Origin of the sequence: Peptacetobacter hominis (genome assembly GCF_006861675.1) — a bacterium.
Taxonomy (GTDB): Bacteria; Bacillota; Clostridia; order Peptostreptococcales; family Peptostreptococcaceae; genus Peptacetobacter; species Peptacetobacter hominis.
The window spans coordinates 1-57395 of the sequence record NZ_SGJB01000019.1 but is presented as its reverse complement, the minus strand read 5'-3'; the positions used below and the strand labels follow the sequence as shown (position 1 = coordinate 57395).

Here is a 57395-nt window from a genome sequence, read left to right as displayed (position 1 = left end):
ATATCTGGCTTAATTATGGTTTGTAAGAGTCCGAACAAATCGTTCGAACAAATTTATCTGCTGTTCAGTTTTCAAAGTTCATTTCTTATTTTCTTTTGCCCTCTCTCAAGGACAAGTATTATAATATCACCTTATTCAAAAAGAGTCAATACTATTTTTTACTTATTCGGTATTATTATAAAAATTATATATTAATTAACTTCTGTATTGTTGTTGTTATCGATATTCTTTTGGAATATAATATCATTATGTATTAATTTTATTTACTATTTACAAAATTATGAATAACGTCAAAAAGGAGGATTATATGGACGCGGCACAGGAAAAAGAATATAAGAAAAATGTTCTTAAGCTAGCCCTTTTTGTTGGAGAGCTTATGATTAAAAATGGAGCTGAAACTTCCAGAGTAGAAGACAGCGTCCTTAGAATATGTCGTTCACAAGGTTTTCATCATGCTAATGTCTTTACAACACCAACTGTTGTAATAATATCCGATGAAAAATTTGATGGATTCTGCTTTATGAAAACAATTGATAAAAGAGGAATAAATCTTAACAAAATTTCTCTTCTAAATAATTTTTCAAGAGAGTTTTGTTCAATAAAAAATCCTGATATTGATAAAGCCATAGCCGAACTTTATGAGATAGATAGAACACCACCTTATCCATCATGGTTCTTTTATTCATGCACAGGACTTGCATCTGCATGCTTTGCATATATTATAGGTGGTAATCAGCTACTTAATTTCATATTCACTTTTATAGTTGCAATAATCGGGGACATTATTTACGACAAGATAATGAAAATAAGTTCCATATCCGCATTTTCATGCGTGGTTTCTTCTTTTGCAATTACGGTTCTTGGAGTTATATTTACAGAACTTAAAATAATATCTACACCTACAATGCTGATTGTCGGTTCTATAATGCCTCTTCTTCCAGGAGTTGCTGTTATAAAATCCATAAGAGATCTTATCGCAGGAAATCTGATTTCAGGTATTTCAAGAATCTTTGATGCCTTTATGGTTCTTCTTGCTATAGCATCCGGTGTCGGGGTAGTTCTTGATTTATGGTTAAAGATGGGAGGTGTTTTATAATGAGCGATATATCTCTTTTCTCTCATTTTATATTTGCAGCACTTGCCACTGCAGGATTTGCTGTATTCTTTAATGTACCACTTAAACTTCTGTTTCCTTCAGGAGTTGTCGGCGGTATTGGTTGGATAATTTACATAGTTGTTATGAACATTACATCAAACACTTCTCTGTCAGGGTTTATAGCAGCTGCAGCAGTTTCCATAATGAGTGAAATACTTGCAAGAAAACTGTATCAGCCAGCAATACTTTTTGTAATTTCCGGAATACTTCCGCTTATACCTGGTATTGGATTATATAATACTATGCTTGCAATTATACAGTCAGATTATACAACTGCTATGGAAAAAGGAGCCAATGCTTTTTTACTTAGTTGTGCAATAGCTCTTGGAGTACTTGTAATATCAGCTTTAGTCAGAACTGTGAATATATACAGATTCAAGGGTGACCTTCTTGCAAATCTAAGGCCTTTAAAGAAAAAAAGAGAATTCCATCTTGAATCCGATACAAAAATAGATAATTCAGATATAAACAGGAAAAAGAAATAAAAACTTTTATATTTTTTCAACAAAAAAGTGTATGCATGATATTATTGAACAATATGATCAAAACTCATAGTCATCAATAAATCCACGCATACACTTTTATTATATATCCATAAGTATTCTGGTAACAATCGGAATATATTCTCTGCTTTCCTTGAATTTTTTATCATTGAATTTAAGATAAAGATATGAAACTGCCATCAGCACAATTCCTATGACAGCTGATATAATCTCTCTACCTGATTCTACTCCTGCCATACCTAAAACATAATAGGCAATTACTATTCCTGCTATTAGGGCAATCATAGGAACAATATATACATATGCAGCTGCTTTAAGTATATTCATATGTTCCATACTCACTATTACATGGTCTCCCACTTTTGCTCCAATACTATTATCAACTTCTACCAGTATTTCCTCTGATTCTGACGAAACCGTCATACATTTATTGCACTTTGCTCATGCAGACATTCTCATCATTCTAAGTATAGCTGTTTTTTCATCTACAATTTCTACTATATATCCATCCTGATTCAAAATAACACCGCCTTACTTCATAAATCTATATATATTATCCATAAGCTCTTCTATCATTTTTTCAGAATCTTCATCACTTTTGTTTTTTATACTATCCGCGATACATCCTTTGACATGATTTTCGAGAATTATTTTTCCTACTCTATCTATAGCTGCTTTGGCTGCCGATACCTGTATAAGAATATCCATACAATATCTATCATCATCTATCATATTCTGTATTCCCTTTATCTGCCCTTCGATTCTTTTTAATCGTCTTTTGAGATCTGTTTTATCGTTTTTTTCTGAAAGATGTCTTGTATCAGAATTACTGCAGCAGCATAATGTTTTTTCCTGAGTCATTTATTCTAAAGCCCCTTTGATTTGTATAAAAAGTAGAACCATATAACAACAAACATTAGAAGAGATGTAGCTATATTTCTACTCTGTCTTTTTGTCTCATCATATGATGCTCTAAGTCTCGGATTGAAGATTGCATGTGGAAACACAAGAAATATAATCGCATCTATTGCTATAAATATCTGTGCTGCAATTTTATACTGCATAAGAACAGATATTATTCCTGCTATACCAAATATAAGCTGAGCTATGAACGCCATTCTTTCTGTCGAATATTTCTTTTTATAATTTGAAAGTTCTAAATTACAATCATTTGAACAACAATGCACTGTAGATCCATTAGGCCATTCTATATCAAATTTCTTGTTTATATTTTTTATGTCCCTTCCACATTTGGAACATCTAGTGCTTTTTTTTACATCTTTAGTTTTAATATCTGATTTATTTGCCATTTTTCTGCTCCTCATAGATTATTTATAATATTAATTTTATAGCATGTACTAAAAAATGTAAAGAATTAAGCCTTTACAGATTACACTGACAGTCTAATACATATATCTTTCTATAAGCTCATAACATCTTTGACGTGTATATACTGCAAGATAATCAAAATAAACCCATTTGTTTTCAGAATCACTATATTCATCTGATTCCATGCTCTCTGTAGACTTATTTTCTTTATATACAATCCATTTTCTCTCGTCATCTCTCAATTTAGATGCTTCTTCCTCGCCCATATTGGAAACTATACTGGAATAAATTTCGTTTAATAGAGTGTCATATCTATTATACGCATCTCCCGTGTATTTTACCAACTTATCACCTTCTATAGAAGATATATTGTCTTTTATATTCTTTTGCACATACTTATCTGTTTCTTTGAGTTTAGACATATATTCTTCTTTTTTCGAAAGTATTTTTAATTTTTCTCCATGAATATCTATTTCATTGTAATCTATATCTTTAAGAATTCTCACTCCTGCCGTCTGTTCAAATACTTTCAGTTCCCTATTTTTACTCACATTGTAATATCTCCCCAATACAGCAGCTGCTGAAACAAGAATCATAATAATAAGAGCAATTACTGTTAATATTTTCAATGCGTCATATGCAAAATCTTTTTTTTCTTCCTTGTTATCACTTTTATCGTTTGATAAATCTATAATCTTTTCGCCACATTCATCACATATATACTCATCTTTGCCTGCTTTTTTTCCACATTTGCTACAGAATCTAGTCATTACATCACTCCTTTTCGATTCCGATCAATAAAGCCGACACCGGCTATGCTGAATATTTTATACTATAATTAAAAACTTTTCAAACGATATTATGTCCATGGCAGTGTCTATAGAAAAAATAAAAGCCTTTATTAACAGCTTAATCTACTGCAAATAAAGACTTTTTTGTCAACAATATAAATTTTTATTTACTGGTTCATAGGTATAAGATTATGTTTTGCATCATAAGTATATAATTTGAATGTTTTCTTATTTACAAGTACACTTACACCATCGTATTCACTATCTTCTGAATTTGCATCGAAAACATAACAACTTGATTTCAGAAACTCTCTATCTATGCTACTTCCTTCAGGATTATATACAAGTTCAACTTCTTCTTTATTTAGTCCAAGATTTTCATATATATATGATTCCACTTCGGCTGGATCGTTTGTATAGCCTGCACTTATACTTATATCATCTTTTACTTTTGTATCTTTTTCCTGAGCGTATACAGCTGTTGCAACTGATAAAGTTAAAACTGCTCCTAATAATATAGTTCCTATTCTTCTTTTCATGATAAGCACCTCCATACATATTTTTTATAATTTATAATAAAGTATTATTCCTTCTGTCTATATAATAATGCAGGATATCAGAAAATACAAGTTCATTTTTCTTTATTTTGCAAAGCTTCAGAAAATTTATTATGAATAATTTATTTCATTTTATCTGCGAATATGCATTATTGGTTTTAGATTTAAAAATAGCTGTTATTTCTTTAACCCATTGAAACAACTTGCTTTCGCATATGAGTTTGTTTCTTTTATCATGTTTTTATTATCCTACATACATGCAACCTGTATATATGTTGTTTGTTTGTTTCTATACTGTTTTTTATCTATTTTGAATATAAGCCTTCATTTCAATTCATTTTAATGTTATATGTTCATTTACAAAACATTTTCCACAAACATCCTGCAACAGCATTGTAGGTTGTTTCATATACAAAGATATAAAGCATACATTTATTTTATGAATATAATCATATAGATATCTGTAAAACTCTTTTGATAACTGTATTTTAACTGTTTGGATGTGATTTATCGTCTTTTTTTTCTCATCACATTTATAGTAAATTATTTTATTTTTAATATTTATTTATAAGTTAATACTTATAAAAATACCCATCATATATAAGAAATACATATGATGGGTAATATGTTTTTATAACTATTTTGTTATTGAGTATGCTCCTATTTACATTCTTCACATTCATTTTCATGTCTGCACTGTTCACATGCACAGCTGACTCTGAAACCTTCACAGATTTTGTAGTCTCCACCTTCTATTCTAAGGATTTTTCCATTTACAACTGCATCTGCAAGTTTTTTTCTTGCTTCATTGTATATTCTTTGTACAGTCGTTCTTGCTATATCCATCTGAACAGAACATTCTTCCTGAGTCATTTCCTGAAGATCTATAAGTCTTATAGTTTCATATTCATCTACAGACATTACTATTATTTCATGGCTTTCTTCACAATCGACCGGCCGAAATTCTGTACTGAAAGGAAGATTACATACTCTTCTCCATTTTCTTGGTCTTGACATAGCAGTCCTCCCATAAATTCTATTATAATTAATTATAGCTCTACAAACTGCATCCGGTCAATACATATACCTTATTATTATATGTGTTCAGCTCTTTCAAGCGCTGAATCTATACTAGGACATATATTATCCTTTCCTATTTCATCTACAAATCCTGCTTTTTCCATCATTGATAAAGGTTGTTCATTTACATGTGCAAATATAAGCTGAACATTATATCTTTTACATTTTTTATTAAGATCTCTCAGTCTGTTTAGTGCTGTAGTATCTACAGCTGGTACACTTCTCATTCTAAGTATAATAGCTTTTTTACTTTTATCAAATGCAACATTGCTTATCTTATCCGCAGCTCCAAAAAACATAGGTCCTGTTATTTCAAATACAAGAACATTTTTAGGTACCGCTTTTAATTTTATATTTCCTGAATCAGTATCTTCATCGTAATTTTCATCTTCATCTTCTATATATTTCCATCCATATACATCTGTTACATCCGCCATTCTTCTCATAAATAGAAGTGATGCCATAACAAGTCCTACTCCTATCGCTATTACCAGGTCAAATACCACTGTAAGTACAAATGTCGTCAAAAGCACAAGTATATCACTTTTTGGAGATTCTCTTATAATTTCACTGAATTCTCTCCATTCACTCATATTGTAAGCAACTACAAAAAGTATAGCTGCTATACATGGCATAGGTATCAACGCTGCATAAGGCATAAGGAAAATTAATATCATAAGAAGTATCACCGCATGAACCATACCTGATACCGGAGAAACCGCTCCATTTTTTATATTTGCGGCAGTTCTTGCTATGGCTCCTGTAGCCGGTATTCCACCAAAAAGAGCTGATAAGGTATTTCCTGCTCCCTGTGCAACAAGTTCCATATTTGAATTGTGTCTACTTCCTATCATTCCATCGGCAACAACACATGAAAGAAGAGATTCTATTGCCGCAAGTATTGCTATTGTAAACGCATCTGGAAGAACATTTCTAACTGTCTGATATGATATATCCGGAACTGTAAATTCCGGAAGAGATGAAGATATTGTATATAAATCTCCTATTGTATTTACATTCATATCTGTTAAATAGACTATTACTGATGTAAATATTACTGCAATAAAAGATCCTGGTATCTTTTCAGATACTTTAGGCCATAAAATAAATATAAATAAAGAAATAAATCCTATTACAAGAGCCTGAACATTTAATGTAGATATATTTAAAAAAACTTCTTTTAACTTTTCAAGAGTTTCTACAGGTGAATTCTTAAAAGTTATCCCTGCAAAATCTTTTATCTGTCCTACAAATATAGTAACAGCTATTCCCGATGTAAATCCTGTAGTAATACTGTAAGGTATAAACTTTATAAGATTTCCCATCTTGAATACTCCCATAAGAATCAGAAATATCCCAGCAAGAACTGTAGCTGTTGCAAGTCCACCCATACCTTCTGTAGCTACAACCCCGGCAACTATAGATGCAAATGCTGCTGTAGGTCCGGCTATCTGAACTTTACTTCCCCCAAGCATAGATATAACAAATCCAGCTATTATAGCAGTATATATCCCCTGCTCAGGACCTACTCCCGAAGCAAGTGCAAGCGCTATCGAAAGCGGAAGCGCTATTATGGCAACTATCACTCCCGATACAAAATCCTTTCTAAAATCCCCAGCACTATATCCTTTAATGGAATGTACCAGCTGTGGTTTTAAAGTCCTCATAATTTAGTAATCCCCCTCAAATTTAAAAATACTGTTTCAGTTTAATTATATTCGAGAATAAAATCAAGTGTTTTATCTTTTTTTGATATAAAAAATTTTTTAATCATCTATTTTTGTTATTTTCATATTATTCTGTCTATATTTTTTAATTCTACATCTCGATTTTACTTTATTAAAAAAAGTCTATAACAATAGTTATAGACTTTTGATATCAATTATCACTGTAATTTATTTTTTATACTCATCAAATCCTTTTTTAAATGCTGAAACATATGCACTTTCAGCTGCAGATTTCTGAGAAGCATCTATAGGGTTATCATTTTCAAGTTCGGCAAACATCTCTTTTGCTTTTTTTTCTGCATCTGCTTCTGTTCCACCATTTGCTCTATATTCCTGACCTGAAAGATATGCATTTTCTTCTATCGCTTTTTTCAAATCATCAGAAAGAGCTGCCGATTCAATCCGATCCTTTGCTGAATCTATTACATTATCAAGGGCTCCTGAAGAATTTTCATCAGTAGTTTCTTCATTAGTTACCGGAACCTGATTATCTTCTATTTCCACAGAACCACCTCTTATAGATGATATATCTTTTCTTGCCAGAGCCATAGACTGTTTAAATTCCGCAAAATCTTCCTTAAAATCTACTATAGACGAATTATAATTCTTTTCATCAGAAAGTGCCTTTTCAGATGCTTTTTTAACATCTTTATAACAATCTTCAAGATATTCTCTCGCCTCATAAAGATTTATATAATCATAATCAAGTTTTTTTACTTTTTCAAGATTTGTTTCAACTTCACTCTGAAGCTTTTTAAGATTCGTTTCTCCTTCTCCACTCTGTTTTATTTTATCTATATCAACAAGAGCAACTCTAAGCTTTTCGTAATAATTGTATATCTGAGTATAATCACTTACAACAGAGTTAAGGTTGCTTTCAGTAACCTTATCAGAAAGATTCTGCTTTGTACAGCCTACTGATGATAAAATTACTGAAGATACAAGTACCGCTGATGCCAGAACTTTTATACTTTTTATCATTATTTTTACCTCCGATACAAACTTCTTTTCACTCATACTATTTTAATCTATTTTTTATAAATTGTCCACCTGATATAGTTTCAAAAAAATAATGAGCCTTTGATAAGGCTCATTATATATTTTATATCTTTATAGCATCATTCCCATAACGTATAAATCGTAGTATTTTCCGTTTAATAAAGTTGAATTTTTTAGGCAACCTTCAAACTGGAATCCAAATTTAAGATATAAAGACACAGCATTTGTATTGTCAGCTCTTGTATCAAGTTTTATTCTTGTAGTTACTCCATTTCCTCTTGCCCACTCTATAAGTCTTTTTATAAGTTCAGTTCCTATTCCTTTTCCCTGATACTTTTTAGCTACAACTATTCCTAGTTCTCCTTCATGTCTTGATTTTATCTTATGACTTGAGTTTATTGTAGCTATACCTGCTATTTCTTCTCCATCCATAGCCATTATCATTATATTTGTCTGATTTCCCTCAAGAGATTTTATAGATGCAACCTGAGCCTCTACATCAAGTGGATACTCGTCTTTTTCAAAACTTAAATAACTTGTCTCTCCACCCACAAAATTATAAAAGTCTACTATTTTCTGTGCATCTTCAACAGATGGATTTCTGTATATTATATTTTCCATATTTTTACCTCCATATAAGGATAATATTTTTTCTTACAAATAATTATATCATAAAATACTTACGTTTTCATAGCTATATATAAAAAGGAGACCTGTTTTACAGATCTCCATATATTACTATTATATTATTTGCAGAAAGTTTTTTCTACGTGGCTTCTTATTTCTTCAGCAGTTCCCATAGCTAAAACTTCATCAGCAAACTTCTTCATATCTGCCTCGTTTACAGATGTTATAAGTTTTCTTGCTGGAAGTATTGATATAGGAGACATTGAGAATTCATCAAGACCGAATCCCAATAATATAGGTATCATCATCTGATCTCCTGCTGCTTCTCCACACATTCCAACCCATTTTCCTTCTTTGTGTGCGTTGTCTATAACCATTTTTATAAGTCTTAGAACTGCCGGGTTGAACTGGTTGTAAAGGTAGCTTATCTTCTGGTTCATTCTGTCTACTGCTGTAGTGTACTGTATAAGGTCGTTTGTTCCTATAGAGAAGAAATCAACGTGCTTAGCAAGTACATCTGATATTACAGCTGCAGATGGAACCTCTATCATCATACCTATTTCAACATCTTTTGCGTACTCTATTCCTTCAGCGTCAAGTTCAGCTAAAACTTCTGCTACAACTTCCTTAGCTTTTAGAAGCTCTTCAAGAGAAGATATCATAGGGAACATTATTCTAAGTTTTCCATATACACTTGCTCTGTATAAAGCTCTAAGCTGAGTTTTGAATATATCAGTTCTATCAAGACATAATCTTATAGCTCTGTATCCAAGGAATGGGTTCATTTCCTCATCAAGTGGAAGATAGTCAAGTTTTTTATCTCCACCTATATCAAGAGTTCTTATAACGATTGGTTTACCGTTCATTCCTTCAAGAACTGCTTTGTATGCCTCAAACTGAGTATCTTCTTCAGGAAGTTTATCTGAATCCATGTATAGGAATTCTGTTCTATAAAGACCAACACCTTCAGCATCATTCTTTATAAGACCTTCTATATCATTTGGAGTTCCTATATTTCCTGCAAGCTCAACTTTTCTTCCATCAAGAGTTACTGACTCTTTACCTTTTAGAAGTTCTAGAGCTTTTTTCTCTTCTTCAAATTTTGCTTTTAATTCTGCATATTTAGCTTTTGTTTCCTCATCAGGATTTATTATAACTTCACCAGTATCTCCATTGAATACTACGAAATCTCCGTCTTTAACGTTTTCAGTAATATCAGTAAGACCTACTACTGCTGCTATTTCAAGGGTTCTGGCCATTATAGCTGTATGAGAAGTTCTTCCTCCTATGTTTGTAAGGAATCCAAGAACCATCTTCTTGTTCATAGTAGCTGTATCTGATGGAGTAAGGTCGTGTGCAACAAGTACAACTTCCTCTTCAAGTGCAGAAAGATCTATCACTTTAACTCCAAGTATATGTCTTAATACTCTGTTTGTTACGTCTTTTATATCTGCTGCTCTCTCTCTCATGTACTCATTGTCCATAGATTCGAACATAGATACAAACATTTCTTTTATTTCATTTAATGCAAATTCCGCATTAACGTTTTCTGATGCTATTTTAGCTTCTGCAGCTCCTGTAAGTTCAGGGTCTTCAAGAACAAGAAGATGTGCTCCAAATATTTCAGCTTCTTCTTCACCAAGTTCTTTAGCTGCTTTTTCTTTAACTTTTGTAAGTTCCTCTTTTGATACAGCAACAGCTTCTCTCAATTTAGCTATTTCTGCATCTGTATCAGTTACAGTTCTTTTTTCTATAACTAATTCTTTATGTTCTACTACAAGGGCTTTCCCAAGTGCTATACCTGGAGATGCACCAGTTCCTTTATATGCCATAATGCCTTTCCTCCTGATAAATATAAAATCTGATTATTATTCACCAAATCCAGACTCTACCATTTCTGATAAAGCTTCCATAGCCTGTACTTCGTCTTCTCCGTTTACTATTAGAGTAAACTCAGTTCCTTTTGATAATCCTAAGCTCATTACACCCATTATAGATTTTGCGTTTACTTTTTTCCCACCAACTTCTATTTCTACTGTTGATTTAAATCCAGATGCTCCTTTAACGAACATTCCTGCTGGTCTAGCGTGTAATCCTGTTTCATTTACAACTGTTAATACTTTTTCCATTTTCAATTCCTCCTGTTTATCCTTTTTATCTATTATATGATTATTTCCCTTTTAAATCTATAGGGACATATTGTGTCCAATGGTTCATTTGTGTTCCCACTCGACTTATACCTATATTATTATACTACTAAATCATTTTTTTTGTCGATATTATTTTTTAATTTTTTTGTGTATACACACAAAAATTTATACAACTGTAATATAAACTAATATCATATGTCCAAAACAATTATTTTTTACTTATATTTAACAAACACAATAGTATTACTGTTCGCATTAAAATATTTTCGATACGGAGTTTTCTACAAGAAAATCAATTTTTTCTTTATTTTTTTCAATCAAAGAGGATATTTTTATTTTGTCAGTATCTATACATTTATCCAGAATTTTATACATTTTCAGGATTTCCTTGGATAAACTTTCTATTTTATCGTAATTCGAATCTTTAAATATCTTCATTTCCATAACTTTATTAGGATAATAGTCATATACTCCTCTGCTCATTTTTTTTGCATTTATCTTGTAATACTTATCATATACAGATGAATTTAATACCCCTACAAGATACTCATATGAATATATCTCCTCATATTCAGGCTTTATACACATAGAATATACATCCGCACTGCTGTAACAGTTATTATTGTCCAGAGCAAATCTGTTGTTTCTTGATTTATATGGGTACATTATTTTCTTTCTTTCAAAATTACATTTATCCCTTCCCCACTGAAGTTCATACCATTTCCTTATTCCATTTACACATTCTCTTCTTTTTTCGAGTTTATTTTTATATGGTCTTATAAATTCCGATATTTCATAGCAATTGTCAGATTTTATATCATTTGAATAGATTAAGGTTCTATTTCCTCCATTTATATTGTAACTATCTATCTCCCTGCTCTTGATCCATTTCTTTAGTATATTCTTGTCAGCATAATCCAATCTATCATCGTCATTATCCACAACAAAGGCCTTATCACAACCGGTAATTATTCCCTGGAAACTTTCCGATATTTCATACAATCTCGGGCTATTCATCGATTCTATAGCCTTATAAAGTTTCATATCATTCTGATTTGCTATTATCCAGTTATTCGATAGCTCTGAATAATCGATTTTTATTTTTTCGAATTTAGATATATCAGATAAAGAGTCATGTAAAGAAATATATACCCTGTTATCTTTTTTTCTATAACTATCATCCTTTTTTCTATATATAAGTGTTTTTATTTTTTTATCACTTTTTATTTTAAATGTTACTATACATGCTGAAACACCTATTTCACCAAACGAGCTATACCCCAAAAAATCAACTATTTCATGAATCTCTGTGTTTTCCTTTAAATATTTTCTCAGATGTGTTGCAGACATACTTTCAAGAAAGTATCTCGGCGTTATCATAGAAACTATACCATCCTTTTTTAGACAATCTCTTGCTCTTTTATAAAAGCAGAAATAAAGATCAGACTTGTCCCTGTATACAGATGAATAGGAATCCATAACAACCTTTTTGTAATCTTTAGAGAGAAGTTTATGTCCTATATATGGTGGATTTCCTATTACATAGTCAAACTTATCTTTCCATTTCTTAAATAGCCCATCATCATTAAATATATTTGTATTAGATTCATTTCCAATTTCATCAGCAACCATTTTTTTTAATATCCTGATTGCATTTTCATCTGTGTCACAACCGAATATACAATTTTCAAAAATATATTTTGGTATGTTTTCTTTTCTGAAAATATCGGTTTTATATTTTTTACATAGTTCATACGAACTATTGATCATCATTTCTTTTAATGTCTCATATGCGCTTACAATAAAATTTCCACACCCGCATGACATATCAAGTATTCTAGGCATCGGATTTTTCATTATATCGTGTTTTCCTATTGTTGAATCCACAATATATCTCACTATCGGTTCAGGTGTATAGTATATTCCGCATTTTTTCTTGAAATCTTCCTCAAGGCTTTTTTCATATTTTTCTGCCTCTTCGAAAACAAGCATTTTACTCACTCCTATTACATTTATTTAAAACTATCTATATAGGCAAGTATTCCCTGAGAAATACCTTCTGCAAATTTGTCCTGGTACTCTGCATTATTCATATTTTCAGCATCTTTTTCATTACTTATAAATCCGCACTGTACTATAACAGTGGGTATCCCTGTTTTTCCAAGTATTTCATATTTACTTTCAAGAGTTCCTCTGTTCTGTATATCCACATATGCAGATGCTGTTTTCTGTATATATTGCGCAAGATTTTTAGCCTTTCCATTTCCATCATTGTTATACCATGTTTCAAGGCCTTCCGCATCATTTTTTGACCCCTGTGTATTCGTATGTATAGAAACTATCATATCTGCACTGTTTTTCTGAGCAAACTCCGTTCTTTCCTCTATTGATAATCCCTTGTCATCAGTTCTTGTAACTATTACATTCACATCATCTTCTCTGCTCAGATCTATAGCTATCTTTTTCCCTATCCGAAGAGATATATTCTCCTCATATATTTTTCCACTTGAGTCACTTGATCCGGTATCTTCACCACCATGACCCGGGTCAATTACTATAGTATATCTTTTATTTGCCTTTTGAGATTCATCTTCTACATCATAAATACCGGATTGTGATGAATCTTCATCCTTTTCAGATGGCTTGATAACATTATCGGATATTTTCTCTTTTTCATTTGAGTTTGCTGACAATTGTATTTGTGTATTTTCATTGCTGCTGAATTTATTTTTTAGAGAATATGCCGATATACCAAGCAATATCACAAGTATCAATGCAAGTATCATCTTTTTCTTTTTTCTAATATTAATATGTTTCACTTTTCCTGATGTAGTGGGTTTCCTTTTATTGCCGTTCTTTTGTTTAGTATTAGATTTCATTCTATTATTTTTTTCTTTTGATGCTTTTTTCTTTGGAGAACTATTTTTATCAGTTCTTTTGTCTTCCGAAGAAAAGTTGCTTTTTCTACTTTTACCACTTCCTGCGTTTTTTCTTTTTATTTTTTCTCTATTAAAATCTATAACATTGCCGTTTTCTCTTTTGAAATTATTTTTTCTTGAATTTTTCTTATCCATTTCACTTCACCTTTTTATATATTCTATATAATTCTATCATTTGCATATCTTTTTTTCAATCCAATCGGTTTACATAATAAATTCCATTTTATTTACTATATTGCATAAATTTAAATTTCCATACATTAATATATCCAAATTTATACACAAAAAAAGAAAGCCTATACAAGCTCTCTTTTTAAGATAAATTTATGGGGCATTATCAATTTGATAAAACTATATTCTGTATTACTTTACTGTTGCTGAAGTTATTATTGGATTCATTATATCAACTGATGCTGTTAATGTTATATCTGTTTTAACCTGATCTTTTATAACTGTTCTTGATGTTATTATTGGTGTCATTTCATTTACACCTGCTACAAGTTTTATTTCTGATTTTCTATCTATGTCTGATACATTTCTTGAAGTTATTATCGGATTCATAACTACATCTGTATTTTCCATCGCATTTACAGTCTGCATACCAACTGCTCCTATCATACCTGCTACTAAAACTCCTGCTATTACTTTTTTCATACCTTTCATTTTATTCACCCTCCATTTATATAAACTCGATATTTTGTTCTTTTGTTTGTTATTTATTTATCTCTTTCTTTGATTATACTTTAACAAAATTTAATCAAAAAGTAAATACTTTTTTTGAAGTTTTTCTAATATTTTTCTCTTTTTACCAACATTTTTGATAATTATATTTTTTAGATATTTTTTCTTATTTTATTAAATATTATTTTGAATTTTATTTTTATATTTCGCATTTAAGTGTATATATTTTGAATTTTTCTGACAATTCTCGAGTAAATATTTTTATTCATTGTATCTATTTGATGATTGTATACTTGCTTTTTTGAATATATTCTGCCATTTTGATATTGTCAGACAATTAAATAAAGTTATATTTTTAACATAATTTGATGTATTTTTTACTTTTAAATTAATAAAAAATCAGTATGATAAATAATCATACTGATTTTTTATTAATTTTGCGATTTTATTACACTTCTATACCTATAACTTCTTTTATCTTCTCAAGAACACCATTTTCGGTATTTTTTCCCGCCGTAAATCTTGCAGCCTCTTTTACTTCATCTATTGCATTTTCCATTGCATAATTATAGTAACCGCATTTCATCATTTCAAGGTCATTCATCTGGTCACCAAATATCATAACCTCATCGTCTTTTAAATTATAAAGTCTTTTAACCTCTTCAAGTGCATCACCTTTATTAGTACCTTTTCTTGCAAGATCCATCCAATGGTCCCCTGATGTACATACCTGCATTCTATCAGCAAATTTTTCAAAATAATCGCTGCAGTGTTCCCCGATAATACCATAATCATATATAGATACTTTCAGTACATCTTCTTTAACTTTTTTTAAATCATCGACCACTTTTATAGAAGTATTATATATTTGCATAATAGGTACAAATTCTGGATTTTCTATGTATGCGCAGTATTTTGTGTTAAGTACAATTTCTTTTCTTTCTATTGGTCTTGTATAATCTATTATCTCACATACACTATCCATATCTATCGGCTTTGTAAAAAGCTCTTTTCCTTTGTGTATAGCAAATGTTCCATTTTCAGCTATAAAATCCATTTTTTCACCAGGAGCTCTAAACAGCTCCTTAAGATTTGGATATTGTCTTCCACTTGCAGCCATAAACATTATATCCCTTTTTTCCAACTCATCAAAAACCAGCTCGAATTCTTCGCTAAGTTTTCCTTCTCCATCTAAAATTGTTCCGTCAAGATCTGTAACTATTAATTTTATCATATACTCCTCCTGATAACTTTTCTGTCATTAATTAATATACTCCTGTATATACCATATTTCAAGAATTTTAGTTTTTTATTACATATATATAACTATATTAATACACTTTTTGCATTATTTAAATTGTTCATATAAAATTCTCATACCTGTGAATATTGCTATAAAAACGATACATAAATTTGCATTAATAATATTCTCAAATCTATTGAATATTTAAGCCTCATCTAATATAATTATAAAATGGAACTTTATCAGAGTTTCTTTATTAAAAACGATTCAATCCGACATATAATCTGATTGATATCTTTATAGGAAAGAAGGGGATTTTTTTGTCAAATCTTAGAAAGCTTGTAATCCTTTTACTTGCATTGGTTCTTATCTTCCCGACTGCAGTATTTGGATATATATATTTCAAGCTGAAAACTATGCAGGATTCTTCATCATTATCAGCTCTTAATTCTTTGAATTATAAAAATGATAATGGTATAACTAATATATTACTTCTTGGTACAGATGGAAGGCCAGGAGAAACATCACAAAGATCTGATGCTATGATGATTCTTACTGTAGACAATAAAAATAAAAGTCTTAAACTTACATCTCTTGGACGTGATACATATGTAGATATTCCGGGACATGGAAAGCAGAAACTTACACATGCATATGCATATGGGAAAGCTGATCTTCTTATAGAAACAATAGAACAGAATTTCAAGCTTGATATTCAAAACTATGCTCAGGTCGATTTCTATTCATTCATGGATATAATAGAAGTATTAGACGGTGTTGTTGTAGATGTACAGGAAAGTGAACTAAATGAATTAAATAAATTTATAGATGAAACATATAGTTGGTATGACAATCCTAATAAGGGTGAAATACAGTATGTAAAAAAAGCAGGTCGACAGAATTTAAATGCTTATCAGGCGCTTTCATTCTCTAGGATAAGAAAAAATGACGGGACTATGGAAAGAGATAGTAGACAGAGACAGGTAATAGAGGCTATGATTTCAAAACTTAAAGGTCTTCCTATATCAAAATATAATGACCTTTTAAACTCTATTCTTCCTTATGTAACTACAAACATGTCTCCAGGAACTATCATTGGACTTGCAAAAGATGTTCTCGCTATAGGAAATTTTGACATCAAGTCTATGCAGTTCCCTCTACACCCTGAGTATGAAGTGAGACTTGAAAAGGTAGGTTATGTCATTCCATTTGAAGAATATGAAGTAGATATACTTCACGACTTTATTTTTAAGGATATTATGCCTACAGAAGAGTTGATAGACAATGCTGAAAAACAGTATGGAAGAACAAAGTATGATGAGTATAGTGGTTCATCATCAGATACTGAAAGTTCTGATTATGAATCAGAAACAGAATACAATACAGATACATCTTCTGGTTCATACAACGACAGCTCAGATGACAGTTCATCTGGTTCTTCTTCTGATACCGGTTCTGATTCTTCTTCTAACGATAGTTCAGATGACAGTTCATCTGATTCTTCTTCTGATACCGGTTCTGATTCTTCCGGAACAGAAACTACTGAATAGATATAAAAACCGGGTTAACCCCCGGTTTTTATTATATATAGGGTATTAAAAACTTGATTTAATTAATTTACTTTTATATAATAAAAAAAGCAAACTTGAAATAAATTTATTTATATACAAACATTTAAATTCTAAAGGAAAGAGGGGTTTCACTTTGGCAGGAGAAAGAGATAATCCATCTGGAAAGATAAGAAAAGTTAATACAGGAGTTAAAAGAGCTTCGTCATCAAATAATTCTCGATCAAAGTCATCTTCCTTTGATTCTACAAGAAGATACTCTTCGTCAATTAAAGATAATAGACGCTCTTCAATAAATAAAAATGTAAAAAGAAGCTCCAGTATAAAAAGTACTTCATCTCCAGATGAAAATAAACGATCATTTTCTAATCGCGGTAAATCTTCAGACTCAATACGTAGAAGAAATATAAATACTTCACCTGGAAATAATTATTCAGATGGATATAAGATAAAAGAAGGATCCAGAGCATCTAAAAGAGCAAAACAGAGGCAGAAAAGAAGAAAAAAAATAAAAAGAATAATCGCTCTTGTGCTTATTTTAGCACTAATTTATCCGGTTTTCAGCGCCGTTTCTTTTATGAAAAAAATGTCTGAAGCATATGATCCAAGCCTTGTTGGTGGTGTTTTTGATAATATAACACATATAAATAAAAAAGGTGTTACAAACATACTACTTCTTGGTTCCGATGCACGTGAAGGAGAAAATGACTCAAGAACTGATGCTATGATGATTTTTACAATAGATACAGTTCATAATTCACTTAAACTTACCTCACTTGCAAGAGATGCATATGTAGATATACCTGGCCATGGTAAAACAAAACTTACTCATGCATATTTCTATGGTGGCGTAGAACTTCTAACTGAAACAATAGAGGATAACTTCGGTATAGATATACATAATTACGCATTGGTAGATTTTGAATCATTTATGTATATAATAGATGCCGTAGGTGGTGTAAGCGTCGAGGTTAAAGATTCCGAATTAGACGAACTTAATAAATTTATACCGGAAACATATAAATGGTATAAAGGTGATAAAACAGAAATGCAGCTTGTAGAAAATTCCGGATATCAGGTTCTAAACGGATATCAGGCACTTTCATTTGCAAGAATAAGGAAAAACGATTCTGCATTTGAAAGAGATAGACGACAGAGAGATGTTATGCAGGCTATGCTTACAGGTATAAAATCCATGTCGTGGTTTGAATATCCAAAACTTATGAATGCTGTTTTACCTTATTTAAAAACAAATATGAAATCTACTCAGATTGTTTCTCTGGGAATATCTGTTGTCAGAATGGGAAATCTTGATATAAAACAATTTGAATTCCCTATAACCGACTCTCCACATTCTATAGAAGGAATATATGGAAATGCAGGATGGGTAATACAATTTGATGATGAATCTGTAAAAATACTACAGGATTTCATTTTTGAAGATATAGAGTATACAGGAGAATAAAATAAACCGGATATTAAAGTGAATAAATATAATTCACTTTAATATCCGGTTTTTATTTTTATTCCATTAATTTTTGTATTTTATTAAATGTCGAAGAAGTTATTCCACCACCGATTCTATATATAAGTGGCGATTTCTTAGATGATAAAACAGATTCCTGTTTATCATCAAGTTCATTTCCAGCAAGTACTATAGGTACTTTTAATTTCGACGCATATACACCAGATGTTATAGCATCGGCAAGAGGTCTGTTTTTAGTTACTATTATTGAATTATAATCTGAAGTTTTGTAAAACTTATCTATAACAAGCGCATTTGTCTCATTTCTGTTTGCTCCACCAATTCTATTTCCTGATACACTTCCAGATATTATACTATCTGCACTTTTTATTACAGAATCTGAAATAACCATATTCTGTCCAAGGAAATATGCATCAGATATATTGTTATCCTTTATCCATGTTGAAACAGATGATGATAATGAATTTTTATCTGTTACAAGTATAGGAGCTTTTTCTTCACCGGCTTTTGCTGCTACAGAAAGTGCGTCAGCCTCTCCATCTGTACCAGTCATATATATTTTATTAACCGGACTAACCTTATCTATCTCTTTGGCAATTGCTACAGATAAATTTATCTCACCAGACGCATTTATTCTTCTTACTGATGCTTTTGGAACAATAGATTTTATTTTTGATTCTATATTACTTTTTACCGAAGATGTTCCACCTACTATTATTACTTCAGAAGGATTCAGTCTTTTTAATTCCGTTTCAGTTTCACTTCTGACAGCATTATCTGATACAAGAAGTATAGGTGCATTATATGAAGCTGCAAGAGGGTTTGATATTATTCCCTCCATTTCATTAAGTCCATTGGCTATTATTACTTTAGAAGAGCCAGAAGACCATCCTGCCTTGCTTATTCTGGCAGCTGTATCGTATCTGTTGGCACCTATCATTGAAGTAACCTTTACAGAAGACTCTGTTGTATCTGAAGAATCAAATCCTCCTGTATACTCTCCATACATACTTTTTAAATCGTTATAAATCTGTGATTTATTAAGTATGTCTTTTGCAGAGAAATATATACTTCCAGAAACAGTGTCATACTTTCTGTTTTCATTTATCTGTTTCTTTATTTCCTTAGCTATATTCTGTCCACTATAGTCAGACTGACCCTGCTTATATATTCCCTGTCCTATATAAAGTTTTACATTATATCCTTTTACTTCATTGGCCCACCATTTAACAAGTTTAGTATAATCTGCCACACTGTATCCCATAGGCCAATAAAGCTGAGGTGCTATATAGTCTATATATCCTTTTCTTATCCATGTTCTCGAATCTGCATACATAGATGAATATGATTCACTTCCCTTTGTATCAGATCCTGTTGGACATGAGTCAGATTTATTTCTCCATATACCAAATGGACTTACCCCAAACTGGCAGTCTGGATTTACACTTTTTACAGAAGATTTTACCTCTCTTAGTAACGTATTTACATTTTCTCTTCTCCAGTCTGCTTTTGACATACCATTTCCATATTTTTTATATGTAGCATCGTCAGGGAATGATGATGAAGGATAGAAATAATCATCAAAATGAACTCCATCTACATCATAGTTTTTTGCAACTTCTGTTACAGTTTTTACAAGATAATCTATTACAGCTGGATTACCTGGATCATAATAAAGTTTGTTATTGTATTTTATAACCCATGATGGATTTTTTCTAGCCGGATTTGATGACGCCAGAGCACTCAAATCAGTACCTGATGTAGTTACTCTGTAAGGGTTGAACCATGCATGTATTTCCATCCCTCTCTTATGTGCTTCAGATACAGCATATGAAAGAGGATCATAACCAGGATCTTTTCCTTGTGTACCTGTTAAATACTTAGACCATGGATTTATAGATGATTTATAAAGAGCATCCGATTCTGGTCTTACCTGAAGTATTATTGTGTTTATTCCACATCCTTTAAGCTTATCCATCATCTGAGTAAGTTCCTGTTTCTGTTTTGATGCATTGTTCTTTGTTTTTGGCCAATCAAGATTATATACTGTAGATACCCATGCAGCTCTCATTTCATTTTCAGCGGCATCTACTCCATTTGTATATATAGAAGACACCATAACAAATGTAATAGCCATCATTACAGAAATTAATCTAGCTATTTTATTTTTCATATTTTCCTTCCTTTCATTATAAATTTTCACTGAAATATATTATATCAGAATTTATACAATTTGTCTTTTTATACATGTATAAAAAGAAATGCAGTAAATAAATATATACTGCATTTCGTAAATTTTAGATGTATTGAATTATTTATTTAGAGACTAAATTAATTAAGTATTCTTCTAGCTGTTATCATAGTTCTGTCAGAAAGTTTACTTATTTTTACAACATCTCCTGTCTGTGGAGAATGTATATACTGATCATTACCTATATACATTCCTACATGACTTACTCTACTTCCACTTCCAAAGAATACAAGATCTCCCGGCTTAAGCTGTGATTTTGTAACCTTTGTTCCATATGTAGACTGCTGAGAAGAAGTTCTAGGTATAGTCTTATTGGCACCCTGCTTAAATGAATAATACATTAAACCTGAACAGTCAAAAGAGTTAGGACCTGTTGCTCCCCATTTATATGGTTTTCCAAGCTGATCCATAGCTACGTCTATAACCTGCGATATTGCATCTCCAGGTATAGATATATAATCTGCACTTACCCATCCAGTTTTCCAGCTCTCTGTAGTTACATTATACCAGCCATTTGAATATTCTCTTACAAGAACTTTCTCTCCTGGATTGATTTTTTCTATTACTTCAGCTTTTGACGATGCAGAAGTTCTTACATTAAGGAAATCACACTCAAGAACCTTACCACCCTTAAGTGAAGATACTGAACCATCACTGTAGAAGTAATATATTTTTCCATCTATTTCTTTGAAACATCCTTTTACCATATCTCCATCAGCACCAAAATAATATGTTTTTCCATTTATAGTTCTCCACATATTTTTTGCCTGAGAATAGTCATTAAGAAGATAGTATTTTTTTCCATCAAGTTCAAGCCATCCTTTTATCTTCTGTCCATTTTGATAATAATAAACTTTACCATTTTCTGCTACAAATCCATTTTTTGTTGCAGTTCTTTCAGAAGTTGTCTCAGTTGTTATAGTTGTTACTGATTCCACTTCATCTGCACTGGCTTTTATTGTATTTTCTGAAGCCATTATGCTTCCTGATATTATTAAAGCTGCCATAAGTTTTGCTGCATTTTTTTTATTAAATACCTTTGTCATGATTACCTCCAAATAATTCATGATTTATAGATAGTGGGTTTTATCTTTTATAAATCATTTTATTTTGTAGTCCCTCTCACTACATTTACAATTGTAACATAATTATGTCACCTCCACAAGGTTTTTGTTACAATTTTGTAACCTTTTTGTTACTTTTTTGTAACTTTTAGTATTTTTTTGACATATTTAGATCTTTTTTATAATATTTTTTCTATAAATCATCAAATTTTTAGACTTATATTATTTTATAGAGACAATATTGTTACTTTTACACTTGTATATTTATTATTAATAAATCAAAATTGTATATAAAAAATAAAAATCCCTACTTTCTACTGTAGGGATTAAAAAAGCATCTGAAAATCAGATGCTTACATGAAAAACGTATCTATTATACTAGCTGCAACAGATAATGATATAATGATATATGCAGGTACTTTTTTTCCAGTCTTATAAAACAACAGAGATAAAATTCCCACAAATCCGAAAAATAAACTTATTCCTCTTCCAAATAAAAAATTCGAAGGAAGACTTATAAAGTTCAAAATTGATAATAATACAGACCATATTACAAGTCCTATATATATTATTTTTTTAGTTTTATCACTTTTTGACATCCATAATGCCGCAACACCTATTAAACTTATAACGCTTATAGAAATAAATAATATCATCAAAATACCTAATGCCATAATAATTACCTCCAACCTCAATATTTATTATATTTTTATTATACTTTTAGCATCTAAATATACTATTAATGATTTCTTAATAATTCTTAATTATATATTACGGCTTTAAGCATTTTATCTTTATATATGCAATAAATTTTCCATCTTTTTTGATAGTTTCAAATTCTCCATCATACTCATTTACTATCTGTTTTATACTTTTTAGGCCTATTTTATTGCTTTCTATGTCGCATGGTACTTCTTTTAATATTGTATTTTCTGTAAAAATCTCAAGATATTCTCCATCACACTTAAATCTAATATTTACAGGTTTTGACTTTTCCGCATATTTATTTATATTAGATACAATATTATCCATGATTCTTCTAAGTTCCCCTATATCAAAACAGCCTTCAAAAGGTATACATTCATCAGTTTCTATATTACATAATATATTCTCATCCAGAGAAAACTCTATTTCTTCACATAGTTGATTTAGCATTAATATACCATCTTCTATATACTCACACTGTCTATTGGCAGTTTCCAGCATTAAATCACTAATATTTTTGATATGTATGGCCCTACTCCTAACTATAGATATATATTCCTCTAATTTTTCTTTGTCTATATCTGTATTTTTTTCGATAATATCAGAGTAGGCTATTATTGAAGTAAGTGGAGTTCTTATATCATGAGACAATGATCTTACCATTTCTTCTCTTTTTTCTTTTATCCTTTTTTCTTCATCAAGTATCCTTTGATTTGATTCATAAAGATAATTTATATTTTCAGCCAACTCCGCAAGTTCATCACTGCCTTCTACATTGATTCTATAGCTATTTTCACCTGATTTAAGTCTATTTATTCCTTTGTTTATATATATAATATAACTTACCTTTTGACCTACAAGAAAAAGAAATATGAAAATAAAAATTATAACTGCAGCTGCAAAGCATATTGCTGTTACCCAGCTTCCAAACAAAATTTCTTCTTCAATGCTCATAATTCTTCCCTTTTTAAGCATATAGATATCAGCTATATAATATGAACCCAGACATAAAAATATATAACTTATCATCGATGCCATAACCGCGGAACATGCATATATCAGTATTTCCCAACTAAGCTTCTTTTTTCTCATATTTTTAAGTTTATTAGTCAGCATAGTATCCCTTTCCCCAGGCAGTTTTTATATATCTCGGCTCTCTTGGATTATCACCTATTTTTTTTCTTATATTTCTTATATGAACCATTATTGCATTATCGCCTATTGCACTTTCATTCCATACACTTTCATATATGTTATCAAGAGAGAATATTTTCTTTCTATTTTCAGCAAATAGAAGTAATATCCTATACTCTGTATATGTTAGTTTTATAACTTCACCATTTTTTATTATAGTTTGTGCATCTTTATCTATTATAAGATCCTGAAGCTCAACTGTATTTCTGTTTTCACCGCTTTTTCTCTCTATATTTTTTGAAATACCTGACGAATATACATTAGCTCTTCTCAAATGAGCTTCAACTCTCATTAATAATTCCGCATTTGAAAATGGCTTTCCAATATAATCATCGGCTCCTACAGAAAACCCTACTGCCTTATCAGATTCCCCTGTATAAGCTGTGAGAAATATCATCGGAGCTAAATATTTCTTTCTTATTTCCATACCGGCAGCAAGCCCTGTCATTATGGGCATATTTACATCAAGTAAAAAAAGATCTACACTTTCATCAGCCAAATCCACAGCTTCTCTTCCATTTGAAGCAACTATAACTTCATATCCTTTTTCTTCGAGAAGAATTTTCACAACATCTCTTATTGCTTCTTCATCATCAGCAATAAGAATTTTATATTTATTAGAATCGTTCATTTTAGCCTCCTGAGTTATTATAAATTATTATTTATATTTTAACATCATACTTCCTTTATGTCATTAAAAAAGACATCTCTTTCAAGATGTCTTAGTAAATTCTATTTATTGTATTATACGTCTAGCTGTTATCATTTTTCTTGCTGATAACTTACTTATTTTTACCACATCACCAGTCTGTGGAGAATGTATATACTGGTCATTTCCAAGATACATACCTACATGAGTTATACGACTACCACTTCCAAAGAATACTAAATCCCCTGGCTTTAAGTCCTCCTTAGATACTTTAACTCCAGCATTTGCCTGATCTCTAGAGACTCTAGGAAGAGTTATGTTTGCACCATTTTTATAAGAATAATACATTAAACCTGAGCAATCAAATGAATTTGGTCCAGTAGCTCCCCATTTATATGGTTTACCCATCTGAGCTTTAGCTACAGATATTACTTTTTCAACTTTTGAACTCACTTCACAATATTCAAGATAAGTTGCATTTACCCAACCTTGAACTCCGTCTTTAGTTTCTATTTTGTCCCAATTTCCATCATCGCCTAAAAGTTTTACAACATCTCCTGTGTATACTTTAGCTTTTATAGCTGAATCTGCATCCGCTTTTTCTCTTATATTAAGGAAATCACATTTTCCTACCTGTGCATAAGTTTCTCCTTTAACTACAGTTCCATCTGCATTAAATCTGAACATTCCCTCTGTAGTCTTTGCTATTTCATTTGAAGCAAGAGTCCCATCTGCTTTAAAATAGTATCTTACTTCCTTTATTGTTCTATACATACTCTTTGCCATTGAGTAATCATTAAGGAAATAGTATTTTTCTCCGTCCTTTTCTACCCAACCTTTAGCTTTTTTCCCATTCACATAGTTATATGTTTTTCCATTTTCTTCTACAAATCCATTTTTAGTAGCAGCTCTTTCTACAGTTGTAACTTCTGATATTTCATCAGCTTTTACATCTAAAGCTCCTCCAAATATAGTTATTGAACCGGCAATCATAACCATTGCCATAAGTTTTGATATATGTTTATTTAACGAATGCATTAAGCTTCCTCCCAATTTTACAAGAATAGTTTTTAATGTATCGAATCATTATCGATTAACTTACAGTAACTATTTTAACATATGAAATATGTCATTACAACCTTTTTTGTAACTTTTTTGTAACTAATTCTTATCAAATCGGTTATATTTTGTAACTTTTGTTGATATATCAATGCTTCTAAATCTTACAATTATTACTTTTATTTACTAAATATATATTTTATCAATTATCAAAATATGAAAGCATATCATCCATAACAAGACCATTATTGAACATAAACACAAGATTATCAGCATTACAATGTGATAATACATAATCAAAATCAAAATCTCCAACTCTAGGATCTACAATATAAACATTCCTAAAAACCTCAGAAAGCATTCCTGTCATAGCAGCCTCATAAGAATCTCTTATTACAAGTATGCTTCTATCTGTTTTAGATTTATTATTTACAATTTTGTAACATTCTTCATTTCCGGTATAGACTTCCTCATAAGATAATTCTTTATTTTTTCTACCTGTTCCAACAATTCTCTCTTTTGATATTTCTTTAAATTTTCCATTTTCAAGAATATAATATTCATAATTTAATTTTGAATCTATCACTGGTATATTCTCTTTTTTAGGAAATATATATGCTAGATTTCTATTATAGCTTCCGTCAAACTCTCTATTATTAAGCCATTCAAGATTATAATTACTTTCATCCAAAGATATATCTATTTTTTCATATTCCGAATATTTTTCTATAAAATATCTGAATGCATTATATGCACCTAATGAGTTCCAGTGATGATCTGTTTTAAAATACATATTTTTTAACTCTTCTTCAGTAAAATTCTTCTTAAAATATTCCCCTATATTTATTGTCTTTATCCCTTTTTTTTCAATACTGGAAAGCATTCTTTTTTCATTTGACATTCCATATTTTTTATCAACAAATTCAGGATACATAAAATCAAGTGTATTTACTTTATGTGGAAGAGAACAATAAAAAACATCCATTCCCTTTTCTTTAGCCTTTTTAGATATTTCATAAATTTTTTCAGACCATATTTTTATATCTTCATTACTTTGTTCACTTTGTTCATTCTGCCCTAAAATCCATCCATCATTAGCTATATAATGTCCATTTATCTGTGTTTTACCAGTTAATAGTTTCCACCTTATATCAAATTCTAAAAGAAGGTCTCTCATAAAGAACTGATCTGAACAATAACTATCCATAAGCTGAGAGAAATCACCACTTTTCATATCAGATATAGTTGGAAGCTGTTGTAATTCCCTATTTTCAACATCACTTGATTCTTTATCAGGTGCAATAATATTTACAGCTGCTATAAAATATATCATCCCTATAAACATTACAATAAGTGTTATATTTTTTTTTCTGTCCATATATCGCACCTCCTAAAATCTAAAATATAAAAATGGATTATATGTTGAATTTACTAACTTGTAAACTGTAACTATAAACATCATACCTAAAATTAAAATTTCATAATATGTTTGAATACATCCTTCACTAAAAATCGCGGATAATTTTATTTTTTTTATTCCAGGTATAATACTGTATGGTAGCGACATAAATATTCCTAAAAGAAATACAAACCAATAGTCATTTATAAAAGCGTATGCTGTTCCATCAAAAAAGTCTACATTTCCTATAAAGAAAACTTTTTTTAATATTTGATATGAAAACTCAAAATTATCAGCTCTGAAAAATATCCATCCTATGGCAACGGCAACTATAAGATAAACATGCGAGAATGCAGATGGCAGTTTAGAAAATACTTTTTCCTTTAAAAATGCCTTTTCCATACATATAAGTATTCCAAAATAAATCCCCCACGCCATAAAAGTCCAGCTAGCCCCATGCCAGAACCCTGTAAGAAGCCATACTATCATAAGATTTATATATGTTCTAATTTTTCCCTTTCTACTCCCTCCTAGAGGTATGTAAACATAATCTCTAAACCATGTACTCAACGATATATGCCATCTTCTCCAAAATTCATCTGCAGATTTTGCAATATATGGATAATTAAAGTTTTCAAGAAATTCAAATCCAAACATTTTTCCTAAACCAATCGCCATATCAGAATATCCGCTAAAATCAAAAAATATCTGAAGAGAGTATCCAATAACTGCAATCCACCGCGAAACTGTAGATATATCCTGTATATTCATAGAAAATATTGTATCTACAGCCATTCCAAGCGAGTTTGCTATTATAACCTTTTTAAAGGCTCCTATAATAAATCTTCTTATTCCCTCAGAAAAACCATCTATTGTTACACTTCTTTTATTTATTTGCTCCTCTATAGTCTGATATCTTACTATAGGACCAGCAACAAGTTGTGGAAAAAGACTTATATAAAGTGCAAGATTAAATATATTTTTCTGAAGAGATGCTTCTTTTCTATATACATCTATAACATAGCTCATTGCCTGGAATGTAAAAAATGATATCCCCAAAGGAAGACTTATGTTTGGATTTTTTATATCTATCCCTGGTATAAGACTAAGATTATCTGCTACAAATCCAGCATATTTAAATATTCCAAGAATAATTATATTAGCTAATACGCATACAAAAACTCCAATTCTTCTTGTTTTTTCATTATTTGAAGAAACTATCCATCCAAATATATAGTTTATAAATATAGAAAATAACATTATAACTATATATTTCGGTTCTCCCCAAGCATAAAATATAAGACTGGCTAAAAGAAGTACTGTATTTTTAAGCTTTTGAGGTGATATAAAATATACTGCAAGTGTAACCGGCAGAAATATGAATAGAAATACTAAACTACTGAATACCATACTTCCTCCTAATTAATTATTTTTCTTTTTTATTTTACTTTTAACCATATCTGTTATTATAGATATTTCATCAATCTTAAGTATAAGCATAAATCCTGCATATACAATAGCCCCTGCTGCAATTGCACATCCAAGGCTTATCATTTCCATTATGAATCCCACACCTAAGATTCCTTTTAATAAATCATATACCAATCTTGCAACAACAGCCATTATGACAGATGATGAAAAAGTCTTTACAAGTACAATAGCTATATTCTTTTGTCCAAAATCTCCTATTTTCCTTCTAAGACTTATCATTAGAAGTATTATACATATTATAGAAGAAAGACTTGTTGCAAGGGCAAGACCTCTATGATCCAGAAATCTTATGAATATAAGATTCATACATATATTCATAATAACTGCAATTCCTGCATTTATCATAGGTGTTTTTGTATCCTGAACCGAATAAAACATTTTTGTCATTATGTCCCTCAGACCTACACCTATAAGACCTATTGCATAAAAAGCAAGTGCTGAAGCTGTCATAGCAGTTGCTCTTTCATCAAATGCTCCTCTTTCAAAAAGAACTCTAACTATTGGTTTTGCAAGGACTATTGCCCCAAAAGTCATCGGCATTATTATAATTATTACAGAGTTGATACTTTTTCTTATAAAATCTTTAAACTCAGTCTTGTCTTCAAGTGATGAGAGTCTCGAAAATTGTGGATATACAACAGCAGAAATAGAAGCTATAAACATGCCCGTTACAAACCCTTTTAATCGATCCGCATAGTTAAGTGCTGAAATACTTCCCTCTGCAAGAGTAGATGCCAACGTCTTATCAACCATTATATTTATCTGGTCTACTGCAACCCCTATAACTATAGGCGCAACAAGTATAAGCATTCTCCTTACATTCTCATCTTTAAGATCTATAAATACTTTATATTTATATCCTTTCTTATATGCGAAGGGAACCTGATAGAAAAACTGACTTGCCATAGCAAGAAGAGCTCCTACAGGCAGAATATATATATTTATCTTTACACTAAGTATCATCGCTGTGATAAGGATTATATTGTACGGTATACCATTAAGCCCCGGAACAACAAAACAGTTTTTAGACTGAAGATATGATTTCATTATATCGCTAAGTCCTGTGAATATTGCCCCAAATATTATAATTCTAGTAAATATAACAGCCTGTCTGAAAGTTTCTCCTTCAAATCCCATGGCAAAAATCTTTACGATTTCCTCTGCAAATATAAAAGATATCGTAGATAAGATTATCCCAAGCACTATAGTTATATTTAAAATATTATTTGAAAATCTTAATGCCTTATCTTCTCCACCCTCTCTAAGATTTTCATAGTAAAGAGGTATAAAAGTTGTAGCAAGGGCTGTAGCTACAATAGTAAAAAGTACTTTAGGTATATTTGATGCAGCTATAAATATATCACTGTACATACTTGCTCCATAAAGAGCTCCTAAAACAAGCTCTCTACCAAATCCAAGAACTTTTGACATCATGGTTACAGCCATTAATCCTACTGTAGCTTTTGCAACTTTGCTCATTATTTCTCTCCTTCCACATAAAATTTATACTCGACTTCAGCTATTTTTTCCCACGAAAAATTATTTCTTGTAAAATCTGATAACTCTTTTCTATTTATTTCACTATGTATTACATCTATTATCCTTTTAGCCATTCTTTTTTCAAAATTCTCACCATCATTGATTACATTATCTTCAATTCCTATAGCCTCTGGAATACCGCCTGCGTCACTTCCTACTACAGATGCACCACATGCATTTGCCTCTGTTACAACACATCCAAAACCTTCTCTTCTACTTGGAATAATCATAACATCCATAACATTCATAAAATCTCTTACTCCATCAGTATCCTGATTTCCTGTAAATACTACATTCAGATTTTTTTCTTTACATCTACTTTCAAGAGATGATTTTAATGGTCCATCTCCTACCACAAGGTATGTATACTCTGTATCAGGATCCTGTTTTTTTATACTCTCAAATATGACATCTATTCTGTCAGCTCTTTTAACTTGATTTACTGCTCCAGCAAATCCTACTACCTTGCCACTTATTTTGTATTTTTCTTTAATTTCTTTTATTTTATCTTCAGATATAATTCCGAATTTTTCTGCATTTACACCATTTCTTGAAGCTGTACAATTATCTTTTGCATGTCCAAGTTCTCTGGCAGTTTCCATAAGTTTTCTACTGACAAAGATATTCTGTACCGCGTTATTCATTACTTCAAGAACTTTTTTCCTTATACTTTCATCTGCAAAAGGCATAGTATGTACATCACTTCCATGATACGTAACTATATATGGCTTTTTATATATTTTATTAGCCCAATAAGCTATTCTTCCATGAGGATATCCCCAATGGCAACTTATCATATCACATTTTTCTATACTATCTGAACATTGCTCGAAAAACTCTTTAAATCTGAATTGATCGTCATCTTTTTTTTCTATTTCTTTACTTTTTAAATCTATACTAAGATATACTTTTCTATATTTGACAGCATCATAGATAAATTCATCTGATGTTCTGTCATATGTTTTTTTACCTGTAAGTTTTTTTAAAAATCGAAAAATACCTTTATCACAGAACTGTACTGATATTATTTCATATTCATTTTCTGGATGACACTTCATTATTTCCTTTATCTTCTCATGTGTTGCCATAAAAAGACCTTTTCTGTTATTCTCATCCATATTGACAATATATAATATTCTCATAATTATCATATTCCTTTCTATATATTGCGAATACACAATAATTTTATTATACATCATCAAACGTAACTTTAATATAAATAAATAGTGAAATATAATAAAAATAAAAAAGATACAGCAAAAACTGCATCTTTTATCTTATAATATTATTTTCAATTATATCTACTATTCTTTTAGATGCAAAACCATCTCCATATGGATTTGAGGCTTTACTCATTCTATCATATTCTTCTTTATTGTCTAGTAATTCCTTGAATTTATAATATACATTGTCTTCATTTGTTCCTATGAGTTTTAATGTTCCAGCCTTTATCCCCTCAGGTCTTTCCGTTGTATCTCTTAGGACTAATACCGGTTTTCCAAGAGATGGTGCTTCTTCCTGTATTCCACCGCTATCCGTAAGTATCAAGAAAGATTTGTTTAAAATATTATGGAAATCTACGACATCGAAAGGATCTACAATTTTTATCCTATCGTGATTTCCTAAAATATCCTTTGCTACCTTTCTTATTTTAGGATTCATATGTATTGGATATATTACTTTTACATCCGTATACTCATCGACGATTCTTTTGATAGCCTTAAAAATATTTTCAAGAGGTTTTCCAAGATTTTCTCTTCTATGAGCTGTAAGTACTACCAATCTGCTCCCTTCAGCCCACTCTATATATTCGTTATAATAACTGTCCTTTATTGTTGTTTTTAAGGCATCTATAGCCGTATTTCCAGTTATATATATATCTTCCGGATTTTTCCCTTCTGAAATTAGATTCATTTTAGATTTTTCAGTCGGCGCAAAGTGATACTTAGCTATTATACCGGTCGCTTGTCTATTAAATTCTTCTGGGAATGGAGAATATATATTATATGTTCTCAAACCAGCTTCCACATGTGCAACTGGTATCTGCATATAAAATGAAGCTAATGAAGTTATAAATGTTGTAGAGGTATCACCATGTACAAATATAATATCCGGTTTTTCTTTTTCAAGAACCATTTGTATTTTGTATAGTATATTCTGTGTTATATCAAATAGTGTCTGATTATCTTTCATTATATTAAGATTGTAATCTGGTACAATATTAAAAACGTCCAAAACCTGATTCAGCATCTCCTTGTGTTGTCCTGTAACACATACTATGGTTTTTATTCCTTTTCTGCTTTTGAACTCATTTACAAGGGGACACATTTTTATTGCTTCTGGCCTTGTACCGAATACAAGCATTACCTTCTTCATTATAATCCTCCATAAAATTACAGTTTATATGTATTGCTTAGATTACATATATTTTTTGTATCTAATATAAACTTACCTTCTAATTTATGCATATTTTCTTTTATATGGTCATGCCCTACCATTATAACTACTATTTCAACATCTTTTATAAATTCTTCAAAATCCATATATTGATTATCCAGTATATTTTCTTTTACAAATGGATCATATGATTTTATTCCATATGCAAGATTTTCCTCCATTTTAGAAATCAACTGAAGTGTAGGACTTTCTCTAGTATCATCTACATTCTCTTTATATGTTATACCATATAATCCTACCTTTGTTACATCTTTTATTCCATGCTCTTTCATAATATCGCTTATTCTCTTTAGTACAAAAGATGGCATAGAATCATTTATCTTTCTGGCTTCCCATATAAGATTGGTAAGTCCAGGATAGTCTCCAACTAAAAACCATGGATCTACTGAAATACAATGACCTCCAACTCCAGGTCCAGGATTTAGTATATTTACCCTTGGATGCATATTAGCTATTTTTATAATCTCGTATACATCCATATTATCTTTTCTACAGATTTTAGTCAGCTCATTTGCAAAGGCTATATTTATATCTCTATATGTATTTTCTATTACTTTTGACATTTCCGCAGATTTGATATCTGTTATAACTATTTCGCCTTTACAGAAACTAGAATATAAATCCTTTACTATATTTCCTATTTCTTTGTCATCACATCCTATAGTTCTTGAGTTATTTTCAAGTTCATAAATCATATTTCCCGGTATTATTCTTTCTGGAGTATGAACTATATGAACGTCTTTTCCTATAACAAATCCCTTTTTCTCTATCTCAGGTCTTATAAATTTATCTATTGTTCCTGGAGACACTGTAGATTCTATACATATTATAGATCCTTTGTCACAAACATCTAGTACACTTTCTACAGCAGCTACCACATAACACGGATCTATTTTTTTACTTTCTTTTATATATGGAGTTGGAACTGCTACCACATACACATCAGCTTTTGTATATTCACTTTTAAACTCTATTCCGTTTTTAATCGCTTTTTCGAATAATTCTTCTAATCCTTCTTCCTCAAATGTAGGAACACCTGAAGTAAGTGTCTCCACAAGTTTTCTGTTATAATCTATTCCGACTGTTTTAACTCCACTTGAGGCAAACATAAGGGCTGTCGGAAGTCCTATATATCCCAATCCTATTACATTTACTTTCTTCATAACAAACCCCTTTCATTCTTTACTTCAGATTATTATATATATTGATAATTCTAGATTTCATAGTATCCCAACAGTATTTATCGTATGCATTTCCAGCATTTATTCCCATACTTTTTACTGTAGTTCTATCACTAATAATTTCTGATATAATTCTCTTAAAATCTTCTTTATCATAATCTATAACATAACCCATATTATTCTCATTTACAATCTTATCCATACCAGTGCCTTTTGCTACTATTATCGGTTTATTAAGTATCATTGCTTCATATATTTTATTTGGCGCTGAATATCTGTGATTTGGAACCTTTGGATCATAGATTGCAAACATAATATCGCAGTCGAGATAAAGTTTTATAGCATCCTCGTAATTAAGTTTACCATAGTAATTTATATTTTCAAATTTTTCAGCACTGTTTTTTACCTCATCTTCAAAAGGCCCAATCCCCGCTATATCCAGATGTAAATTTTTATTTTCAGATATTACCTTTATTACATCTTCTATAAATCTATTTTTACTTAGTTTACCAACATAACACAATCTTAACTTTGAAGAATTCACGTTATTATTATAATTTTTTATATAATCTAGAAGTCCCTCATTTATAACTGGTACATTGTGTACTACTTCTATATTTGGCTGATTACATCCCTTTATCTGTTCAAATCTTTCTTCATTACAAATTATAGTAAAATCACTTTTATCTATAACCTTTATTTCCTGTTTTCTAAAAAATTTTTTTAATACACCTGGCATATTTCTACTTTCTGTATAAAAATCTGCTATATGATATATATGCCTAAACTTTAATTTTTTATTTATAATACTGCATGGAAGACCTGCATCAAAATCAAACGAATGAACCATATCGTATTTATCTCTATTTTGTTTTAACCACTTCAATAGTATATATTGATAGATTACCAGCTGAAATATATTTTTTAATCCAGCACCTCTTTTGGCAGGTATGTTTATTTCATAATTGTCTATTGGCTTATCCTTAAAAATATATTCCTTTTTATTTATACTTATCTCGCTGCATTCTCTGTTTCTCGAAAGTATAACCGGAGTATTTCCAGAATCTATTATAGCATCTACAATTCTATAAAAACTCGTAGTTATCTCAGCTTCTGCATTTCTTATTACACAAATCCTCATAAAATAAACATCTACCTTCCTATAGAGTAATACTCTATTCCAGCCTCTTCCATAACTTTAGGAATATAACAGTTTCTTCCATCATATACTAATGGTTCTAGCATTTCATTTTTAAACACTTCCGGTTTTATATTTTTTATTTCAGGCCATTCTGTCATTATAAAACACATACTTGAATCTTTTATTGCTTCTATAATTGACTTAGCGTATATTACCTTATCTCCAAATAATTTTTTTGCATTTTCTTCTCCTACAGGATCATATACTGTTACATGAGCGCCTCTTTCAAGAAGATATTCTATATTAGGTATTGAAGGCGATTCTCTTAAATCGTCAGTCCCAGGCTTAAAAGTAAGTCCTAAAACAGCTACCTTAAGTCCCTCAAAAGAATCAACTCTTTCAGATGCTTTTCTTACAAGCTTCATTTTTTGCTGCTCATTTACTTCTATTGCAGCTCTTACTGTTTTTAATTCATACCCATTTTGAGACGAAAGCCAATGAAGAGCTTTAGTATCTTTTGGGAAACATGAACCTCCATATCCAATACCAGCCTTAAGAAATTTACTTCCTATTCTATCATCATAGCTCATACCTTCAGCTACATCTTCCACATTGGCTCCTACTATTTCACATAAATTAGCTATATCATTCATATATGATATTCTAAGAGCAAGAAAATCATTTGATGCATATTTTATCATTTCAGCACTATTTCTATTTGTAATAATCATAGGTAAATCAAATGGTTTATATATTTCTTTCATTATATTTTCAGCCCACTTACTCTCTACTCCTATTACTATTCTTGATGCATGAAGAGTATCTCTTACAGCTGTCCCCTGTGCTAGAAATTCCGGATTCGATGCAAGTTCCACATATATATCACTTTTTATTTTTTTTCTTAAAAATTCTTCTATTTTTGCATTTGTTCCTATCGGTACTGTAGATTTAATTACAATAAGAGTATTTTTTTCTATTGACTCTGCTATCTCAGATGCAACTTTCCTTATATAATCAAGATTGGCAGATCCATCGCTTCTCTCAGGTGTCCCCACTGCTATAAATATAACGTCAGCATTTTTGTAGGCAAGCGAATAATCCGTTGTATAATCCAATCTTCCATTTGAATAGTTTCTTCTCATTATTTCTTCAAGACCTTCTTCATATATTGGAGAAATGCCTGATTTCATTTTTTTTACTTTATTTTCATCTATATCTACACAAATTACATTATGTCCTTTTTCTGCAAGACATGCTCCTGTTACAAGTCCCACATATCCTGTTCCGGCTACTGCAATTTTCATCACAAACCTCCATAATCAAAAGCATTAAAGTCTTTTCCTTATGGCATTGAATGCATAAAAACAAAACACGTATGCAGATTTTAAAAGTCCTAGACCTTCAACATTTCTGTACATGTTCCAGGTTCTTTTTAATGCCTTTATTTTATTGCTTGATAGTGAATTTCCAACAAGTCTGTAATCTACAAGAGGTTCGTCTATTCCATAGGCATACTTTTCTCTTTTTAAAAGCATAAGCCATGTAGCAGTATCCTGCCCTCTTTTTATCACAGGCATCTCAAATTCACCAATAATATTCCTATCTATCACCACAGTTGAACACCCTATTATAGTATTTTTTAAAAGTCCATTATAATCTATCTTTTTGGGCGCCCTTGCTATTTTATTCGTTTTTATTCCACATTCTCTCATATATCTATATGATGTAAATGTAAAACCTACCTTATTTTTCAACATATAATTTATCTGAGTCTCAAGTTTTTTACTATCCCATACATCATCACTGTCAACAAATGCTATAAACTGCCCCTCTGCATGTTTTATTCCTGTATTTCTTGATATCGCAGCACCAGAATTTTTTTCCATTCTAATATATTTTATTCTATTATCTTTTTTTAAAAACTCTTTTATTATTTCTGGTGAAGAATCCGAAGAACAATCATCTACAAGCAAAAGTTCCCAATTTGTATACGTCTGATTTTTTATAGATATTATTGTTTCTTTCAGAAATTTTTCCGCATTGTAAACGGGAGTTACTATTGATACCATGTACTCTTTCATATTTTCCTCCTCGTTAATTATGCTTTACTAAATCTCTGGTTTTAACATATTTGTAATATCCAAGGGGATACATTAAGATACACATAAATTTATTAAAAAATCCATCAATACCCGATAAATATTTAAATCCAGCCAACTTAGAATATCTTACTCTGTTTATATAATTTTTAATCCACATATACGGATACCTTGTAATTGGATACGTCTGCTGATTTATAAGTATCATAAATTCAGTTGCTTTTCCTCTTACTGCATTTGTACTCATCATATTATATGTAAGACCATCTTCAAGATACTCTCTTATTATCATAGGCTTATTTATACATCTAACAGTATAGTATTTAGAAAGTTCAAACCATACTACACTTTCCGGAAGAAATTTTATTCCGGAAGGCTCTGGAAATTTATATTTCTTTAGTATATCAGTTTTTAATACAAGGGTTTTATCACCTTTTACATTGTATTTAAAATATAAATCAGCAAATTTACATATAGGTTTATCATCAGGCATTTCTGTACCTATTACATCTCCATTTTCATAAATACATAGACCTGATATACCTGATATATTTTCAATATTTTTATTTTCATTCCAAAGATTTATTACTGTTTCAACACTATCCGGTAAAAGACCATCATCACTGTCTACTATGAAAAAAAGCTCTCCGCGTGCTTTATCTACTCCATAATTTATAGCAGTGTGCTTTCCACCATTTTCTTTTTTAAAGTATTTTATATCCAATATATTCTCTTTTATAAATTTTTCTATTACTTCCTCTGTATTATCACTACTTCCGTCATCTACTATAACCCATTCAAAATCTTTTGATGTCTGATTTATAAGATCTTTATAAAGTCTTTCTATCAGATAAGCTCTGTTGTAAGTAGGTGTAAAAATTGTTACTGGTAATTCGTACATTATTTTACGCCCCCCTTTACCTTTGATTTTTTTATGCCATTAACTGCATAATTTATAAAGTAATAAATAGATTTTATAAGTGATATCTTTTCAACATTTCTATATATATTCCAGGTCCACATAGCTGATTTCATTTTATTGCCACTTAGAGACTCTGGTGTTTTTCTGTAAAATGCTAATACATCATTAAGGCCATATGCATAGTACCCCTGTTTAAGAATAGAAAGCCACAATACGTAATCTTCATGTCTATATCCACTCATCTTTATTTCCTGATCAAGATTTTCTCTGTCTATTATGACAGTTAAACATCCCATAATATTGCCTTTTAGTAATGTTTTATAATCTACTTTTTCAGGAACAGATATTATTTTCCCTATTCTTTCATTATCTTCATTTATAAGTTCATATGATGTAAATGATATTGTAGCATTTTCTTTTTTCATAAAATCAATTTGTCTACTTAATTTTTCAGGACTCCATATGTCATCACTGTCAAGAAATGCAATATATCTTCCTGATGCATTTTTTAAAGCCAGATTTCTGGCTTTTGATACACCACCATTTTTCTCAGATCTTATATATTTTATTCTACTGTCTTTATTCGAATATTTTTTTACTATTTCAGTACAGCCATCAGTTGAGCAGTCGTCTACAACTATCATTTCCCATTCCTTATATTCCTGAGATATTACAGATTCTATTGTATCCTTTATATATTTTTCAGCATTATACATAGGAGTAATTATAGATACAAGGTTATTCATCTCTATTCTCCTTATTTATTTTTTCTGTTATGATACTATATATTCTATCACAATTTTTATTATCATTGTATTTAAAGAACATTTTTCTATCATCAATTTGTTTGACTGAAGCTGAAAAATTATTATTTATCATTTCAACTACACCATTTACTGCACCTTCTACATTATATGCAACTGTTCCAAATAGTTCATTATCTAAGTCTATATATGAATCAACTTTTTCTTTGTATTCATCTATGTCAAACTGATAGAAAAGTACAGGTCTATTCATGTAAAGAAAATCTATAGCTACACTTGAATAGTCAGTTATATTTGCAAGAGATTTTCTTATTTCGTCTGCAAGTATAACACTCTTATCTAGAATAATTACTCTTTCATTATGTATATTAGGTTCTATATCATCTATATATTCATGCATAAGATGGTGCATATAGAATTTTATATAAAGATTTCTTTCTTTAAGAATTTCCTCTAACTTTTTATTATTCAGAAAGTCAAGTATACTTTTGCAGTAATCTGTATCAGTAAATTTTTTATCACTATTTTTTATCCAATCTCTCCAGGTAGGTGTATATAAAATTGAATTTGATGAAGTATCTGCTTCATCGTCAATACTTAAAAGATCATATCTTGCATTTCCAACTATTCTTACACTGTTTTCACACATTCCCCACTCATTTACCATTATATTTTTTTCAAAATCAGAGCTGGCAGTTACAAGATTATAGCTTGCAAGAAGTTCATCTATCAGTTTCTTAAATCTGGCGTTCATAGGTTTTCTTTTCTTAAAACTTATTGTTCCATGATTTAAATATACTTTTATCACTTTTTTATGAAATTTGTTTAATACTGGCACTGCGAAATTATAAGGCGCAATATCAGCTGATGGAGAATGAGAAAATACAATTGCATTTGCATTATAATAATAAAGATAATTTTCTACGCTTCCTCTGATAAGTTTATTCCCTGGTATTTTATCTATAGCTTTACTATCATCATTTATAACCCAATAAACTTCTACTTCATCTGATTTATTTGCAATAAGATATTCATAAAAAGCTTTTGAGTTATCATTATATATATCTCCTGCATGTCCACCCACAAGCCATATATTTCTATTTTTAAATTTATTTCTTTTAAATGGATATTCAAAGAAAGCTATTGTCATATTTTTTAAGAAAGATAACTTAGACATGTTAATATTTATCCCCCGTTCTATATTTCATAAAACCATCAATTCTTCCTTTTATTGTGGCTATATGATAATCTCTATTTCCAGATAGAATAATTCCACCTATGTTTCTTACAATTTTTTTGATGAAAATCCATGAAAATCCTAAATCTTTTCTATATATAATCTGTTTTTTACATAAAGCTCCAAATCCTCTTCCATAATTAAAATCTCTTTGAAACTTTTCCTTGGATTTTTTATGTTTTTTTGCAGGATGATATATCACATCTTCACAAAAGTATCTTCCACGATAACCTTTTGATAGAAGTTCTAATATATAATCAATTTCTTCACCTGCTCCAAATTCTGCTCCAACTCCCAGTTTTTCATCAAATAATAAATATGAATCTTTTTTAAAATTCACAAAAAAAGTTATTGATGTTATTGTATCAAATACATTTTTTGCATTTATTTCGCAATTTTGTGGACACATTTTTTTAAATGCATCTATATTATTTTTATCCATAGTTTTACAACTATATATTCTATATTCATCATTAGATTCAAAAAAATCAACAGCTTTTTTTATTGTTTCTTTTTTATAGGTACAATCATCATCTGGAAATGCAATTATTTCTCCTTTTGCTTTTAGAATCCCCAGATTTCTATTATAACTTAATCCTTTTCTATCACTTTTTATGTATTTAAGATCAAGTTTATCTTTATACTTTTCGCTGATTTCCATAACTTTAGAACATTCATTCTGATCAACAACTATAATTTCAAAATCTTTATACTCCTGAATCAGAAGACTTTCAAAGAAAAGCTCTATATCGTCAAATCGGTTCAGCGTCGGCATTATAAGTGATACCATAATTAAACCGCTCTCCTTTTTATTTTATTTTTCAGATATGTTATCATTTCTAAAATACTCATTTCATTTTCAGAGCTCTTCATCACATATTTTATAAGAAGTATTATTGTAAAATTGTAACCTGCTTCAAGAAGAATATTTTCGGCAATAGAGTAAACCAAAAACATCATTACTATTGCTATATATTTTTTATTATCTTTTTTTATAAACTCATCAAGTCCCTTATAAAGTAAATACATAAAAAATACAAATGAACATAATCCAAGCACCGCTATTATATATATATATGAACTGTCAAGTGGATGTATTTCCTTGACCAAATCAGAGTATTTATTTCCAAATAGAGTTAATATGTTTCCTTCTTCAATAAGATAAGCATTCCAATGCATTGGTCTTGAGGCAAGAACATCATTCAGTATAGAAATATTAGAAAATACAGTTCCTACTAATACTGAACCTACAGCAAATAATATTGGTGTTACTTTTATTATAATCCCATATATTTTTTGTTTCTGTAAATCTATATATCTCAATATATCTACTATAATAAGAGCCATTAAAGCTGTTATAAGCCCTGTTCTACTCATCGTATTCATATATATATATATAGTTGTTGCAAATAGTATTCCTCTATCTATCCAATTATATTTTTCAAATCTTAAAAAAATATATGCAGCATATATTGGCAATGTAAATAAAAATACAGAGTTCGGATTTGCAAATCCAAAAGTCTCTCTAAAAACAAATCTTCCATTTGTAAATCTATAATGAATTTCCGGCTGTTTTACAAATTCATCCAACATGTTTCCGGACAATATAGACATAACTACAAATATAACAGAAGCAATCATATATATTTTTATCACATACTCATCATCTATATCTATAACACTCGCTGCTAAAAGAACTATCCGCAGTATAGATCCCTCTTTAGTAAAAAAATAGAGTACTAATGAGAAAAATATTATAACAACTTCTTTTAAACTATGTTTTTTCTTTAAAAGAATTATTATCCCTGGAAGAAGGATCGATAAATAAAAAAGAATTGACATAATATTATCCGGTACAAGATATTCTTTTACCATAGATATTGTATATTTTCTTGTAAGTATAACAAATACCGTTATTGTAAAAAGTATCTTTTGTATTGTATTATATTTATTTTCTAATACTTCCATTCTAAGCTCCTTTTTTAAATCTTATCATAGAGTTTTTTATGAATATTTTAAGAATCTTTATTATTTTTTCTAAACCATGCATATGCTTTGTTTCAAGAAAATAGCTTCTTTTTTTGGCCCAGCTTTTTCCCCACCAGTGTATTCCATATGTATTTTCTTTTATACACGAATAATCAAATTCTTCTGTAAAGTGGAATGGATAAAAATATTCCTGATCATAGATATAAATACCTTCAGAAAAGTTATTTCTATCTATTTGTTTATATTTATTTGAAAGCATATATGTAACTACTTTAGGTATAGTATACAAATCACTTTCCATTATATCCTTTTTATAAAACTCCATAAGGTTCTTACAAAATGGATTTCCCTTCTCTGTTGCTACTATAGCACAGTTTACATATTCTTCACTTTCATATCCAAGTACAACTTTTTTATCTTCAAGAAGCTCTGTTATATCCTTTAGAATCTGCATATCTGTATCAAGATATACGCCACCATATTCATAAAGTTTTTTTATTCTTATATAATCTGAAATAAAAGCCCAAATTTTTCTCTTATAGCACTCTTCAAGAAATCTTATACCTTTTATTTCACTTTCTATATCCATTGTATTCTCATTCCATTCCATTATTTCATAATCTGGAAGTTTCTCTCTCCATGAGTTTATACATATATTTTCAACATTACCTTTTGGTCCACCTATCCACACATAGTGTATTATCTTAGGTATCAATTAAAACAACTCCTTTTATTTATATATATTCCTGTTTATCTTTTTCTTTAAGCATTTCAACTATTTTTTTTACGTCCTGAGCTCTATCTTTTCTACAGACCATAACTGCATCATTTGTAGAAACAACTATTAAGTCATTTATGCCTACAGTAGATATTAACTTATCATCAGAATAAATAATTGAATTTGAAGTATCTATAGTTATAAGATCCCCTCTTTTTATATTTCCTTCCTCATCTGATGGATATATGGCTCCAAGAGAATCCCATGAACCTACATCATTCCATCCAAAATTTCCAGGAACTACAACTACATCATTACTTCTCTCCATTATACCGTAATCTATAGATATAGATTGTAGAGAAGGATATATTTTTTTTACTGTTTCATATTCACAAGGCTTTCCTATATCCATAGAGATTTTTTCAAGCTGATTATAGACTTTAGGAAGATATCTTTTAAAATCCTCTAAAATTTTTGATACTTTCCATACAAACATTCCACTGTTCCATAAGTACTCATTGGAACTTATATATTCCTTTGCCACTTCAAAACTTGGTTTTTCAACAAACTCTATAACATCATATACCTTATCTGAGATTACAGATTCATTATCAAATTTTATATATCCATATCCTGTTGATGGAAATGTAGGAGTTATACCAATTGTAACTAGCTTATTATATTTTTCAGCTGCTTCTATTGCTGTTTTTATAGTTTCTCTGAAATTTATTTCATCTTTGATATAATGATCTGCAGGATATACACACATAACTCCATCTCCATACTTTTTCATTATATTAAATGCAGCAAATCCTATTGCAGCTGCTGTATTTCTTGCAAGAGGTTCCTTTAAAATATTTTCCTTGATACACTTATCTCCTACGATTTCAGAAAGTGCATCAACTTGTTTTTCATTTGTCACAACAAAAAGTTTATCTTTGTCTGAAAGTTCCTCTATTCTTGCTATAGTCTCATTTATAAGCGCATCTTCACCACTTAGATTTATAAGCTGTTTGGGAAGTTCTTGTCTACTAAGAGGCCAGAATCTTGTTCCTCCACCTCCAGCCATTATAACATTATATATATTCATATCATCAACTCCGAATTAATTATATTTAAAATTCTATATACTTTCTATTATATTCATAATATTTTCATACATAGAATTAAGTTTTCTATCAGAATCTTCAATACTATCATCTGATTTTGCTCCAAAATATATCTTTATTTTAGGCTCTGTTCCTGATGGTCTTATTGCAAGCCATGATTTATCCTTCATTATAAATTTAAGTACATTAGATTTTGGAAGTCCATCTATGCCATTTTTATAATCTTTAATCTCTAAAAGATCATTAAATCCAATTTCATTAGGATCGGAATTTCTAAGATATGTCATTATCTCACTTATCTTTTCAACTCCTTTTTTACCCTCTATTACAATTGACTTCAATTTATCTGAATAATAACCATACTTTTCATAAGTATCATACATATATTCATATATACTTATACCTTTTGATTTACAATAAGCAGCAATTTCACATATTATAAGTGCTGATACAACCCGGTCTTTATCTCTGGCATGAGTTCCTATAAGGTAACCATAGCTGTCTTCATATCCCATTATAAAATGCTTTTCATTTGTTTTTTCAAACTCATTTATCTTTTCTCCAATAAACTTGAAACCTGTAAGCGTGTTTATTGTTTCAACACCATATTTTGATGCTATTTCTGCGCCAAGCTCAGATGTTACTATTGTTTTTATTATTACAGAATTTGATGGTATATTCCCGTTCATATTTTCCAATATATATCTTACCATCAATGAGCCTATTTGATTTCCATTTAGAACCTTATATTCCCCTTTCTTATTTTTTACAATAAGACCTACTCTATCGCAGTCAGGATCAGTTCCCATTATTATATCTGCACCCACCTTGTCAGAAAGTTTTTTAGCCATATCAAAAACTGATATTTCTTCAGGATTTGGATATTTTACAGTAGAAAACATAGGATCGTGTATTGTCTGTTCTTCAACAATAGATAAGTTTTTAAATCCGCACTCATTTAAAACCCTTGATATAGGCATCAACCCTGTTCCATGTATAGGTGTATATACTATTTTTAAATCTTTAGCATATTTACAGACTATATCCTCATTTACAATCTGTTCTTTAACAGCATCTATAAATGCATCATCAACGCTATTATCTAGAACCTCTATCATATTCAGTTTTAAATATTCATCATAAGATTTAACTTTTATTGCCGAATAATCCTTTATTGAATTTATCTCTGCTATTATATTATCTGCCACTTCTATACATATTTGTCCGCCATTACTATCATAGACTTTATAACCATTATATTCTTTTGGATTATGGCTTGCTGTTATAACTACTCCCATAGTACATTTCAAATATCTAACAGCAAAAGAAAGTTCTGGGGTTGAACGTAAATCATCAAAGATGTATGATTTTATACCATTTTCAGCCATAACCTTTGCTGTTTCAATACAGAATTCACGTGATTTATATCTATTATCATGAGCTATCACAATTCTGTTATTTTCTTTTCCAAATGATTTTTTTATATATTCACAAAGTCCTGCTGTAGCTCTTCTTATAGTGTACTTGTTTACTCTATTGGTCCCAGCACCTATTTTTCCTCTTAGTCCACCAGTCCCAAATTCAAGATTTTTATAAAATCTTTCTTCTATTTCATTTTCGTCATCTTTTATACTAATAAGCTCTTCTTTTGTTTCTGAATCGAAATATTCCGAAAGCAACCATTTGCTGTATTCTTTTTTATAACACATAATCTTACCTCTCCCTATATATTACTTCTTGATAATTTTTCGTTTCATATTATTCAGTATTTCATATACCATACTAATTTCTTCAACTTTCATCAATTTTATAATTATAAAATAGATTGCAGCACCAATAACTACTGAAATTCCGACAGATATAATTTCATTTATCATACCTGTTCCAATCATCGAATAACTCATATTATATACAAACCATGAAACGATTCCCATAATTAATGATGCTATAAGGCTTTTTATACCTGTTTTCATCATTCTATCTAATCCAAAATATCCTGCTTTCTTTTTAAGTGTATAGAACATAAGAATAATTGTTATTATAGAAGCAATACTTGTAGATACAGCAAGACCCTTATATCCAAATGGTTTTATAAGTATAAAGTTAAGAACAATATTTATTATAAGAGCTATGCTTCCATTTATCATTGGTGTTTTAGTATCTGAAAGCGAATAAAAAACTCTTATAAGAACATCTCTAAGACCCATGGCTACAAGACCCAAAGAATAGAACCTAAGTGCATTATACGTCATTTCAGTAGACTCTGAGTTGAATGCACCCCTTTCAAATAGTATCCTGACTATAGGTTCAGCCAAAACTATTGCTCCTACTGTTATAGGCAACACCAGTAGAACTATAGAGTTTGCAGAAGTTACTATTGTATCAATAAATCGTTCTCTATTTTCATTCTGTGTCATTTGTGCAAGTTTTGGATATATAACTGTGACTATTGATGTTACAAATAGAGCCATAACAAAATCATTTAATTTATTGGCATAATTAAGCGCTGATAGTGGACCATCGCCAAGAGTAGATGCCAAAGTTTTATCTACCATTATATTTATCTGACCTATTGCAACCCCTATAAGTATAGGCATCATCAACACTATCATTTCTTTTATATTTTCATCTTTCAAGTTGAAATACGGCATATATCTGTACTTCTTTTTTATTGCAGCAGGTATCTGAAAAAGCATCTGGCTGGCCATACCTAAGAGAGCACCTATAGCCATTATTTCAATACTTGTTTTTGTACTTAGTACAATTGCAGTTATTATTATTATATTATATGGTAAACCAACAAGACCTGGTATGACAAAATTATCATTTACCTGCAGATATGAGCTTACTATTTTGCTTATACTTAAGAAGATTACACCTGAAAACATTATTTTTGTAAACTTAACCGCAAGATCAAATTTTTCTCCTTCAAATCCAACGGCCAGAATTTCAATTATATTTCCAGTAAAAATAAGCCCTAGAATACATACTATAATAGAAAATACAAGAACTATATTTATCATATTATTGGTAAATCTAAGACTTCCCTCTTCCCCACTTTTTTCTTTTGTTTTAAAATATATAGGGACATATATTGTTGCTATTGCAGTCCCTACAACTGCTATTATAAGACTTGGTATATTAAGAGTAAGCAGAAATACATCTGCGTATTCTCCGGTTCCATAAAAAGTTGCAAGAACAACTTCTCTAAAAAAACCAAGAACTTTTGAAAGCATTGTAGCCATCATTATCCACAATGCTGCTGTTGCTGTATTTGACATATACATCTCTGCCACATCGAAACAATGCGACAATACCTCCTTTTCTATTTTAGTATAATCGCTCTGAAAAATATTATAAAAATAAGCAGTATAAGTATTATCACATTCTTCATACCACTATTCCAGAATATATTTAAAATATTTTGTTTATTATAATCAAAACCAATTGTTATAATATCCTCCAGATTTGATTTTTCTATACATGCTATATCTTTAGATGTAATATACCCCTCTGTAATCATCACATCGTACCCATACTTTGATGCGACTACACATGATGAGATACTTGTAGTTATATCCTCTACTTTATATTTATTTGAGTTTATTGCAAATACTTTTTTAGTATTCTTATCTTCTGCCATATGTATTATTTTATTATAATTTATATTTCGACTAAACTCTCTATCTTTTCCAAAATATGTTATATTATCTTTTCCATACTTTTGTTCAACTTGTTCTATTATATCTCTAGACTCCCATATAACAGGTATATCCCTTTTTAAAGCATCCAAATATATGTGCATGATTTTATTCATACTCATGCTAGGATTTACACAGTAAATCTCATCTACTTCTTTAACAGAAGAAATTTCATCAAGTATTTTCATACTTGTATCATTTCTATCAATACCATGTATTCTTTTCACTTCAACTTCCATATCTTTTAATTTGCCTTCTGTTTCTAGAGATATACTATCTGCTCCACCTATAATAGTTACTTCTTTTATTCCATTCTTTTTTAAAGTGTTCTCCTCTTCAGAAGACATATTTTTCCCTGATATGACAATAACAGGTGTTTCTTTTATATCCGCCAATACTGATGCACTAATTCCATCGAATACAGCAGCTTCACTTATCATAAACACACGACCGGTTTCATGTATATATGGCTCTGATATATCAATAGAGATATTTGTTTTGTTATCTGTTATACTCTTAAATTCATAAGCTTTTACACAATCATTATATAAAAAAACACTTACAAATATAATAAAACCCACAAATAATTTTTTTAACATATATTCTGTATCCTTATCTAAAATCTTATCTGGCTCCATCTCCTGTTAGAACAACGGCTACTGTTTTGAAAAGTATTTTTATATCTAAAAACACACTTCTATTCTGTATATAGTAAAGATCTTCAATCAGCTTTTCTTCTGGTGTTATATCGTATCCACCATTTACCTGAGCCCATCCAGTAAGTCCTGGTTTTATAGATAATCTATTTATAAACCCCGGAATATCTCTGTCAAATTCAATTGTAAATGAAGGTCTTTCTGGTCTTGGGCCAATTATACTCATGTCACCTTTTAATATATTCCATAACTGTGGAAGTTCATCTATTCTGGTTTTTCTTATAAATTTACCTGTTTTTGTTATTCTTGGATCATCTTTTTCTGCCCATTGCATACCAAATTTTTCAGCGTCAGTTCTCATAGATCTAAGCTTATATACATATATCTGCTTTCCTAATTTTCCAACTCTCTCCTGCTTATAAAATATAGGCCCTCTATCTTCAAACTTTATAAAAATACCTGTAATAAATATTATTGGTATAGCTACTACCATTCCGATTGCTGATAAAACTATATCAAGTATTCTCTTATATAAATCGTATAATACACCACCTTTAACCAAGCTTACATCTATATTTTCAAAGTATTTATCAAAATTATCGCTTTCATTATAGCTCACTCTATTCCCTCCGTTAAACAAATTATTTTATACTATCTTTATATTATACTTAATTTCCAAAGCATTATCAACCTATACTTGGCCCGCAGAAATCCCCCTTATAAGCATAAATACAAGCATTGCACTTAATACAATTCCCGAAATTATACCTCTTTGCTCTTCTGTTAATATAATTAGTTCTCTTTTTTCAAGTTTAAATCCTACACTGCATAAATTCTTTATACCATATTCATCTATCATATTTTTAGCTTCCTTTTGAAGATATCCTTCATCATTCAATACAAGTATATTATTTCCTGTAGCAAATTTCGGCATTATAGCTATCCCATTTATAAAATCTGACGATATAGTATATCCTTCTTTGCTTATATTTCCAGCTTTTACAATATATGCTGTATCAGCATTGTCTATATCAAAGAATTTTTTATTAATAACTCTATTAAGTTCAAATTTATCCTTGGTTACAATTCTTTCTACATTTAAATCCATATAAAGTTTTTCAAATGTATCACCGAATTTATTTTCATCACCGATTAAATATATCTTTTCTATTGAATTTTCTCTTACAAAATCAGATGCTTTACTATACCCTGTTTCATCTGTGAATATTATAGGTATATTATATTTTACTGATGCAGGAAGTACACTCATTGCATCTGAATAACCATCTACACTGTTGTATACGAAAAACACCTCTCTCTTTTTATGTTTTTTAATCATCTTTTCAGCTATATCTATAGATGCATTGTCATTGTAATCATTATATATTCTTTCTGTTTCTATGCCTATTCTTTCTATAATTCTTTCTATATTTCTAGGAATCTCATGTATTCCACCATATATATATACTTTTTTAATCTTACTGTTTTTAAGAAACTTATATGTATATTCGGATAACTCTGTATCTCTTGTAAGTAATATTGGTTCGTTATTATTTATAGCATATGAAGATAGAGATATAGCATCTTCTATATTTGAGGTATTCATAAGTATTGCTTCTGTTGAATTTTTCCATTGGCTTTCTCCAGATTTTATAATAGTATCAAATCGATCTATACCTACAATACTACTTTTATTATAATTATTTAAATAAAAATGATTTATTACATCACCTGAAAAATATGATATTATGACTAATATAGCAATCGCAACTGATGCAAATATTTTTTTCTTCATTTTAAATTCTCCTATCCTATAAAATAACATTTAATTTATTATATCATTTATTAACTAATCTTATTTTGAATATTTATTCATAATTCATACTTATTTAAAATCTGAAACATTCCGATTATATCATATATATAATCAACTATCAATCTGATGAATATTCAATATATAATTTCTACAGGTTATATAATATAAAAAGGCGGGAAATATCCCGCCTTTAAATTAAGTATCTATTTTAAAGTCTGAACTATACCTTCTCCTATCTTCTGACCAAGTTTATCAGTTCCACCTTTGTTTGCTATTGCATTCATATCTGTTGAATTATCTATAAACGCACATTCAACAAGTATAGAAGGATAGTTATTTGTTCTAAGTACATAGTAATAATCTGTACCACTGCTGTTTGTCTTATATTTTATTCCTCTGTTTGTAAGCCCAAACTGTCCTATTATCTTATTAAGTACATTAGTAGCTGCTGTTTTTGTTAATCCGCCATTTTTATGTTTTACCTGATAATAGACTTCTGTACCCTTTGCTGTTCCATTAAAAGAGTTGAAATGTATACTTGTAAATAAATCCGGACCAATAGTATTAGATATTGCTGTTCTACTTGCAAGTGTAAGAGTTTTGTCAGTGTCTCTTGTAAGTACAACATTTATTCCGTTACTTCTAAGATATTCACTTGTAGCTAACGTTGTATCAAGCGTATAATCTTTTTCTTTTCTACCAGATGAAGTTGCACCCGAATCACTTCCTCCATGCCCCGCATCCAGTACTACAGTTTTTCCAGTTCCTGTAGAAGTATTTCCACCATCAGATGAATTGTGTTTTGAAACACTTGCTGCAATAGAGCTTATTACAGTTGATTTCATTCCTCCACCTACCTGGTATACTTTATCAGCCTTAAATGTAGAAAGATTTTCTGTATGTCTTGCTGAAACATAATTTGTAGGGTTTATAAGTATTGGAGATTTTTTCTTGGCTGCAAGAGGTCCACATGTAAGTGCATCTATATAATCATCTGATTTAGCAACAAAAAGTGCATCTATATCAGTATCGTAGAATTTTTTCATAACTGCCGCGTTTGTTTCGTGTCTATCAGTACCGTATACTCTATTTCCAGATACATTTTCTGAAGTTATTCCGTTTATACTGCTTATAAGTGTATCTGATATTACATTACTTCCACCTATAAAATAGGCATTCTGAAGGCTTTCTCCTTTTAGCCAGTTATATGTAGATGTTGATGTTGCATTCTTATCTGCAAGTATTATAGGCTGTTTATCCTCCCCAGCTTTTGCAGCTATAGTAAGTGCATCAACCTGTCCTGTAGATCCATTGGCAACATATATTTTATTTACATCGTGATGAGCATCTATTTTCTTAGCTACATTAAGAGACAACTCATAGTTATTAGAACCTGTTATACGACTTACTGTAGCACCTGTAGACTGAAGTCTTGTTACTGCTTTTGATGACACATCATTTGTATCTCCAACTATTATTATTTCCTTTGCACCAAGTCTTTTTATTTCTGTAAGAATTTCATCAGGTACAACATCTTTGCTTGAAAGAAGAATTGGTGCATCATATGTAGTTGCAAGAGGTGTCGATATAATTCCCTCTAAACTTGCATTTCTGTTAACTATTATTACTTTATCAGATTTCGTCCAGCCTTCCTTACTTACTTTTATAGCTGTTCCATATCTATTGTCACCTATAAGCTGAGTAACCGGAGCTGACGTTCTTGTTGCATATCTCTGTATACTCTGAACAGAAGAAAGGTCAACAACTATTTCCTGTGTTATATCGCATGAATCAAGATCAAGTCCCATATCCTCAAGGTCATTTCTATCAAGTGTATATGGAGATGATGAATTGACTACTATATTTTCAAGCTCCCATACATTAAGATTTTCAGGGTCTTTATTAAACTCTATTGTACCCTCATATGCACCTGTTTTTTCATTATAATTTAACACTGCATCAAGTGGCATATCATAACATATAAAATTAAGAACTATACTTTCAGCTCCTGGATTCTCTTTAAATTTTACAGAAACATCAGATGTACTTCCAAGAACGACACTTGTTCTTTCAAGATCTATCTGTATTTCAGAATTTATACTCTCCGCATTTACAACAGCTGTAGACATTGCCGGTGCAACTATTGCAGATGCCATCATTACCGCCGCTACTGATTTGAATTTTCTTTTCATAAATACCTCCTATCTAAATAATGTACAATATTCTATTGATTGCAATACATAACCGCAATCTATAATATTCTCTAAACATACATAATTCATACATACCATATAAATGATGTTGATAAACAAATTCATCTCCATCATCATATTAACCATTATAGCACAAAAGGTTACATTTTGTAACCTTTTGTTTCCATAATTTTTTATTATTATTTTACTCAGTTGTTTCATCTGTAGATTTCTCTTCCTCATCCATATATGGATTTTTTTCTGTAACAGGATTTATAAAGTCAGAGAAAAATCCTTTAACTCCATATTTTGTATAATATGAAATTTCTTCAGCACTATTATATGTATTCATATAAACCATTATATCTCTTTCAGAAAGTTCCTCAACAAATTTTTTATTGAATTTATTTCCTTCTATTACAACAACTTTTATACCATGCTCATATGAAAAATCTATTATATCTTTAGCGTTTAACTCTTCCTGCTTATACAGAGAATAAATCATTGATTTAAATTCATATGTATCCATTATCGCATCGTACATATTCTCATCATAAATCTGTGGAATCATCCTATCCAGCACAGATGCATCAACTTCCTTTGCTATACTTACAAGTTTTTTATAAATTTCTCTTGACTCTTTCGCATCAGTTTTTAAATCTATAACAGAGTACATATCTTTATTTTCTTTCATCTCTTCACATAGATTCCTAAACGACAAGGTTGTATACATACCGTGTATCTTTTGGCCTTTAAAGTCTGAATACCTTACAGCCTTTCCCTCCCATGCTTTTGGAAGTCCAAGATCTTCAGCACCTCCCCATGCATGTAAAAGAACCGGCTCATTATCAAGGGTCATAGCTATATCAGCTTCAAATACCCTATATCCATTTTTATAGTTTCTTTCAAAAGCCTCTAAACTATTTGTATATGTTTTCTGATCTATTCCCCCCATTGCATGAGCAATATATTTATTATCTTTTGTCCATGAGTAATCAAAATTAGATTTAAAACTGTCTATGAAAAGTCTATTTTCTGATGCTTTCATAACATTAAGTGGCATATCTTCAAGTACAAACTCTACAGGTATGTAAATATGACCATTTATCATTTCTACTCTTCCATCCATTTTTATCTCTTTTTCTGAATTTTTTTCTATTACAATATTAGATCCTTTCTTCATCTCATAGACTTTATCCTGATAATTAAATATTATCTTTCCAAAGCTCTTTTCCTCATAATCCACTTTTTCACCTAAAGCTTTTATTACATCATCCAAAGCCACAAATATTATTTCATTTCTTTCTTTATATGGCTCTGATGGAACAAATTTCTTGTTATTTATATATACAGTCTCTGATATTTCTGTATTTTTATACTCCCGAATTCTTTTACTGTCCTTATAATATATAGCTCCCATATATATTCCAGACATGATTATAAAAATCAGGAACAAAACTATAATTTTGTTTACTGCTTTCATCTTAAGAAACATCTGGGTAATTTTTTTTAACGACTCTATACTAAGCACCTCACTTCAATCTAAAAGTATTTTTCTCTAAAAAAACAATACATCTTTTGTAAATCAATATACTACTTAACTCTTATGTATATTTTTCTACTATAAAGCCACATCCCAAATAACAACCATATTACCATATATACACATGAAAATACAATACTTCTGTAAGAACTTCCTACTATTTTTCCTATCATTTCTATTGTAACCCATTCATTAAAGGGAATATAAGTACCTAAAGATATCGAATACAATCTGATAATACTCATAATCTTATATATACCTTCAGCAACAAGTGTTATAAATAAATAAGACGAAGACATAGCAATAAACGGATATGCTAATATAGAAGTGTATTTCCCTTTATGATAATCAAATATTATATACATAACTGTAAAAAATATTATATATACACCACACATAATAAATATATACGGAGTGCATCCTGGATTTAATCGTTCTGAAATGACATATATATACAATATTCCTAAAACAATAATAGAAAATCCTATAAACAATGATGTTTTTATTATTCTCTTTATTCCTCTTTTTCTTCTACAGAACATTATTCCTATAGAAGAAACAATAAATCCGGCAAATATCATAAATACACATATTTTTAAAATTGTATCTATCCCATAAATATTAATTGCAGCAACTAAATTTGATATAAATTTATTACTTATAATAGTTTTTAGTATATTATCCATATATCCCATTTGACCAATACTGCATAATATACCAACAAGTATCCCAAAAGAAAACAACATTTCTGAACTCGTTCTATTTTTTATACCTATTTTTTTCAAAAGCACATATACACTATAAATTATAAAATGAACTACTCCAATCGCTGTAAAAATATACCCTGAAGGTATCATCCCTTCGTTTAAAACAGATAAAACTGTCATTAATATACCTGCAATAAACATATAAAGAGATACTCTTATATTTTTTAAGATACATAGCTTGAAGGATCCAGATTTCTGCATATCATACTCATATTCAAGAGGTATTGTAAACAATATAGTCAATACAAGAAACGATATTGATACACTATACATAGATATTCCTCCATCTAAAGGATTGTATATCCACTTATTAACACTCAACTCTCTTCCCGGACTCATACACAATATAAATAATGCTATTGAAAGTCCAATTATAAAATCAGCTGCCTTTATTTTTTTTATATTATCTTTTTTTACATACTGTTTTATATTTTTATCATCTTTTATATCTATTTCAAATTCATTCACAAAATCTCCTGAATCAGATTTATTTCTGATTTCATCGTTTCGTTCCATATCATCAGACGATTTCATGTGTCCACCTTCTTCTCAAACCTCTTACTTTTTCTTTTTCTTTGATTTTTTCTTTTTCTTCTTCCATGCAAACTGCACTTCTTCCTTCTCATCCTCTTTTTTATTTGGTTTTTTCTTATCAGAAGTGTCTTTTCTAAAATACTTGTTAAAAACTGCTCCTATAAGCCCTCCGACTCCTATACCTAAAGCTATCTCAAACCAGTTATCCTGAATTTTATTCATATACATGCTTATTGGATCTTTCCTCTCAGCTAATACATTAGCTGAACTAAGAGCAAATATAACACAGGCAGTAAATAGTTTTTTTACTTTATTCTTCATATATACTTTCCTTTCAAATCTACATAGTATTACATAATATTCAGTATATCATATACCAGTTATGCAAATATATAATAATATAAAAAAAAGACGGTACAACCGTCTTTTTTTCATTAATGAAAATTTGAATGTTTTAGTTTGGAATTTTGAGTGTTTTGTTCTATAATGGTTTAGTTTTCATTGATATATGAAATCGCTTATTAGAAGCGATATTTAAAAATACTCTATCTTACGATAGAGTATTTTTGACTGGCTGGGGATATAGGATTCGAACCTATGCATGTATGAGTCAGAGTCATATGCCTTACCGCTTGGCGAATCCCCAATATTAATTTCTGGAAGTTTTTATTCCCTTGCCTTTCGACAAGATATATAATACACTAAAAATTAAACTTTGGCAATACCTTTTTTATTCTTTTTTTGTTATTTTTTTAAAAAAAAGAATAAGTGCATTAAAAATGCACTTATTCACCCACTATCTATAAGATAGATATTAAATTGGAAAACCTGATGAGGGTCAGGTTTCACTATGGTAAGCAAACTTATTAGTCCTATAATTATTATAAGTCTTTTTAATAATTATTTCAAGCATATGTCTTTAATATGTTCAAATTTTTCAAAAAAATTACCTGCATAGATCAAAGCCTCTACGCAGGTAAACATATTCGCGACTGATAAACGCGATTCTGTCAATACTAAAACTGAAATTTTCTTGAATAATTGAATAATGTGTACAAAGTATGGAACTACCAATTCCATAAATAATTATAATATTTTTTATATTATTAATCAATCTTTTCTATAACTTTTCTAAACTTTCTTTAATTCTTTTGTATGACATCTTAATATTAATAAGTTATCACGATAATTTTATTTATTCTTTTTCTTTTTTAAGCTTTTTGTAATAACACTAAGCACTCCACCCTTTATATAATCCTTTTTCACAATTTTTATCTCCGCTTTATTCTTTATAAAAGGTTCCTTTTCCTCAAACATAAGATTATATCTCTTGTCTGTATCAAATGTATACGAAACATTATAAACCTGTCTTGCTATACCATGACTTGATTTTATGGCATCTGCAATAAGCATATAAACATTAAATTCATCTATCGGTCTATCCGGAACTATATTGAAAACAGAACTTCCAGCATATCCATCAAAACCTCCGTAAACAGACTCCACAATTATATTTGAAAGATCCTCTACACTTACAGGGAAATATCTCTGACCTGCATTTGTCATAGCTGTTTTCTGTCTGTTTATATCCTTTATTATCCTGTCCATAAATCCACCTTTGAAACAGTATCTCTCTCTTGAAAAAACATCTCCCATTCTAAGCTTCACAAGATTAAGCCCTTCTCTGGCACTTTCATCTACAATTCTCTCAGCTTCCTTGTGAGCTTCATACTTGAGATTAAAATGCAGAATCTCCTTTCTACAAACTTCAAGAGAAGATATATAGACAAATCTTTTTACATTCGAATCTCTGCAAAGTCTAAGAGTTTCTCTAAGACCTTTCATATACTGCCCCCACTCTCCTGATACAGACATCCTGTCAAGAATAATACTTCCTGCAAAAATAACAATATCCGGTGCAAAATTTGAGAAAAATCCCTCAATATTTTTCTCGTGGTATTTTCCGGTATACATCCTTATATTATCTCTTTTGGGTAGAAAATCTGCCTCAAAAGGATCGTAGGATATTATACCAGTCTCAAATTTTCTATCTACAAGTTTTTTTATGAGAACAGATGCAAACACATCCGCCTCTCCTATATATAGTACTTTCATATCAATCAACTCCAACGAACTCTTTTTTATTCTAAAATAATAGTTTTCTCGAATATATTATATCATACGAATTATCTGTATATTTATAATTTTTAAATAAAATATATGTTTCAATAACATTATATAATATACTAATTGTTCGATTTTTGGAATAACTCACTATCTGTGAACTACACTCCACTTATTTCACCTACGGCTCATTGAAGTGGAGGCTTCTTGGTCGAGTAATCCAATGATTACAGCATACCCAAGCTAACAGGCTAGTTC

50 protein-coding genes, 1 tRNA gene and 1 pseudogene are annotated in these 57395 nt (G+C 30.1%); 4 read left to right on the top strand and 48 right to left on the bottom strand.

The window, feature by feature from the left end; genetic code table 11:
* Nucleotides 1–307 precede the first annotated feature (307 nt).
* Both EXD82_RS09285 and EXD82_RS09280 read left to right on the top strand, forming a co-directional pair.
* Nucleotides 308–1096 (top strand): threonine/serine exporter family protein, encoded by a 789-nt coding sequence (locus EXD82_RS09285; protein WP_142536640.1) that lies wholly within the window; start codon nucleotides 308–310, stop codon nucleotides 1094–1096.
* Nucleotides 1096–1641: a threonine/serine exporter family protein gene (locus EXD82_RS09280; RefSeq protein WP_142536639.1), complete on the top strand. Its 546-nt coding sequence runs from the start codon at nucleotides 1096–1098 to the stop codon at nucleotides 1639–1641. Before EXD82_RS09285 ends, EXD82_RS09280 begins: the two co-directional genes overlap by 1 nt.
* Before the next feature lie 99 nt (nucleotides 1642–1740).
* Here the strand turns inward: EXD82_RS09280 and EXD82_RS09275 are convergent.
* The 15 genes and pseudogenes from EXD82_RS09275 to EXD82_RS09205 all read right to left on the bottom strand — a co-directional run.
* Nucleotides 1741–2085, bottom strand: a pseudogene (locus EXD82_RS09275) (SoxR reducing system RseC family protein); the annotation flags it as partial.
* Between the two features lie 105 nt (nucleotides 2086–2190).
* Nucleotides 2191–2520 carry a metal-sensitive transcriptional regulator gene (locus EXD82_RS09270; RefSeq protein ID WP_142536638.1) on the bottom strand — a complete coding sequence of 110 codons (330 nt, stop codon included), beginning with the start codon at nucleotides 2518–2520 and terminating at the stop codon, nucleotides 2191–2193.
* Nucleotides 2521–2525: 5 nt separating this feature from the next.
* Entirely contained in the window at nucleotides 2526–2969 is a 444-nt protein-coding gene (locus EXD82_RS09265; RefSeq protein WP_142536637.1) for a hypothetical protein, read from the bottom strand.
* Nucleotides 2970–3062: 93 nt separating this feature from the next.
* A complete protein-coding gene (locus EXD82_RS09260; RefSeq protein WP_142536636.1) occupies nucleotides 3063–3758 on the bottom strand; it encodes a lysozyme inhibitor LprI family protein in 696 nt (231 codons plus the stop codon).
* 188 nt (nucleotides 3759–3946) lie between these two features.
* Nucleotides 3947–4318: a hypothetical protein gene (locus EXD82_RS09255; protein WP_142536635.1), complete on the bottom strand. Its 372-nt coding sequence runs from the start codon at nucleotides 4316–4318 to the stop codon at nucleotides 3947–3949.
* 678 nt (nucleotides 4319–4996) lie between these two features.
* On the bottom strand, nucleotides 4997–5353 hold the full coding sequence (locus EXD82_RS09250; RefSeq protein WP_142536634.1) for a DUF134 domain-containing protein: 357 nt from the start codon (nucleotides 5351–5353) through the stop codon (nucleotides 4997–4999).
* Nucleotides 5354–5430: 77 nt separating this feature from the next.
* Entirely contained in the window at nucleotides 5431–7083 is a 1653-nt protein-coding gene (locus EXD82_RS09245) for a SulP family inorganic anion transporter (RefSeq protein ID WP_142536633.1), read from the bottom strand.
* A 228-nt stretch (nucleotides 7084–7311) separates the two neighbouring features.
* Nucleotides 7312–8124: a hypothetical protein gene (locus EXD82_RS09240; RefSeq protein WP_142536632.1), complete on the bottom strand. Its 813-nt coding sequence runs from the start codon at nucleotides 8122–8124 to the stop codon at nucleotides 7312–7314.
* Nucleotides 8125–8253: 129 nt separating this feature from the next.
* On the bottom strand, nucleotides 8254–8763 hold the full coding sequence (locus EXD82_RS09235; RefSeq protein ID WP_142536631.1) for a GNAT family N-acetyltransferase: 510 nt from the start codon (nucleotides 8761–8763) through the stop codon (nucleotides 8254–8256).
* A 125-nt stretch (nucleotides 8764–8888) separates the two neighbouring features.
* The gene (gene ptsP, locus EXD82_RS09230) at nucleotides 8889–10601 is read right to left on the bottom strand and encodes a phosphoenolpyruvate--protein phosphotransferase (RefSeq protein WP_142536630.1); all 1713 of its coding nucleotides are present in this window, start codon (nucleotides 10599–10601) and stop codon (nucleotides 8889–8891) included.
* Between the two features lie 36 nt (nucleotides 10602–10637).
* Nucleotides 10638–10898, bottom strand: coding sequence for an HPr family phosphocarrier protein (locus EXD82_RS09225; protein WP_142536629.1), 261 nt, complete (start codon nucleotides 10896–10898; stop codon nucleotides 10638–10640).
* A 276-nt stretch (nucleotides 10899–11174) separates the two neighbouring features.
* Nucleotides 11175–12911 (bottom strand): Eco57I restriction-modification methylase domain-containing protein, encoded by a 1737-nt coding sequence (locus EXD82_RS09220; RefSeq protein WP_142536628.1) that lies wholly within the window; start codon nucleotides 12909–12911, stop codon nucleotides 11175–11177.
* A 20-nt stretch (nucleotides 12912–12931) separates the two neighbouring features.
* Nucleotides 12932–13993, bottom strand: coding sequence for an N-acetylmuramoyl-L-alanine amidase family protein (locus EXD82_RS09215; protein WP_142536627.1), 1062 nt, complete (start codon nucleotides 13991–13993; stop codon nucleotides 12932–12934).
* Nucleotides 13994–14221: 228 nt separating this feature from the next.
* Entirely contained in the window at nucleotides 14222–14521 is a 300-nt protein-coding gene (locus EXD82_RS09210; RefSeq protein ID WP_142536626.1) for a hypothetical protein, read from the bottom strand.
* A gap of 466 nt (nucleotides 14522–14987) precedes the next feature.
* Nucleotides 14988–15773, bottom strand: a complete 786-nt coding sequence (locus EXD82_RS09205) for a Cof-type HAD-IIB family hydrolase (RefSeq protein WP_142536625.1) — start codon at nucleotides 15771–15773, stop codon at nucleotides 14988–14990.
* Between the two features lie 329 nt (nucleotides 15774–16102).
* Here EXD82_RS09205 and EXD82_RS09200 point away from each other — a divergent pair, with 329 nt between their 5' ends.
* Both EXD82_RS09200 and EXD82_RS09195 read left to right on the top strand, forming a co-directional pair.
* Entirely contained in the window at nucleotides 16103–17332 is a 1230-nt protein-coding gene (locus EXD82_RS09200) for an LCP family protein (RefSeq protein WP_142536624.1), read from the top strand.
* 154 nt (nucleotides 17333–17486) lie between these two features.
* On the top strand, nucleotides 17487–18815 hold the full coding sequence (locus EXD82_RS09195) for an LCP family protein (protein ID WP_246082043.1): 1329 nt from the start codon (nucleotides 17487–17489) through the stop codon (nucleotides 18813–18815).
* Between the two features lie 58 nt (nucleotides 18816–18873).
* On the opposite strand, the gene EXD82_RS09190 is transcribed toward EXD82_RS09195, so the two are convergent.
* The 33 genes from EXD82_RS09190 to EXD82_RS09030 all read right to left on the bottom strand — a co-directional run bounded on the left by EXD82_RS09190 (nucleotide 18874) and on the right by EXD82_RS09030 (nucleotide 57128).
* The gene (locus EXD82_RS09190) at nucleotides 18874–21009 is read right to left on the bottom strand and encodes a family 10 glycosylhydrolase (protein WP_142536623.1); all 2136 of its coding nucleotides are present in this window, start codon (nucleotides 21007–21009) and stop codon (nucleotides 18874–18876) included.
* A gap of 158 nt (nucleotides 21010–21167) precedes the next feature.
* Complete coding sequence (locus EXD82_RS09185; protein ID WP_142536622.1) at nucleotides 21168–22133, bottom strand: C40 family peptidase; 966 nt, start codon at nucleotides 22131–22133, stop codon at nucleotides 21168–21170.
* A gap of 371 nt (nucleotides 22134–22504) precedes the next feature.
* Entirely contained in the window at nucleotides 22505–22825 is a 321-nt protein-coding gene (locus tag EXD82_RS09180) for a hypothetical protein (RefSeq protein WP_142536621.1), read from the bottom strand.
* Nucleotides 22826–22922: 97 nt separating this feature from the next.
* Nucleotides 22923–23972, bottom strand: a complete 1050-nt coding sequence (locus EXD82_RS09175; RefSeq protein WP_142536620.1) for a sensor histidine kinase — start codon at nucleotides 23970–23972, stop codon at nucleotides 22923–22925.
* The gene (locus EXD82_RS09170; RefSeq protein ID WP_142536619.1) at nucleotides 23962–24681 is read right to left on the bottom strand and encodes a response regulator transcription factor; all 720 of its coding nucleotides are present in this window, start codon (nucleotides 24679–24681) and stop codon (nucleotides 23962–23964) included. The genes EXD82_RS09175 and EXD82_RS09170 overlap by 11 nt, the downstream gene beginning before the upstream one ends.
* A gap of 105 nt (nucleotides 24682–24786) precedes the next feature.
* Nucleotides 24787–25737 carry a C40 family peptidase gene (locus EXD82_RS09165; RefSeq protein WP_246082042.1) on the bottom strand — a complete coding sequence of 317 codons (951 nt, stop codon included), beginning with the start codon at nucleotides 25735–25737 and terminating at the stop codon, nucleotides 24787–24789.
* A 223-nt stretch (nucleotides 25738–25960) separates the two neighbouring features.
* Nucleotides 25961–27136 carry a DHHW family protein gene (locus EXD82_RS09160; RefSeq protein WP_142536618.1) on the bottom strand — a complete coding sequence of 392 codons (1176 nt, stop codon included), beginning with the start codon at nucleotides 27134–27136 and terminating at the stop codon, nucleotides 25961–25963.
* A 12-nt stretch (nucleotides 27137–27148) separates the two neighbouring features.
* Complete coding sequence (locus EXD82_RS09155; protein WP_142536617.1) at nucleotides 27149–28567, bottom strand: MBOAT family O-acyltransferase; 1419 nt, start codon at nucleotides 28565–28567, stop codon at nucleotides 27149–27151.
* Nucleotides 28568–28579: 12 nt separating this feature from the next.
* The gene (gene murJ / locus EXD82_RS09150; protein WP_142536616.1) at nucleotides 28580–30127 is read right to left on the bottom strand and encodes a murein biosynthesis integral membrane protein MurJ; all 1548 of its coding nucleotides are present in this window, start codon (nucleotides 30125–30127) and stop codon (nucleotides 28580–28582) included.
* Complete coding sequence (locus EXD82_RS09145; protein ID WP_174919218.1) at nucleotides 30127–31329, bottom strand: glycosyltransferase; 1203 nt, start codon at nucleotides 31327–31329, stop codon at nucleotides 30127–30129. The genes murJ (EXD82_RS09150) and EXD82_RS09145 overlap by 1 nt, the downstream gene beginning before the upstream one ends.
* 130 nt (nucleotides 31330–31459) lie before the next feature.
* The gene (gene wecB / locus EXD82_RS09140; RefSeq protein WP_142536614.1) at nucleotides 31460–32563 is read right to left on the bottom strand and encodes a non-hydrolyzing UDP-N-acetylglucosamine 2-epimerase; all 1104 of its coding nucleotides are present in this window, start codon (nucleotides 32561–32563) and stop codon (nucleotides 31460–31462) included.
* A gap of 17 nt (nucleotides 32564–32580) precedes the next feature.
* Nucleotides 32581–33807, bottom strand: coding sequence for a nucleotide sugar dehydrogenase (locus EXD82_RS09135; protein ID WP_142536613.1), 1227 nt, complete (start codon nucleotides 33805–33807; stop codon nucleotides 32581–32583).
* 19 nt (nucleotides 33808–33826) lie between these two features.
* Nucleotides 33827–34966, bottom strand: coding sequence for a glycosyltransferase (locus EXD82_RS09130; protein WP_142536612.1), 1140 nt, complete (start codon nucleotides 34964–34966; stop codon nucleotides 33827–33829).
* A gap of 11 nt (nucleotides 34967–34977) precedes the next feature.
* Nucleotides 34978–36270: a UDP-glucose dehydrogenase family protein gene (locus tag EXD82_RS09125; protein WP_142536611.1), complete on the bottom strand. Its 1293-nt coding sequence runs from the start codon at nucleotides 36268–36270 to the stop codon at nucleotides 34978–34980.
* 24 nt (nucleotides 36271–36294) lie between these two features.
* Nucleotides 36295–37047 carry a glycosyltransferase family 2 protein gene (locus EXD82_RS09120; RefSeq protein WP_142536610.1) on the bottom strand — a complete coding sequence of 251 codons (753 nt, stop codon included), beginning with the start codon at nucleotides 37045–37047 and terminating at the stop codon, nucleotides 36295–36297.
* Between the two features lie 13 nt (nucleotides 37048–37060).
* The gene (locus tag EXD82_RS09115) at nucleotides 37061–37966 is read right to left on the bottom strand and encodes a glycosyltransferase family A protein (protein ID WP_142536609.1); all 906 of its coding nucleotides are present in this window, start codon (nucleotides 37964–37966) and stop codon (nucleotides 37061–37063) included.
* Nucleotides 37966–38733: a glycosyltransferase family 2 protein gene (locus EXD82_RS09110; protein ID WP_142536608.1), complete on the bottom strand. Its 768-nt coding sequence runs from the start codon at nucleotides 38731–38733 to the stop codon at nucleotides 37966–37968. The genes EXD82_RS09115 and EXD82_RS09110 overlap by 1 nt, the downstream gene beginning before the upstream one ends.
* Nucleotides 38726–39928 carry a CDP-glycerol glycerophosphotransferase family protein gene (locus EXD82_RS09105; RefSeq protein ID WP_142536607.1) on the bottom strand — a complete coding sequence of 401 codons (1203 nt, stop codon included), beginning with the start codon at nucleotides 39926–39928 and terminating at the stop codon, nucleotides 38726–38728. The genes EXD82_RS09110 and EXD82_RS09105 overlap by 8 nt, the downstream gene beginning before the upstream one ends.
* Before the next feature lies 1 nt (nucleotide 39929).
* Nucleotides 39930–40778: a glycosyltransferase family 2 protein gene (locus EXD82_RS09100; protein WP_246082041.1), complete on the bottom strand. Its 849-nt coding sequence runs from the start codon at nucleotides 40776–40778 to the stop codon at nucleotides 39930–39932.
* Nucleotides 40779–40780: 2 nt separating this feature from the next.
* Complete coding sequence (locus EXD82_RS09095) at nucleotides 40781–41956, bottom strand: polysaccharide polymerase (RefSeq protein ID WP_142536606.1); 1176 nt, start codon at nucleotides 41954–41956, stop codon at nucleotides 40781–40783.
* 1 nt (nucleotide 41957) lies between these two features.
* A complete protein-coding gene (locus EXD82_RS09090; RefSeq protein WP_142536605.1) occupies nucleotides 41958–42692 on the bottom strand; it encodes a glycosyltransferase family 32 protein in 735 nt (244 codons plus the stop codon).
* Between the two features lie 19 nt (nucleotides 42693–42711).
* Nucleotides 42712–43785, bottom strand: coding sequence for a mannose-1-phosphate guanylyltransferase (locus EXD82_RS09085; protein ID WP_142536604.1), 1074 nt, complete (start codon nucleotides 43783–43785; stop codon nucleotides 42712–42714).
* Nucleotides 43786–43818: 33 nt separating this feature from the next.
* The gene (locus EXD82_RS09080; protein WP_142536603.1) at nucleotides 43819–45513 is read right to left on the bottom strand and encodes a phospho-sugar mutase; all 1695 of its coding nucleotides are present in this window, start codon (nucleotides 45511–45513) and stop codon (nucleotides 43819–43821) included.
* A 21-nt stretch (nucleotides 45514–45534) separates the two neighbouring features.
* On the bottom strand, nucleotides 45535–47085 hold the full coding sequence (gene murJ / locus EXD82_RS09075; RefSeq protein ID WP_142536602.1) for a murein biosynthesis integral membrane protein MurJ: 1551 nt from the start codon (nucleotides 47083–47085) through the stop codon (nucleotides 45535–45537).
* 44 nt (nucleotides 47086–47129) lie between these two features.
* Nucleotides 47130–48104: a cell wall-binding repeat-containing protein gene (locus EXD82_RS09070; RefSeq protein ID WP_142536601.1), complete on the bottom strand. Its 975-nt coding sequence runs from the start codon at nucleotides 48102–48104 to the stop codon at nucleotides 47130–47132.
* 25 nt (nucleotides 48105–48129) lie between these two features.
* The gene (locus EXD82_RS09065) at nucleotides 48130–48780 is read right to left on the bottom strand and encodes a sugar transferase (protein ID WP_142536600.1); all 651 of its coding nucleotides are present in this window, start codon (nucleotides 48778–48780) and stop codon (nucleotides 48130–48132) included.
* Between the two features lie 72 nt (nucleotides 48781–48852).
* Nucleotides 48853–49956 carry a cell wall-binding repeat-containing protein gene (locus tag EXD82_RS09060; RefSeq protein ID WP_174919217.1) on the bottom strand — a complete coding sequence of 368 codons (1104 nt, stop codon included), beginning with the start codon at nucleotides 49954–49956 and terminating at the stop codon, nucleotides 48853–48855.
* A 224-nt stretch (nucleotides 49957–50180) separates the two neighbouring features.
* Entirely contained in the window at nucleotides 50181–52169 is a 1989-nt protein-coding gene (locus EXD82_RS09055) for an N-acetylmuramoyl-L-alanine amidase (protein WP_142536598.1), read from the bottom strand.
* 205 nt (nucleotides 52170–52374) lie between these two features.
* On the bottom strand, nucleotides 52375–53652 hold the full coding sequence (locus tag EXD82_RS09050; RefSeq protein ID WP_174919216.1) for a stalk domain-containing protein: 1278 nt from the start codon (nucleotides 53650–53652) through the stop codon (nucleotides 52375–52377).
* Nucleotides 53653–53762: 110 nt separating this feature from the next.
* A complete protein-coding gene (locus EXD82_RS09045) occupies nucleotides 53763–55013 on the bottom strand; it encodes a hypothetical protein (RefSeq protein WP_142536596.1) in 1251 nt (416 codons plus the stop codon).
* A 24-nt stretch (nucleotides 55014–55037) separates the two neighbouring features.
* Nucleotides 55038–55334 (bottom strand): hypothetical protein, encoded by a 297-nt coding sequence (locus EXD82_RS09040; RefSeq protein WP_142536595.1) that lies wholly within the window; start codon nucleotides 55332–55334, stop codon nucleotides 55038–55040.
* Between the two features lie 250 nt (nucleotides 55335–55584).
* Nucleotides 55585–55659 (bottom strand) — tRNA-Gln (locus EXD82_RS09035).
* A gap of 545 nt (nucleotides 55660–56204) precedes the next feature.
* Entirely contained in the window at nucleotides 56205–57128 is a 924-nt protein-coding gene (locus EXD82_RS09030) for an NAD-dependent epimerase/dehydratase family protein (protein WP_142536594.1), read from the bottom strand.
* Nucleotides 57129–57395: the final 267 nt, after the last annotated feature.

Bases quoted from the DNA above. Each gene is read 5' to 3' on its own strand.
- EXD82_RS09285 (WP_142536640.1), top strand. From the start codon at position 308: ATGGACGCGGCACAGGAAAAAGAATATAAGAAAAATGTTCTTAAGCTA.
- EXD82_RS09280 (WP_142536639.1), top strand. From the start codon at position 1,096: ATGAGCGATATATCTCTTTTCTCTCATTTTATATTTGCAGCACTTGCC.
- EXD82_RS09270 (WP_142536638.1), bottom strand. From the start codon at position 2,520: ATGACTCAGGAAAAAACATTATGCTGCTGCAGTAATTCTGATACAAGA.
- EXD82_RS09265 (WP_142536637.1), bottom strand. From the start codon at position 2,969: ATGGCAAATAAATCAGATATTAAAACTAAAGATGTAAAAAAAAGCACT.
- EXD82_RS09260 (WP_142536636.1), bottom strand. From the start codon at position 3,758: ATGACTAGATTCTGTAGCAAATGTGGAAAAAAAGCAGGCAAAGATGAG.
- EXD82_RS09255 (WP_142536635.1), bottom strand. From the start codon at position 4,318: ATGAAAAGAAGAATAGGAACTATATTATTAGGAGCAGTTTTAACTTTA.
- EXD82_RS09250 (WP_142536634.1), bottom strand. From the start codon at position 5,353: ATGTCAAGACCAAGAAAATGGAGAAGAGTATGTAATCTTCCTTTCAGT.
- EXD82_RS09245 (WP_142536633.1), bottom strand. From the start codon at position 7,083: ATGAGGACTTTAAAACCACAGCTGGTACATTCCATTAAAGGATATAGT.
- EXD82_RS09240 (WP_142536632.1), bottom strand. From the start codon at position 8,124: ATGATAAAAAGTATAAAAGTTCTGGCATCAGCGGTACTTGTATCTTCA.
- EXD82_RS09235 (WP_142536631.1), bottom strand. From the start codon at position 8,763: ATGGAAAATATAATATACAGAAATCCATCTGTTGAAGATGCACAGAAA.
- ptsP (WP_142536630.1), bottom strand. From the start codon at position 10,601: ATGGCATATAAAGGAACTGGTGCATCTCCAGGTATAGCACTTGGGAAA.
- EXD82_RS09225 (WP_142536629.1), bottom strand. From the start codon at position 10,898: ATGGAAAAAGTATTAACAGTTGTAAATGAAACAGGATTACACGCTAGA.
- EXD82_RS09220 (WP_142536628.1), bottom strand. From the start codon at position 12,911: ATGCTTGTTTTCGAAGAGGCAGAAAAATATGAAAAAAGCCTTGAGGAA.
- EXD82_RS09215 (WP_142536627.1), bottom strand. From the start codon at position 13,993: ATGGATAAGAAAAATTCAAGAAAAAATAATTTCAAAAGAGAAAACGGC.
- EXD82_RS09210 (WP_142536626.1), bottom strand. From the start codon at position 14,521: ATGAAAGGTATGAAAAAAGTAATAGCAGGAGTTTTAGTAGCAGGTATG.
- EXD82_RS09205 (WP_142536625.1), bottom strand. From the start codon at position 15,773: ATGATAAAATTAATAGTTACAGATCTTGACGGAACAATTTTAGATGGA.
- EXD82_RS09190 (WP_142536623.1), bottom strand. From the start codon at position 21,009: ATGAAAAATAAAATAGCTAGATTAATTTCTGTAATGATGGCTATTACA.
- EXD82_RS09185 (WP_142536622.1), bottom strand. From the start codon at position 22,133: ATGACAAAGGTATTTAATAAAAAAAATGCAGCAAAACTTATGGCAGCT.
- EXD82_RS09180 (WP_142536621.1), bottom strand. From the start codon at position 22,825: ATGGCATTAGGTATTTTGATGATATTATTTATTTCTATAAGCGTTATA.
- EXD82_RS09175 (WP_142536620.1), bottom strand. From the start codon at position 23,972: ATGCTGACTAATAAACTTAAAAATATGAGAAAAAAGAAGCTTAGTTGG.
- EXD82_RS09170 (WP_142536619.1), bottom strand. From the start codon at position 24,681: ATGAACGATTCTAATAAATATAAAATTCTTATTGCTGATGATGAAGAA.
- EXD82_RS09165 (WP_246082042.1), bottom strand. From the start codon at position 25,737: ATGCATTCGTTAAATAAACATATATCAAAACTTATGGCAATGGTTATG.
- EXD82_RS09160 (WP_142536618.1), bottom strand. From the start codon at position 27,136: ATGGACAGAAAAAAAAATATAACACTTATTGTAATGTTTATAGGGATG.
- EXD82_RS09155 (WP_142536617.1), bottom strand. From the start codon at position 28,567: ATGGTATTCAGTAGTTTAGTATTTCTATTCATATTTCTGCCGGTTACA.
- murJ (WP_142536616.1), bottom strand. From the start codon at position 30,127: ATGAGCAAAGTTGCAAAAGCTACAGTAGGATTAATGGCTGTAACCATG.
- EXD82_RS09145 (WP_174919218.1), bottom strand. From the start codon at position 31,329: ATGAGAATATTATATATTGTCAATATGGATGAGAATAACAGAAAAGGT.
- wecB (WP_142536614.1), bottom strand. From the start codon at position 32,563: ATGAAGAAGGTAATGCTTGTATTCGGTACAAGGCCAGAAGCAATAAAA.
- EXD82_RS09135 (WP_142536613.1), bottom strand. From the start codon at position 33,807: ATGAAGAAAGTAAATGTAATAGGATTGGGATATATAGGACTTCCGACA.
- EXD82_RS09130 (WP_142536612.1), bottom strand. From the start codon at position 34,966: ATGAGGATTTGTGTAATAAGAAATGCAGAAGCTGAGATAACTACGAGT.
- EXD82_RS09125 (WP_142536611.1), bottom strand. From the start codon at position 36,270: ATGAAAATTGCAGTAGCCGGAACAGGATATGTGGGACTTGTAACAGGA.
- EXD82_RS09120 (WP_142536610.1), bottom strand. From the start codon at position 37,047: ATGAAAGAGTACATGGTATCAATAGTAACTCCCGTTTACAATGCGGAA.
- EXD82_RS09115 (WP_142536609.1), bottom strand. From the start codon at position 37,966: ATGTACGAATTACCAGTAACAATTTTTACACCTACTTACAACAGAGCT.
- EXD82_RS09110 (WP_142536608.1), bottom strand. From the start codon at position 38,733: ATGAATAACCTTGTATCTATAATTACTCCTATGTATAATGCTGAAAAA.
- EXD82_RS09105 (WP_142536607.1), bottom strand. From the start codon at position 39,928: ATGTCTAAGTTATCTTTCTTAAAAAATATGACAATAGCTTTCTTTGAA.
- EXD82_RS09100 (WP_246082041.1), bottom strand. From the start codon at position 40,778: ATGGTATCACTTATAATGCCGACGCTGAACCGATTTGACGATATAGAG.
- EXD82_RS09095 (WP_142536606.1), bottom strand. From the start codon at position 41,956: ATGGAAGTATTAGAAAATAAATATAATACAATACAAAAGATACTTTTT.
- EXD82_RS09085 (WP_142536604.1), bottom strand. From the start codon at position 43,785: ATGAATATATATAATGTTATAATGGCTGGAGGTGGAGGAACAAGATTC.
- EXD82_RS09080 (WP_142536603.1), bottom strand. From the start codon at position 45,513: ATGTGTTATAAAAAAGAATACAGCAAATGGTTGCTTTCGGAATATTTC.
- murJ (WP_142536602.1), bottom strand. From the start codon at position 47,085: ATGTCAAATACAGCAACAGCAGCATTGTGGATAATGATGGCTACAATG.
- EXD82_RS09070 (WP_142536601.1), bottom strand. From the start codon at position 48,104: ATGTTAAAAAAATTATTTGTGGGTTTTATTATATTTGTAAGTGTTTTT.
- EXD82_RS09060 (WP_174919217.1), bottom strand. From the start codon at position 49,956: ATGAAGAAAAAAATATTTGCATCAGTTGCGATTGCTATATTAGTCATA.
- EXD82_RS09055 (WP_142536598.1), bottom strand. From the start codon at position 52,169: ATGAAAAGAAAATTCAAATCAGTAGCGGCGGTAATGATGGCATCTGCA.
- EXD82_RS09050 (WP_174919216.1), bottom strand. From the start codon at position 53,652: ATGAAAGCAGTAAACAAAATTATAGTTTTGTTCCTGATTTTTATAATC.
- EXD82_RS09045 (WP_142536596.1), bottom strand. From the start codon at position 55,013: ATGAAATCGTCTGATGATATGGAACGAAACGATGAAATCAGAAATAAA.
- EXD82_RS09040 (WP_142536595.1), bottom strand. From the start codon at position 55,334: ATGAAGAATAAAGTAAAAAAACTATTTACTGCCTGTGTTATATTTGCT.
- EXD82_RS09030 (WP_142536594.1), bottom strand. From the start codon at position 57,128: ATGAAAGTACTATATATAGGAGAGGCGGATGTGTTTGCATCTGTTCTC.